This window comes from Flavobacterium sp. T12S277 (assembly GCF_048514875.1).
GTDB lineage: Bacteria > Bacteroidota > Bacteroidia > Flavobacteriales > Flavobacteriaceae > Flavobacterium.
Genome location: NZ_JBLYEG010000014.1, coordinates 1 through 57,671 on the forward strand (window position 1 = coordinate 1; position 57,671 = coordinate 57,671).

At 36.1% G+C, this 57,671-nt stretch carries 36 protein-coding genes (1 of these 36 running past the window's edge); 22 read left to right on the plus strand and 14 right to left on the minus strand.

All coding sequences use genetic code 11. The features are described 5' to 3' along the window. The 3 genes from ACN1CN_RS18155 to ACN1CN_RS18165 all read right to left on the minus strand — a co-directional run. Positions 1-2,843: DUF6443 domain-containing protein (locus ACN1CN_RS18155; RefSeq protein WP_419136626.1), on the minus strand; the 2,843-nt coding region annotated here is incomplete at its 3' end. Positions 2,844-3,038: 195 nt separating this feature from the next. Beyond that, positions 3,039-7,271 carry a DUF5977 domain-containing protein gene (locus tag ACN1CN_RS18160; protein ID WP_419136627.1) on the minus strand — a complete coding sequence of 1,411 codons (4,233 nt, stop codon included), beginning with the start codon at positions 7,269-7,271 and terminating at the stop codon, positions 3,039-3,041. A gap of 621 nt (positions 7,272-7,892) precedes the next feature. Next, entirely contained in the window at positions 7,893-9,356 is a 1,464-nt protein-coding gene (locus ACN1CN_RS18165) for a glycoside hydrolase family 28 protein (RefSeq protein ID WP_419136628.1), read from the minus strand. A gap of 677 nt (positions 9,357-10,033) precedes the next feature. On the opposite strand from ACN1CN_RS18165, the gene ACN1CN_RS18170 reads away from it, so the two are divergent. Then, the gene (locus tag ACN1CN_RS18170) at positions 10,034-11,416 is read left to right on the plus strand and encodes a hypothetical protein (RefSeq protein ID WP_419136629.1); all 1,383 of its coding nucleotides are present in this window, start codon (positions 10,034-10,036) and stop codon (positions 11,414-11,416) included. A 126-nt stretch (positions 11,417-11,542) separates the two neighbouring features. Here ACN1CN_RS18170 and ACN1CN_RS18175 read toward each other — a convergent pair whose 3' ends face one another. Further along, on the minus strand, positions 11,543-12,874 hold the full coding sequence (locus ACN1CN_RS18175; RefSeq protein ID WP_419136630.1) for a hypothetical protein: 1,332 nt from the start codon (positions 12,872-12,874) through the stop codon (positions 11,543-11,545). A 26-nt stretch (positions 12,875-12,900) separates the two neighbouring features. Next, the gene (locus ACN1CN_RS18180; protein WP_419136631.1) at positions 12,901-15,306 is read right to left on the minus strand and encodes a TonB-dependent receptor; all 2,406 of its coding nucleotides are present in this window, start codon (positions 15,304-15,306) and stop codon (positions 12,901-12,903) included. 372 nt (positions 15,307-15,678) lie between these two features. On the opposite strand from ACN1CN_RS18180, the gene ACN1CN_RS18185 reads away from it, so the two are divergent. Beyond that, the gene (locus tag ACN1CN_RS18185; protein ID WP_419136632.1) at positions 15,679-16,512 is read left to right on the plus strand and encodes a helix-turn-helix domain-containing protein; all 834 of its coding nucleotides are present in this window, start codon (positions 15,679-15,681) and stop codon (positions 16,510-16,512) included. A 48-nt stretch (positions 16,513-16,560) separates the two neighbouring features. Then, positions 16,561-17,688 carry an FAD-dependent oxidoreductase gene (locus ACN1CN_RS18190; RefSeq protein WP_419136633.1) on the plus strand — a complete coding sequence of 376 codons (1,128 nt, stop codon included), beginning with the start codon at positions 16,561-16,563 and terminating at the stop codon, positions 17,686-17,688. Positions 17,689-17,807: 119 nt separating this feature from the next. Here ACN1CN_RS18190 and ACN1CN_RS18195 read toward each other — a convergent pair whose 3' ends face one another. From ACN1CN_RS18195 to ACN1CN_RS18220, 6 genes are all read right to left on the minus strand, one after another. Continuing rightward, entirely contained in the window at positions 17,808-18,821 is a 1,014-nt protein-coding gene (locus tag ACN1CN_RS18195) for an FAD:protein FMN transferase (protein ID WP_419136634.1), read from the minus strand. A gap of 70 nt (positions 18,822-18,891) precedes the next feature. Then, positions 18,892-21,084 carry a PepSY domain-containing protein gene (locus tag ACN1CN_RS18200; RefSeq protein WP_419136715.1) on the minus strand — a complete coding sequence of 731 codons (2,193 nt, stop codon included), beginning with the start codon at positions 21,082-21,084 and terminating at the stop codon, positions 18,892-18,894. Positions 21,085-21,263: 179 nt separating this feature from the next. Then, positions 21,264-21,743, minus strand: coding sequence for a DUF2271 domain-containing protein (locus ACN1CN_RS18205; protein WP_419136635.1), 480 nt, complete (start codon positions 21,741-21,743; stop codon positions 21,264-21,266). Between the two features lie 85 nt (positions 21,744-21,828). Next, on the minus strand, positions 21,829-23,322 hold the full coding sequence (locus ACN1CN_RS18210) for an ankyrin repeat domain-containing protein (RefSeq protein WP_419136636.1): 1,494 nt from the start codon (positions 23,320-23,322) through the stop codon (positions 21,829-21,831). A gap of 311 nt (positions 23,323-23,633) precedes the next feature. Continuing rightward, positions 23,634-24,869 (minus strand): MFS transporter, encoded by a 1,236-nt coding sequence (locus ACN1CN_RS18215; protein WP_291285714.1) that lies wholly within the window; start codon positions 24,867-24,869, stop codon positions 23,634-23,636. Between the two features lie 43 nt (positions 24,870-24,912). Continuing rightward, positions 24,913-25,578: a FadR/GntR family transcriptional regulator gene (locus tag ACN1CN_RS18220; RefSeq protein WP_419136637.1), complete on the minus strand. Its 666-nt coding sequence runs from the start codon at positions 25,576-25,578 to the stop codon at positions 24,913-24,915. A gap of 295 nt (positions 25,579-25,873) precedes the next feature. On the opposite strand from ACN1CN_RS18220, the gene ACN1CN_RS18225 reads away from it, so the two are divergent. Further along, positions 25,874-27,100: a PQQ-dependent sugar dehydrogenase gene (locus tag ACN1CN_RS18225; protein WP_419136638.1), complete on the plus strand. Its 1,227-nt coding sequence runs from the start codon at positions 25,874-25,876 to the stop codon at positions 27,098-27,100. 162 nt (positions 27,101-27,262) lie between these two features. Here the strand turns inward: ACN1CN_RS18225 and ACN1CN_RS18230 are convergent, their stop codons facing one another. Then, complete coding sequence (locus tag ACN1CN_RS18230) at positions 27,263-27,643, minus strand: winged helix-turn-helix transcriptional regulator (protein WP_264524269.1); 381 nt, start codon at positions 27,641-27,643, stop codon at positions 27,263-27,265. A gap of 92 nt (positions 27,644-27,735) precedes the next feature. On the opposite strand from ACN1CN_RS18230, the gene ACN1CN_RS18235 reads away from it, so the two are divergent. The 11 genes from ACN1CN_RS18235 (at position 27,736) to ACN1CN_RS18285 (ending at position 43,131) form a co-directional block, all read left to right on the plus strand. Next, positions 27,736-28,734: a quinone oxidoreductase family protein gene (locus ACN1CN_RS18235; RefSeq protein ID WP_419136639.1), complete on the plus strand. Its 999-nt coding sequence runs from the start codon at positions 27,736-27,738 to the stop codon at positions 28,732-28,734. Further along, positions 28,731-29,204, plus strand: a complete 474-nt coding sequence (locus tag ACN1CN_RS18240) for a cupin domain-containing protein (protein ID WP_419136640.1) — start codon at positions 28,731-28,733, stop codon at positions 29,202-29,204. The genes ACN1CN_RS18235 and ACN1CN_RS18240 overlap by 4 nt, the downstream gene beginning before the upstream one ends. Before the next feature lie 431 nt (positions 29,205-29,635). Continuing rightward, positions 29,636-30,667 carry a methionine ABC transporter ATP-binding protein MetN gene (gene metN / locus ACN1CN_RS18245; RefSeq protein WP_419136641.1) on the plus strand — a complete coding sequence of 344 codons (1,032 nt, stop codon included), beginning with the start codon at positions 29,636-29,638 and terminating at the stop codon, positions 30,665-30,667. Beyond that, on the plus strand, positions 30,660-31,313 hold the full coding sequence (gene metI, locus ACN1CN_RS18250; RefSeq protein WP_264524265.1) for a methionine ABC transporter permease MetI: 654 nt from the start codon (positions 30,660-30,662) through the stop codon (positions 31,311-31,313). The genes metN and metI overlap by 8 nt, the downstream gene beginning before the upstream one ends. 52 nt (positions 31,314-31,365) lie before the next feature. Further along, complete coding sequence (gene metQ, locus ACN1CN_RS18255) at positions 31,366-32,184, plus strand: methionine ABC transporter substrate-binding lipoprotein MetQ (RefSeq protein WP_419136642.1); 819 nt, start codon at positions 31,366-31,368, stop codon at positions 32,182-32,184. A 441-nt stretch (positions 32,185-32,625) separates the two neighbouring features. Beyond that, a complete protein-coding gene (locus ACN1CN_RS18260; protein WP_419136643.1) occupies positions 32,626-36,072 on the plus strand; it encodes an RHS repeat domain-containing protein in 3,447 nt (1,148 codons plus the stop codon). A gap of 8 nt (positions 36,073-36,080) precedes the next feature. After that, on the plus strand, positions 36,081-39,713 hold the full coding sequence (locus tag ACN1CN_RS18265) for a DUF6443 domain-containing protein (protein WP_419136644.1): 3,633 nt from the start codon (positions 36,081-36,083) through the stop codon (positions 39,711-39,713). A gap of 3 nt (positions 39,714-39,716) precedes the next feature. Then, entirely contained in the window at positions 39,717-40,199 is a 483-nt protein-coding gene (locus ACN1CN_RS18270; RefSeq protein ID WP_419136645.1) for a hypothetical protein, read from the plus strand. 419 nt (positions 40,200-40,618) lie between these two features. Then, positions 40,619-41,125, plus strand: coding sequence for a hypothetical protein (locus ACN1CN_RS18275; protein WP_419136646.1), 507 nt, complete (start codon positions 40,619-40,621; stop codon positions 41,123-41,125). 387 nt (positions 41,126-41,512) lie between these two features. Next, positions 41,513-42,178 (plus strand): hypothetical protein, encoded by a 666-nt coding sequence (locus ACN1CN_RS18280; RefSeq protein ID WP_419136647.1) that lies wholly within the window; start codon positions 41,513-41,515, stop codon positions 42,176-42,178. Between the two features lie 239 nt (positions 42,179-42,417). Beyond that, positions 42,418-43,131 (plus strand): DUF3667 domain-containing protein, encoded by a 714-nt coding sequence (locus ACN1CN_RS18285; RefSeq protein ID WP_419136648.1) that lies wholly within the window; start codon positions 42,418-42,420, stop codon positions 43,129-43,131. A gap of 95 nt (positions 43,132-43,226) precedes the next feature. Here the strand turns inward: ACN1CN_RS18285 and ACN1CN_RS18290 are convergent, their stop codons facing one another. Both ACN1CN_RS18290 and ACN1CN_RS18295 read right to left on the minus strand, forming a co-directional pair. Continuing rightward, complete coding sequence (locus tag ACN1CN_RS18290) at positions 43,227-44,558, minus strand: sensor histidine kinase (RefSeq protein ID WP_419136649.1); 1,332 nt, start codon at positions 44,556-44,558, stop codon at positions 43,227-43,229. Between the two features lies 1 nt (position 44,559). Beyond that, positions 44,560-45,909 (minus strand): sigma-54-dependent transcriptional regulator, encoded by a 1,350-nt coding sequence (locus ACN1CN_RS18295; RefSeq protein ID WP_419136650.1) that lies wholly within the window; start codon positions 45,907-45,909, stop codon positions 44,560-44,562. Between the two features lie 280 nt (positions 45,910-46,189). Between ACN1CN_RS18295 and ACN1CN_RS18300 the strand changes: the two genes are divergently transcribed. From ACN1CN_RS18300 to ACN1CN_RS18330, 7 genes are all read left to right on the plus strand, one after another. Continuing rightward, the gene (locus ACN1CN_RS18300) at positions 46,190-46,903 is read left to right on the plus strand and encodes an ABC transporter ATP-binding protein (RefSeq protein WP_419136651.1); all 714 of its coding nucleotides are present in this window, start codon (positions 46,190-46,192) and stop codon (positions 46,901-46,903) included. Between the two features lie 3 nt (positions 46,904-46,906). Beyond that, positions 46,907-49,330, plus strand: a complete 2,424-nt coding sequence (locus ACN1CN_RS18305) for an ABC transporter permease (RefSeq protein WP_419136652.1) — start codon at positions 46,907-46,909, stop codon at positions 49,328-49,330. 1 nt (position 49,331) lies between these two features. Next, positions 49,332-51,743: an ABC transporter permease gene (locus tag ACN1CN_RS18310; protein ID WP_419136653.1), complete on the plus strand. Its 2,412-nt coding sequence runs from the start codon at positions 49,332-49,334 to the stop codon at positions 51,741-51,743. 144 nt (positions 51,744-51,887) lie between these two features. Then, entirely contained in the window at positions 51,888-52,667 is a 780-nt protein-coding gene (locus ACN1CN_RS18315; RefSeq protein ID WP_419136654.1) for a polysaccharide deacetylase family protein, read from the plus strand. Between the two features lie 744 nt (positions 52,668-53,411). Next, positions 53,412-54,986 (plus strand): sensor histidine kinase, encoded by a 1,575-nt coding sequence (locus tag ACN1CN_RS18320; RefSeq protein ID WP_291285728.1) that lies wholly within the window; start codon positions 53,412-53,414, stop codon positions 54,984-54,986. Between the two features lie 74 nt (positions 54,987-55,060). Continuing rightward, positions 55,061-55,711: a response regulator transcription factor gene (locus ACN1CN_RS18325; RefSeq protein WP_264524244.1), complete on the plus strand. Its 651-nt coding sequence runs from the start codon at positions 55,061-55,063 to the stop codon at positions 55,709-55,711. Positions 55,712-56,180: 469 nt separating this feature from the next. After that, a protein-coding gene (locus ACN1CN_RS18330; protein WP_419136655.1) for a PAS domain-containing protein crosses the window boundary here: on the plus strand, positions 56,181-57,671 show its 5' portion. 24 nt of this gene lie beyond the right edge of the window; the window shows 1,491 of its 1,515 coding nt (coding positions 1-1,491); it begins with the start codon at positions 56,181-56,183; its stop codon lies off the right edge, out of view.

A 57,671-nucleotide genomic window follows, 5' to 3' on the forward strand; every position in this document is an offset into this window, starting at 1 on the left:
TATTTTTCTGCTAAAGGGTCAATTGACATGAATCTCCCAATAGCCATGTCGTAATTTCTCCACTTAAAGCTGTCCCAGTTCAGTCCCAGCTCGTCTTGGCGTTCCTGACCCTGATACTTATACTTATTCTCTACACCAATTTTAACTGGGTTATAACCATTATGTTTTAACCCAAACGGGTAGTAATTGTTTTCTTCCTTAATGGCAAGTGTTTTGTCATAGCTCAAACGAACGTTGCCTAAATGATCTTTGTATTGATAAATGTATTGATAAGAATTTCCTGAAGGCTCTACATACCCTTCTGCTGTTGGGAAAAACTTTAAAACACTATTATCATATTGATAACCGCCCAGATAATCCGTTGTTACAGTTGTTTTTCCTGTTTCGTTTACAATTTTTTGCAGTTTTTGTCCCGCAGCGTTGTAAATGTACACAATATTTCCGGTGGTGGCAAAGGTAATTTTTGTAGGTAAATTTAAATGGTTGTAAGTGATAGAAGTGATATTTTTATTGGCATCAGAGACCATATTCCCGTTAAGATCATAGGTATAATCATCGCCTGTGTTAGCCCCGTCTATAAAACCTAAATCTTTACGACTGGAGTCCGTAACTTTCATCAGTTGGTTGGCGGTGTTGTTATTGGCATAGGTATATACCAAAGCGTCTATAGCTGTGGCACTCTCACTGCTTCCAGTACGACTAAGCCCCATAATATTTCCATTTTTATCATACGACAAAATTTCATTATAGGCATTGGTGGTTATCGCTTCTTTTTGGAAAATTCCTTCTTTGAGCCTGCTCAGGTTGTCGTATTTGTAACCGTATGAACGTACAGTCCCATTGTCCAAGTTGGTAGCCCAATAGGTTTCGGAAATATTCCCATTGTACAAACCTTTTACTCCTGAAATTCCTGAAGTCGTTTTATCATAATTGATCTTAAATGCAAATAAATCTTTTGGATCTGTTTCTTGTTGTAATGCCGCTGTATTGTTAATATCGGTCAGCCAGCCACGTACATTATAGGCGAAGTTGATGTTCTGGATATTGTTTCCTACTTTTTTCGAGCTGAGCTGCCCAAGTTCGTTATAGGTATTATTGGCAATTACTTCAATTGGTCCGCCATTAATCTGGTGGGTCTGGGTCAGCAAACGGTCCTGAGCAGAATAGGTAAATTCATCTCTTGTAACAAGTTCGGTACTACCCGAAGTACGTTTATGTTTGGTTATGGTGTACAATGCTTTTCCGATGAAATCAATTTTACTGTCCGTATAGGTGTAACCTCCTAAATAGTTTTGAGTATAGGTACGCACCGGTCTGGCCTTTTGCTCATAAAATGTAGTAGTAGTTTCTCCTGCGGTACTGGTACTTGAAGTTAATACTCTGGTCCAGCTCCCGGTAGCCAATCCTTTGGTATTGATTAAAAGAGATTGATTTTCAATAGCTGAAGGTATTACCGGAGCATTAGGGTAGGAGTAGGTATCGTAGTAATTAACCGTTAAGAGTTTGAAGGAAACAGGCGCTACGATATTAGTGTAATAAGCAGCAATGCCATCCAAAGTTCCACTGCTTTGTTTACTTTCATTAATGACGGTAAGAGTAGGATTATTCTGAGCAGCCTGTAAGTTTGTTCTTCCGGCAGCAGTTGCAGCGGTAGTGTTCATCCATCCGGTGTAGACAGGTCGGTTAAAAGCATCGTATTTGGTAATCATCCAACCAGATCCTGTACTATCTGTGAAAGGAGAGTTGGCAGGTCCTGTGGCAACAAGTCTGTCGAGTTTGTCGTACACAATGAACTCCCATTGTTTACCCGGTAGTTTTTTCTCTACCAGACGATTGCGTTTGTCGTATTTGTACTGGTAACAGAGATTATCTAAAACTCCCTGAGTTCCATCACTAATAATGGCACTGAAAGTACTTCCTGCCTTAGCATGGAATCCAGGAAGTAATGTAATAGAATTTGAAGCGGTTAAGTGCAGAGGAGCTTCAACAGATACTGTAGCTGTAGAGGTTAAATTCGCTTCTGTATTGGTTGTCGTGCCTATAAGATCTGCCGCTTTTGGAGGAATCACGTAGGTCAGGTTCCCGTAATCGTCATACACATAATAAGTATTGTGCGGGTTTCGGGAGTCGTAGGTTCTTTTAAGAATGATTTGTCCTTCTTTGTTTTTAAATTCTACGGTAGAACCGGCATTTTCGCTTGGGTTTGCACCCGAGTTTTCGTCGTAGGTAATGGTTTTATACAAAGCTCCCGAGACATTATAAATCCCTGCTTCTGAAAGACTAATATCATACAGTCCTAAACCGGCTTGCCAGCTCGTATTGGCTTTGTAGACCTTAACGGCATCAGCAGCAGTACTGGCCGTAGAAACGATTTTGATTTCATTACCACTGCCCATTTTCCAGGAGGTTCCCGGAGCGGCTTGTTTTTGAACACGGTTTAAAGGCGAGAATTCAAACTCTTTTTCCGAAAAAGGATTGGCTGTGTACTGATATTTATCTTTATTGTAGAACAGCTTTGCTTCGCTTATGGCTACATCAGCATCAATTTTTGGATGATTATTGGTTAAATTGACAACAGGGTAGGGTAAATAATCTTTGTCTTGTCTACCAAAGGCATCATACTTCATTGGAGTTACAATATTCTGTCCGTCTGCCCCCTGACCAATGGCAATGGTCTGTATCGGACGGCCTAATCCGTCAAAATAAGTAACAGTTTGATTGATGTCGTTTTTGGTTAGGCTATCAAACTTGGCTTCGGTAACCGGTTTTTTAGGTGCTGCGGTCGAGACAAAATTGTCAGGACTGAAAGTCTGGGCCCTAAGCCCCGAACTTGTCACTAACATGAGAATAACTATAGGAATGTATTTTTTTATGAAAATACAAGTTATGTTTTGAGAATTCATACTTCTTTATGGTTTTTTATTTCAGGCTAAGCATTATTATAAAAAAGGCACTCGATCTGGCTCTTTTACTTTAATACCATTGGTGTAAAACAAATTTCGGAGCGTTTTACACCAATTGCTAAGTTCTGGTTTTGGTTATTTTTCTTCTATGGCACCTTCGTTACATTGTCCGGTTCGATCGGCATAACCTTGTCCTAGGTTTCTTATATCATCTTCGGCTTGTCGATTGGCATCGGCTTGAGAGAGTAGCGAACTGTATGTTTTTGCAGGTACGCTATAGAGTACTTCTGTTCCATTCATTCCCGGTGGGCAATAGGATCTTCTGATATAACGTTGTGCATACTCGTTATAGAATACACATTGACCTTTAGCATTGGCGTTGGCTTGTCCTTCGGTATTTAGTTTTTTTACTGCCTCACTGTCTACGTGTGCCTGAGAAGTTTTTAAAATTACCGCTCCCTCTGATAAAGAATAGTTCTCATAAGAACCAATTGCACCACCAGTACAGCTGTTTTTTTGGAAGGAACCACTCATAGCAATGCTTCTAAAAGTACAGTCGCCCTGAGCATTAGCATTGGCTAAACCTTCTGCTTGGAATTTTTTCCAGGCACGCTCATCAGCTTCCGCCTGTGATGTTTCTGATTGAGCTGCGCCATACGCCAGGCTGTAGGGTACATAAGAACCCGCTCCACCAACAGTACAGTTGGTCTTTTGAAAATTCTGAGAGGCTATAGCGGCACTTTTAAAAATACATTTTGCATTACTGTCATTATTAGCAAATGCCTGTCCATTAGCCATGACTATTTTCAAAGCCTCATCATCGGCCGCAGCTTGGGACTCGTTTGAAGGGTACGTTCCGGCAGCAACAGTATACCAGGCACTCTGTGGGAAACCTCCGGCAGCACAGTTGTTACGGGTAAACTGTCTGCTTTGCGCCGTATTCCAGAAGGTACATTTCGCATTTTGATCATTATTGGCAAATGCCTGTCCGTTGGCATTAATTTGCCTCCATGCTTTAGCATCGGCATCAGCCTGAGAAATCTCAGAACTGTGTGTTCCGGCAGCAACAGTATACAAAACAGTCGCTGGCGTACCACCCGAAGCACAGTTGTCACGAGTGAAGGCTTTGCTTTGAGTCGAATTTTTATATAAAGCGGGATTTGACTCCTTAAGTGTACCGCAATCGGCTAGCTGTCCTTTATAGTTGTAGCAATATTTTTGCAATACAAATAAACTCTGATCTTTTACATATTGTAATCTTCCAAAAGAATCGTATTGATAATAAGAAGTGATTCCTTTAGGATCGGTTACACTGCTTATTCCCACAAGCGGGGTATAGGTGTAGGTGGTCACCATGGCATTTGGCAGATTGTTTCGCAAGCTACTTTCCTGTGTTGCTGACAAACTTGTTGCAATCGTAAAACCTGCACCAAAATCAGGCAAAGCCTCTAGCTGTGCATAAGCTGCATTCTCTATTTTGGCAATGGGTTGGCTTTTGTTATACCCCCAGATAATCGACACTGGTGTACCAGCCTCTAAGGTGTATTGAACAATATTACCTTTTTCATCGTACTGATTGTACGTAACTTTTTTATCGGAGTTTAAATCAATAGCATCCGATCCTTTATTGGCATATACAAACCTTGGCAATAATAAATTATTTGTCGCCGCACTTCTGTCATAAACTGTTTTCTGTTCGGATAGTTTTGCGCCTTTTTTCAGCGTTTGAGTATCGAGAACTTTCCCAACCATGTTTTTGGCGATTAACTCATTTCGGAAAGGTTCATTAGCCATTTCCGAGTCTTGTGGGTAAAAATACTTCGTTTCCAGTTCTTCATTTAAAGAATTTGTAACCGTTTGTGAACTCAATTTTAAATGAGAGGGACTATTGTATTTATACTTCGTTAAAGTGGTTACTGGGTTTTTACCTTCAGCGTCATTTTGCGTATTTGACTCAGATTCGAGGTAAAACCAATAAGAGTTGCTTGAATATAAATTAATATTTAAATGTTCAATATTTTTAAAATTAGGATCTGGATAATGGTAATGCTGAAAATACTTAGCCTCGTATGCTATTCCCGGTACTTCCTTTGTATATTGATTTTCTAGTTTATATTGGTATTCTGTTATGTTTAGATCGGTTAAATTTCTATTAAAAATTGTTTTTCTATGCAATAAGCCATTGTCCCAACTTGCATTGGTCCAGGGTGCATAATTAAGATTACTTCCCAAACAGGAGAAGGGCATGTAATCCTGCGATGTATAGTAAAGGAGTTCTTCGCCACCATTCTCAAAATTGGTACCACCATAACTCACTGTTACATATTCGTACGTTGTACTATTATTTCCTTTTGTATTGTAAAGAGGAAGGGAGCTCGTAGAAGTTGCTTTTAGAAATATACTTTTTACTTCTAGAGTTGCAAAGCCTCCACCAGGGACGGCAACAGAACACATACTTCTGACCTCAAAATCTTGCAATAGATTTATCTTAACTCCTTTTATACCTGTGGATACATCAAGAGCCCCCTTTTTTCCATAATAATAGTGTTTGGTTTCAGTGGTATTGGTCTCGGTATCAAAAGAGGTAATTTTTTGAATTCTCAATCCACCTACTGCTACGTTAGCCATAGATTCGATTCCACCACCCTTACAATAGGTAAAATTTATACGCCCTGTGGTTTTAGGTTCAGGAGAGAAAGTAGCAGTTATTTTGTATGTATTATCTTTGATAAAGGTGAAAGGTACTATTATGGGTTTATTATGTTCACTCGCAGTAATAGGTGGAATATTGAGGTGTGGGTTAGTTAAATTTTCTATTTTTATAGTTAGCCATAATTCTCCTATCGGAAACGTACCATTTGTAAGCTGATAGTCATTATAGAAAACGTTGGCCTGTATTTCGGTATCATAATCAGTTTTGTTTTCAAATATATAGGTCTCAGTCTGCTGCTCTCTGCTATATTCTGGGTTTTCAAAAGATTTGTTTTCCGCATGAATTTCGCACTGACTTGTTACCTTTTCCCATATAGAATTGGATTCGTATTCAAATTCGTTATATCCTTTTGTAGGATATATGATTCTTTTTAAAATTCCTTTTTTTGCATATTTGATATAAGGGTGCTTATCTCCACACGATCTGTTTTTAAAGATGTTTTTTATATAATCGCTTTTTGGATATAGGTCTTTATGAATAATAGGGTCTGGGTAAGTACCCCATTGGCCGTTATAAAAACCCCATAAATCTCTCTGATCGGATAATCTTTCCACTAAATCATTAGGCATTTCATATTCAAAACTATATTTTTTTGAGGGATCGTTAAAAATACATTCTTTTAGAAAAATTCTTTTATTGGCGGTGAAAAGATAATTAAAATCAGCTTTTTCGATTGTTTTTAGTCCTCCTGCATCAAGCACTTTTATACCATTTATTAAATAACTACCAATTGTATTTGGATTTGCGGTATATTGGAAAGAAACACTACCATACTGTGGATTATTAGGACTACTGATACTTTCTATCATTTTCCCCATAATGCTTAAGCCATTTTGAGTACGTTCAGTCGTGGGTAGTACAGACGAGCAAGCGTCTTCATATTGTTTAACAGTAAATGATTCGCTAATGTTGGAAACAAAATAATAATTAGAACTTTTATAGGTGAAATTAACAATATCTCCTTCGGGGTGAACAATTTGAGTAAGATACCAACCGGTTACAACATTTTCAGGCACTTCAACACTCTGCCAAGTACTATGTTCTTCATCAGAAAAAAAATATTGGACTCCATTTTCTGTAGTGATCTTAAAACCAGATTTACCAATAATTTGAAGCCTCTCAAGTTTTAAATTGTTTTGTGGGATCATTACAGCCTTACCATTGTTGTCAAAAACAAATTGTCCGGAGTATCCCTGAAAATTATAGGAATACAAATCAGGCTGCAAGTCCTGATGTTGGTTATTATGCATGTACGTTAAAAAGCTATCTGCAGAGCAATTTCTTTCGCTGGTGATCTCAACTGTTCGTTTTTCATCGGCTTGGCCTCTAACTACTCTATTGATAATCCCTCCTGTATTTAGGTTCCATCCCAATCCCACATTGGTTTCCATCTGGTCTACTTCTATACCATTGGAATTGTAGTTTAGCGCAATGGGAATAGCTATATTCTTCGTTTTATAAGTGTAAATTGGTACACTAATATTGGGAGTACCGGTAAAAGTTCCAACATCAGTCTGTCCGTATCTACCCAGTTCATAGGCGGTAGGAGACGGTGGTATGATGTTAGGAACAGACGATTGACCATTATTCTGCCCGATTATTTGAAAGGAAAAGAACAGAAAAAGCAGAGCGCTTTTTATTTTTAGATGATGCATTTTTTTTAGTTTCTTTTTTTATTGATTTTGGAGATTCCGCTACAGCCGATTTTGTCCCGAATTTCTTCCGGAACCACCTAAAGTAGCAGGTTTTATTAATTTGTGTGCGATGGTTTTATTAGAATCTTAAACTATGAGGGCAATGCTATAAAGCCTTTTTGATTAGGAATTGTTGTAGCCGATTTTTCCCAATCAGGAATTTTTGAAGTCGTAAATAAGGAGGCTTGTAAGAGTAGTAAGTAGCATTTTTTCATAAGTTATTTTGATTTTTTTTGGTCTTTGTTTACCGCCGCAAAGCTAGAATAGTATTTCTTTAAATCTTTACGGTTTCCCACATTTTTGCCGAAAATTAAATCAAAAAAATCAGTAGCAACAGTCGGTTTAATTAGAGAGATAATCGGGAGGATAACTAACAGAAAATGAGAGTTAATTCTAATTTCTAATAAAAGAATTAGCTATGTTTTTTAGGAATTGAAATTGCAGCTCACGTTTTTCGGTAGTAAAGAAATGATTTCTACAGCAAAAAAGTACGCCATAAAAACACGAAAAGCGCCTCAGTTGATGAGGCGCTTTTTTTTTATGATGACTGGTTTTTTCTAGACTATTTTTTTGGTTACAATCTTAAAACTTTACAGCACCTTTAGAAACTTTTTCTCCCACAGTAGTTCTTTTAGATAAATCTAGTTTTTGGGTTGAAACCAATTCGATATTCTGGCACGCTTCTCCGTTTATCGAAATTGCTTTTGCTGAGGCTGAATTAAATTCGACATTTTTTAAAGACATATTTTGGGTATTGTAGATTTCAAATACGGTACTATTTTCGATGTCTAATGTTGCATTGTTGATTTTGATTCCGTTGGCATCAATAATCGTAAAGCCCTTTTCGGCTTTGGTGATTAAATTAGAGATTTCGATGTTTTGAAGGTTCATTTCGGGTAAACCTTGAAGAAATACCGCCTGTTGCGCACCTCTAATCGTGATGTTTTTGATTGAAATGTTTTTAAACTGTGGTGTTTCTTCGTTTACGGGAACAGCTTTTGTAGTAACAGTATTTCCGCCTTCAGCCAAAGTTTCGGCAATTGATTTTCCTCCATAGTACAAATCAAACGAGATGGCCTGTGACGGAATATCGGTCATAAAAATATCCGAGATGTAAATATTTTGTACAATTCCTCCTCGTCCGCGAGTGCTTTTAAAACGAAGCCCTACATCGGTTCCCATAAATGTACAATTAGAGACATGTAGATTTTTTACGCCACCCGACATTTCGCTTCCCACCGTTACACCGCCGTGTCCGTGATAAACGATGTTGTTTTTAACGATAATATTTTCACAGGCAACAGCACGATCGCGACCGTCTTTGTCTTTCCCCGATTTGATGCAGATCGCATCGTCGCCCACATCAAAACTTGAATTTTCGATGATTACATTTTTGCAGGATTCCACATCAAGACCATCACCATTTTGAGAAAACCAAGGGTTACGAACAGTTATATTTCTAATAATTAAATCTTCAACCATAAGAGGATGCAGGTTCCAGGCAGGAGAGTTTTGAAATACGGGGCCATCAAACATTACTCTTTTACTATTTTGAATGCTTACCAAAACCGGGCGTAGAAAATCGTGAATGGCTTCAAATTCTTCCTTGGTTTTTAGATCGTGGCGAACATTTTGATCCGCACCTTTTGCCCCTTTTAGATATTGCTCAGAAGGATACCAACTGTCCTTCTTTTCGTTTAAAACACCACCCGAAGCTACAAATTTGTTCCATTGTTCGTCTGTGAGTTTGTTTTTTTTAACCTGTCTCCAGGCTTCTCCCGAGCCATCCCAGACCCCTTTTCCGGTAAATGCTATATTGACGAGGTTCTTACCATAAATAGGAGAGAGGCAGCGCCAGGTGTTAAGCCCTTCAAAGCTGGTCTCAATAATTGGATATAAAGTTTTATCGGTAGAGAATTTAATAAGGGCCCCAGCTTCGGCATGAAGTTCAAGATTACTTTTTAAAATAATTGGACCTGTAAGCCAGATTCCCGGAGGGATAATTACTTTTCCGCCTCCTTTTTTGGATACTGCATCTATAGGCATCGGCGAAAGCTTTAGTATTTAAAACATATCCGCCATTGACCGCTCCAAAATCTTTTAGGTTTACGGTATTTTGAGGTATTAACGGCTCGCTGACTTTTGCCATTTTAAACTCGATGTTTTTATAGGTGTCATAGGGCTTGTTACCCTGAGCAAAACTATCTGGAAAGAAACAGAGGATCACAAGTATCAGAGTAATGCGTAGAAGTTGGTTTGGGTTAGCATTCATGTGTATGAATTTGGTTTGAAATTTAATTATAAATTTGAATGTATTGTTACAAAATCACCTTATTCGTTAATGCTTTTTTTGAAAACTTTAAAAAGTAATTTGAATAAAAGATAATGTTTAAATGTAATCGATTACACAAATCTAATAAAAATATTTATAAATGATGATTTAGTTCAAAAATAAAAAAATCATTATAAAAAATTCATTGTTTAGGGTGATCATTTTTTGCCACGAATCGCACTAATTTCACAAACTCGATCTAATTTTTTTTACAATAGAAGTGATGTAAGTCAATATAAGTTTTTTTCTTAATTGAACTTATCATTACATATAGGATTTAATTTTTAAGCTTGTTTTTTTGTGAAAGAAATAATTCTATTTTAGCTGAAGATTAGTCGCGTTAAATATTGCATTTAATTTGACAAAATATAACTAAAATATAAGTGATTTTATGAGTAAAACACTTTGGGAAAAGGCTTTAGCATTTAGTTTTGATCAACCAAATGATCAATATGGATTTTCAACCAGATTAGCACTAGAGAATCATTGGACGATTCATTTTACTCAAAGCGCCATAATTGAATATAAAAAGTTTCTTTTTCTGGCTGCAACCAGTAACGAAATGGTTTCACCTTCAGAGATTGTTGATATTGTTTGGCATCAACATTTAATTTTTACTAATTCTTATTCTGATTTTTGTGATTTGTTAGGAAAAAGAATAGAACATATTCCTTCGACTCATAATCGATCGGATTTTGTTAAGTTTAAAATGGCAAAAGAAAGAACTAAGGAGCTTTATGAAGTTAATTTTGGCCCGCAGTTAGCTGAAATTTGGCATTATGATAATGAATTAGATTCTTTGCATTTAGAGAAAAGTGGGTATGAAATTTCAAAACTTAGGAAAAACTTTTTAATCTATACCACCGCTCTGTCATTTCCGGTGTGTTTGGTTATCTTTTCATTTTTAATAAAAATTAAGAATCCTTATTTCCTTATAGCATATCTTTTGCTTTTTGTTGTTGTAATTTTATTCTTGAAATTTTATGTCCGAAAAAGTTTTCTTTCGTTATATGATGAAATTAAGAATAACTTCATTTTACAGAATCTTACGGCACTTGAGATGGTGTTTTTTAGAGAAAACAAACTGGATGCTGTCGTTCGTGGAGTGGTGAATAATTTGATTGTGAATCATAAAATTAAGATTTTAACAAATGGTAGATTAGAATTAATTGATGATAGTTTTGTTGAAAACCGATATGAGAACTGTATTGTCGAGATTATGAAAGATTTTGAGCCAATGCCTTATCAGCAATTATGCAAGACAGCCTTGCAAAAACCTATTTTTGAGCAGCTTCAGAAAGCAACTTATAGAATAAGAAACAGAATTTTTGATTCGAAAAAATTTGCAGATGTGGTGATCGTTGTGATGATTATTTTAGGATTCTTATTAAGCATTGGTTTTAGCAGATTTATAACTGGAGTTTGGCGAGGTAAACCGGTTACATTTTTGCTTTTTGCGATCGTTCCTTTGGTATTAATTTCTTTGTATTATATCAATCAGGTATTGAATTTAATGTTTACAACTATTATACCTTCTGTTTTTGAAGATAAGGCAAGGATAGCAACAGTAGAGGAAAAGAATTGGGAGTGGGATTATTTTCTGTATGGAAATATAATATTAGCAAGTTCATTCGTTCCGTTGATTAACTATAATACAAATTCGGTTTCTTCCAATAATTTTAGTAGTTCAGGATCATGTGGGACTTCTTCATGTGGAACTTCTTCTTGCGGAAGTTCTTGTGGTTCTTCATGCGGAGGGTGTGGTGGTGATTAAAAGAAATCATTTTTAAACAAAAACAAACATTCCGTTCCAGAAATCTGAAACGGAATGTTTTAATTAAAAAAAAAACTCAAGTAATAACAATTGTTATGAGTGCTTTTACTGCTTTTGCAGCTTTTTTTAGAATACTCCAATATAGTGGTTTCCTGGTTTGTTAACCAGTTTTGCTCCTTTGGTAACAGCTCCTGTTGGAATATCGATAACATAAATGTTTCCATCTTTTCCAACTGGTGTAACGGCCAGGTAAAGTTCGTTACCGTCAACTACAAAACCTTGGTATTGACCAAAATCTAAAGCAGTATCGTAAGCAATACCTTTAACTTTTTTAACAGTTTTAGCATTCAAATCTACTCTGGCAACAAATCCCTGTTTACCGGTTGCAGTTTGTGTGTAAAGTACATAAGCAATTCCGTTTCCTGCATATCTCCATGCATCGATATAAGATCCTTTTATGCCTAATGCAGCATCAAGACTGATAGCGAAAGAATCATCGTATTGATTGTCCTGGTTGATTCTTAAGATATAAGAACCTTTGTTCGTATCTCTTTGAGTTGCCTGATAGATGTTACCATCAGTTCCTAAGAAACTATTAAAACTACGGAAACCGCTTGTATCTCCAAAACCAACTTTAGACGTAATAATTTGCGGATTCTTTAATGATGGATAATCTACCACAAGAGATTTAGAGCCTAAACGATCAAATGTAGACTCGATTTGTCCTGTAGTTGGATTTGTTTTACGCAACCATGTTCCGATAATGACTTTATTTCCTGCTTTATTGATAGTAGGAGCATCTAAACGGAAAATGTGGTGTCCCTGAGCTTCTTCCTGAGCAGTCAATGGAAGTTCGTATTGATTGTAGTTTGTGATACGAATACCTTTAAGATCTAAAGCAAGAACTGTAGCCAAACCTCTGGTGTATTTGTATGTTTTGTCCGGATTTGTTGTAATAACAGGGGTAGATACATTTACGGCAACACCTGTGTTGTCACCATCAAAAAGTTTGTTCCATCTAGGTGATGTTCCGGCATATTGAGAAATGTTTACTGTTGTACCTGACTGCGTAAAATTTTTGGCTCCATTTACTTTATAGGTCATAAACTCTCCACCGTTAGCTCCGGTATACGTAATGTTAAAAAGAGTGCTTCCGTCTACAGAGGACTGCAAACGAGCCGTTCTGTTCGATTGTACAGGCATTCCGTCTGCATAAACATTGATCGAATAATTTGGGTCTTTGGCATTTTTTTTAGTTACGGCATAAACCATAGTTCCTCCGTTTCCGTCTCCCGGTGCTTCCTGCATTAATGCTCCTGAAACAGTGATCCAACGATCTGGTGTTTCCGGATTTACAGGATCAGTACTTTTTTCGTCATTACTGCTGCAACCAGTTGTCAATGACAATGTGCTTAAAACTAAACCACATGCAAATAGTTTAAACGTACTTTTTCTCATATTCATTGTTTTAAAAAAATTAGATATTAAAATTTATTAAGAGTATAATTCAGTTTTAGATAAAAGGCACGTCCGGGTTTTTGAACAGCATAATTATCGAAAACTTGTTTATCGAAAACATTTTTGGCGTCAAAGCTTACTATAAATTGTTTGTTTGGGAAAACATAACTCAGTCCTAAATCCTGTGAAAACTGCGCTGGTGTTACAGAGTTTGGCGCAGCAATCCAAAGTGTCGCAAAAGGATCTACGTATCCACAGTTGTAATACAGATTTAATTGTGAGTTCTTTTGGATCAGTTCCTTAAAGTTGTATTGAATATTTCCATTTAAAGTAAAGAAAGGCTCATTTGGAAGTTGCCTGTTGTATTTGTCTAATTGTGCGCCATTTGGATCATATTTCATTTTGAATAATGAGTTGAATTTTGACATGTTCATGGACACAAACAAACGATCTTTAAAACTATAGTTAAAAGAAGCTTCGTACCCAATGGATTGTGCTATTCCTAAATTTTCAAACGGTAAAGCTTGTATAGCGTCATTCACACGATCGCCGGAAATACGAACAATTTTGTCCTTAGTATTTCTTAAAAAACCGGATGCTACAACTGAAATTTTGTGCTGGTTTATCGTATAAGGGCCAAACTGCAATCCGGCATTGAAATTGTCACTTTCCTCTGGTTTTAGGTCAGAGTTCCCCAGTATGTTTTCACCTGGTCTTCCAAATATTTCTTCATCAGAGGGCAATCTGATGGCTTTCTCTGCAGATGCCGTGATCATTATTTCGGGTGTAATGAAATAAGAAGAGGCCAGTCCGTATCCAAAAAATGGAGTTGTGTTTTTAGTGATCTTTTGAGTTATCGTGTTTTGGCCATTTTGACTTACTAGCAGAGGTTTTCTTTCGTCTACCTTTTGCTCGTAAAACTTACCAAAGAAATTGGTTCTTAGTCGTGAATCAAGAGCCTGCATTTCGTAAGCCAATGAAGTGACTGTTTTTTGTAAATGGAACTTTGCTTCAAAATCCCTTTGAAATTCAGGTTTTATTAGATCGTCCTGATTTTTATTTAGCGTGTAAAAAAAATGACTGAACACAACTCTGTTCTTTTCATTCAGGTTGTAAGTAAATATACTTCTTGAGCTCAGTATGTTATTATTGATGATATTAATTGTCGGTCCACTTTGTTGTGCACCCGTTTTGGATAATATGGGTTCGCCTTTTAATCCTATAGACTTTTCTCCATGCCAATTATAATCCCATTTGACCGTATCATTTACCATCTCATGCGTATTACTAAAGACCGTATTGGTCGAAAAATCAAGTTTTTTGAAGAGAAAGCCTTTCTTAGAGTAGTTCAAACTTATTGCCGTAGCATCGGCTTCAGAAAAGCGTCCTTTATAGGGTTTGGTCATATACTGACCGTGCTGAATCTGATTGTGATCTTCTGATACATTTACACCAATCAAAAAGTTGTCAGCCCATTTAACATTGGTATAACCGGCTTCAAACCTTCCACCGAATGATCTGTATCGGTTTTCGAAACGTTTAACTCTTAGAGGTTCGTAACGGCCATCTGGTGCGATGTTGTAAATAAATCTTCCCCACACCTCATAATCATTATCAGAATAATTATAGAATCCGGATCCTTTTAGGGTAAAACCAGATTTGTCGCGATAGGTAGTATTAAAATTAGATTGAATCGTATTGAACGAACCATAAGAAATAGAAGCATTCAGCGTATTGCGAGCACCTTTTTTAAGGATAACATTTATAGCTCCGCCTAAGGCGTCATCGGCCAGTTCAGCAGGAGTAACTCCCTTATAAACTTCGATACGTTCGATTAATGCAGGTGGAATACTGTTTAAATTGAATGATGAACCATAGGTAGAAATGGGAATTCCATCAATAAAGATTCGAATAGCGTTTCCTGACATTCCATTCAGGTTATAATTAACGCTCGAACCTAATCCTCCGTTTTGTCTGATTCTTACGCCGGCAGAGCGGTCAAGTAATTCATTTGTTTGCAGATTTCGGGTAGCTGCTTCTTTAGTTTCTATGACATTTACGGAGAAACCTTTGTTCATGATCTCTTTTTTTACCGAGTTCTTTTTGATCACAACCTCTTTTAAGGCTTTTGGATCATTTGATTTTTCCAATAAGATGTTTACGGGAACAGAAGAGCTATTTACAACAACTTTTATTGTTTTTGTTTTCGCTTCAAGTGAAGTGATTTCAATGGTATAATTGCCGTAAGCAACGTTTTTAATTTCAAATTGACCGTCATTACCCACTAGGGCAAACTTTTGAGTTCCGACTATTGTAACCGATGCACCAAATGCAGATTCAGCGTTTCCAAAAGTAACTTTTCCTTTAATATTTCCATTTTGGGACCAACCTGAAAAATGAATGAACGTCAATAATAACAATAAAAACCTCATGATTTATGTACTTCTTAAATAGGAATGCAAACTTAAATCATTGTTTATATTTAATCTAAATAAAGGAATTAGAAGATCATTAGAATTACATTAGAAATTCTAATGTTGAGATTAATTTGAAATTTGAAGTGACATAATACAACGTTTTTTGTACAATAATACTTTTTAAATTACTCAAGACTGAACAATGTAAAATAGTGTTGAGCTATGGTGGTTTGTAGTATAGTATTGATAGGTAGTTTTTTATGAGATACTAAAATGGTGTTTGATAATTGCTTAATTTTGAAACTGATTATTATCGGAAACAAGGCCAGTTCTGCGAGATGATTTTTGTTACTGGAATAATCGCTTGTCTCTAATTTCTTCTAAATTATGCTTTCATTTCAAACCAACCATCAGGAATTTGTTCCTTCCGAAGAATTACAGCGAAATATAAAATGCTTTTGGTACGACAAGATCGAGTGCAAAAAAGAGGAATCCGGTTTTGAAGTAGTACCGGACGGTTATGCCGAAATTATTTTTTATTTTGGGAGTGAACTTAGTATTTCTTATCAGGATAGTTTGAAAGTTTTGCCGTCGCCTTTTATAATGGGACTACTCAACCAGCCTGCTGTTTTCAATTCGATCGATTCATTTGAAATTATTGGTATAAGGTGTTATCCGTGGACGATTTTTGATATGCTCGGATTATCTGCTGCAAAAGGAAAGAATGGAGTACAGGTTTTTACTCATCCTATTGCCGAACTTCAGTCAGTTTTGTGCGATCTGATTCGTTTGCATCAAATAGAAGAGGCAATTGCCAAAGTCGAAGATTATTTTTTGAAAAAGCAATTGCAAAGTAGTGAAGATAGTTTGTTGTTTAAAGCCGGAACAGCAATGACAGCCGGGGGAGGAAATATGCCCGTAAGCCAGATAGCAGCTGCGTCTCATACTACCGTTCGTACTTTGGAAAGAAACTTTAAACAATCATCTGGTTACACGGTTAAAGATGTTTCAGGTTTAATGCGTTTTGAACAGGTACGCAATCGATTATGGCATGAACCGAATTTGAATATTGCAGGTTTGGCTCAGGAACTGGGTTACACTGATCAGTCGCATCTTAGTCGGGAATTTAAACGTTACAGCGGTACTACACCCGCTGTATTTGCACGAAAAGCAAAGCAACAGACGATAAACAATGATTTTGTCGCATTTATACAATCCTGAAACTGTCGTATTGCAGAATTTTGTCTTTCTAATTTAGAATGTAAAATTATGTTATTGAAAGATAAAAAAGTAGCCATTATAGGTGCGGGGCCAGTTGGTCTTACCATGGCAAAATTATTACAGCAAAACGGTGTTGAAGTTACGGTTTATGAAAGAGATGCAAATGCGCAAACCAGAATTTCGGGCGGGACACTTGATTTGCATAAAGGTTCGGGACAGGAAGCCTTAAAAAAGGCAGGATTACTGGATGTTTATTTTGATGCGGCTATACCAATGGGGAGAACTGTAGCAGATCGACAAGGTAATATTTTGTTCTCTAAAACAATAACGCCAGAAGAACGTTATGACAATCCTGAAATTAACAGAAACGATTTAAGACTACTATTGCTTAATAGTCTGAAAAACGATACGGTAGTCTGGGACAGTAAGTTTACGAACCTTAAAGTAGTTAACGGAAAATGGCTTTTGGAATTTGAAAATGGAACAAGTGTTATTGCCGATTTTGTAATTGGAGCAAATGGCGGAATGTCTGGTGCCAGAGAATTTATTACAGCAGCCAAAATGGAATATACCGGAACACTTATGATACAAGGCGAGGTGCTTTGCCCTGAAACGACTTGCGAAAAGTTTAGTCAGCTCTGCAACGGTACCATACTCATGACTGCAGGAAAAGAAGGTTTGTTGGTGGCGAATCCAAAGAATGGTAAAGTTTTGAGTTATAATGTCATTTTTAAAAGCCCTGAAGGAGCTGTCAAAATAGAGAAAGCATTTCAGAGTACGCATGAAATTCGCAAATACCTCTTAAACCGATTTTCGGAATGGGATGAATCTTACAAGGAGTTATTTCAAGCCTCATCTTCTTTTATTTTATGGCCCACGCGAAAAATAGCCTTGGATTGTGATTGGAAAAAAGATCGCCTTTTACCTATAACACTCATCGGAGATGCCGCGCATATCATGCCGCCATTTGCGGGCCAGGGAGCAAATATTGGATTATTAGATGCCTTAATTTTATCAGATAATCTGACCAATGGAACATTTGAAACAATAGAAACTGCTATTAGCGATTACGAACAACAGATGTTTGTTTATGCAACACAAGCACAACTCGAGACGGCGGTTAACGAAATAGCGATGCTAAGTCCTGATTTTTCTTTCCTGAAATTTTATGAGTAATAAAAACTCTCGCAGAGACGCAAAGGCGCAAAGTTTTAAAAGCTTTACAGAGAAAAATCTTAGCGTCTTCGCGACTTTGCGAGAAACAAAAATCTGCGTGAAAAAAAACTCGCAACAGATTAAAGTTTTGCCTTGAATTTTTTGATTTTAAAGTTTTTGGATTTGACTACTTTGCCATTATCTGTAATCATCACACAGCTGTAGTCGGGGTATTTTTTTAATAAAAGCAGACCATCTTTTTGTCCTAAAACCATAAGCGAGGTGCTTAAACCATTTGCGGTTTCGGCATTAGGTCCAAATACGGAAACACTGCATAAACCGGTAGCAGGATATCCGGTTGCGGGATTAATGATATGAGAATAACGCTTGCCATCAAAAACAACAAACTTCTCGTAGCTTCCGGAAGTGGTCACAGCGCCATTGTTTAACGGAACCACTGCAAACAGCGTATCAGGGTGAAAAGGATTGGTCATTCCGATGTTCCAGTCTTTACCGTTGGGTTGTCTTCCCCAGGCAGTCATGTCGCCTGAGCCGTTTACAATTCCGGCTTTAATGCCTTTTTCAAGCATCATATTTCGGCATTTATCGGTTGCATAACCTTCGCCCAACGCGCCAAAACCAATCTTCATTCCTTTTAATTTGAGAAATATAGTCGATTGTACGCTGTCGAGAATAATGTTTTTATAGCCTACTTTTTCTACTGATTTTTTGATGGCGTCGGGAGAAGGCATTTCAGTCATTGATCCGTCAAACTTCCAGATTCTGTCCATAGCGGCAAAACTTACATCAAAGCCGCCTTGGGTCGCTTCCGAAAATTGTATGGCTCTTTGTGTGAGTTCAAAAACTTCACGATCTACTTTTACAGGTCGGATTCCCGCATTTTGATTGACTTGAGAAACCTGAGAATCGGGCTTCCAGTCGGAGATAAGGTTTTCTATTCTTGTAATTTCGGCAATTACCGCATCGATATTCTGTTCTGCGGTAAGCGAATCTTTAGCCACAATCGAAATGTCAAAACGTCCCCCCATAAGCAGTGTGGTTCTTTTTCGCAACACCTGAGCAGTAGTGTTTAGGCTGCAAAATAGTACCAGTAGCAGTAAAAAGGAAGTACGGATTGCTTTTTTGTTAGACATTGAAGTTTATTTTTTTATGTTTTGCAGTAGCATAAAGTTGACCTTGCGATGAATTAAAAGTAGTATTTCATTAGTAACAATCGCTTAGTAATTGACCATTTTTCTTGTATTCTGAAAGATTCTTTACATTTCTTTCCAGACACAATTGGTCCAGAATCGATTCGACATCCTGTTGCATGGCAAGTGAGCCGCAAATCATAATTACACCGCCTTGCTGCAGTAAATTAATGAAAAAATCGGCATCGCGTTTGATCAGATCCATCACATAAAAGTGCTCATTTTCGCGGGACAATGCGAGATGAAAACTTTGCAGCTTTTGCTTCTGAATCATTTCAGTCGTAAATTTTTTATATCCTGAAACGGTTTCGGTTTCCATTCGGAATCCTGAATACAAGCGTGTTTCTGTCTTCGTTTTGTTTTGTTCGATCATTCCAAGGAAAGGGGCAATACCCGTTCCGTTTGAAATAAGAGCAACCTGAGGCGCTTTTTTAGGAAAATGAAAAACCTTGTTGTTGATGATTCTGGCTTTGATTACATTTCCGGGAACCAGTGCGTTTAGAAAACCAGAACCCAATCCGTGTGCATGTAATTTCACCACTAATTGGATGTTTCCGGAATGACTTCCGATCGAGTAGAGGCGTTCCCTGCTGTCGTTTGCCGGATAAATAGCCAGTAAGTCTCCCGAAGTAAATTTAACTCTGCTATTGACACGTAATGTAATCAGGAAAGTTTGCTCGGTTTCGGAAATAAGTGTTTTGTCTAAAACCATCAATTTTTGCAGGCCTTTTGGTACATGATTGTACAAAGAAGGTGTGGTCGACAACGGAATTCCCATTTTAGCACTCCACAACCTGATCCAGTTTACAAATTCAACTGCCGATTTATCATTAACAGTCTGTACTTCCAGAAAACGTTCCGTCCAATTTTGATTTTCGAGCTGTTTGTCTATTTCAAAGGCAAAACCACAAAAATCAGGATAGGCTTTTGAACCAAATCCAACGATTGAATACGTGATTTTTTGCTGCTGCGGATGCTTTTTTACAAGCGATATAAATTTATTTGCGTTAGAAGGAGCATCACCTAATCCGTGAGTAGAGGAGAAGACAATAAGATGTTCTGCCTTTGGAAAAATGGTATAACTGTTCATTTCGGTAACAAACGCTTTTTTACCCTGATCAATCAATTGTTTGAGTACAGCATTGGCAAATCGCAAAGAACTTCCGTTTTCTGAACCAACCAAAAGTATAAATTCACTTTCGGTGGCTTTGTATTTATTTTTAATTCGGCTGGACCTTCTTTTTAAGGTAATAGCAAAACCAGAATAGATAAAAAAGAGAATGTTGATACTGGCAATCGCAAGTATAAAAGCCCAGATTCCATTAGCCCTTCCGGTATGCAGATCAAGACTTAAATCAGACAATTGAGCGGTCACGGGAGATAGTTTTTTCGTAACAATAGCCCCTGTAACCTGATTGACTTCAATTTCGCGGTCTTTTAAATCAATGATGTAATATTCCTCAGGATCGTCTGTAAAAGGAAATTCAATTTTGTTGACATCCGCTAAAAGTGTTTTTTTGAAAACAGAGGTTCCTTTTTCTTCTTTGGTAATATCAGCTTTGACCATTTTAACCTTTTCGGAATCTTTTTTATCCATGAAAAAATTAAATTTTTCGAGCGATAAATAAGTTCCGGTAAGTGCAATAATCAGAATTGGGATTAAAGCCAGTCTTCCTAAAACTACGTGGTAATATTGTGCGAAATATTCCTTGACTACTTTAGAGAAAAAGTTACGAATGCCTCTTTGTCGGTTTAGTACCAAAGCAAAGCCCGAGATTGCAATTAAAACGAGTAAAAAGGAAATGATACCAACAAAAAATCGTCCTGTTTCATGAAGAAACAAAGAACGATGGAATCCGGTCACCCATTGAATAAATTCGCTTTTTTTCAGGGGTGTTCCTAGTTGTTTACCGGTTTTAGGATCAATATAAGCATTAATGTCATTGCCGTCTTCATCAATAGCCTGCACGGTTACAAACTGATTGTGATCAATACTGACGGTTGTGATTTCAGAATAATTCTTTTTGAGAACGGTTAAGGCTTCTTCCAGCGTTATAGCATCAAAATTTTCGGCACGGTAGGGAAGTGTTTTTTCCTGCATTGCATCAACAGCAAGAATAGTACCTGTTGCCGAAGCGAGGATCAAAAATAAAGAAGAGCATAAAGCAAGAGCCAGGTGTGCGTAACGCCAAAAAGAAAGAGTCATGGAGGTGTAATCTATAGTGTAATCAAATGTAAGCGTTTTTTTTACCACAGATTAAAAGGAATTTTAATTTGTTCAGCCCTTTTGAATCTGTGGTTATCTTTTTTTCAAAGAATTTAATTAGAGTTAGTTCGTGCGATTGCTTCGCCTGTTTGCTTTCGCCCGATTTGTGACTGCTACAATTAAATTTTGTTTAATCTCACATATCTGATATAACCTTTTCCCTCAGTTTTGTCAGCCAATCCTTCAGTAGTAAGCGGAATTTCTAAATCGCTTACATAGTACTTCTGATCTTCTACTGCCGATTCAAATCTTAGTTTATATCCTTTGTTTATTTTAGAATCTTCGATTTCAATTGTGGTAACGCTGCGGTCTCCACCGGTAACAGAAGCTCCGGTTTTAGCACTAATATCAGCAGGTTTTGCAGTTTGAAACTTATTCCACTCTTTCAATGATTTGTACCATTTTTTATCGTCACCCATTAAATAAAGGGTTTTCTCGTATTCTCCTTTTGGATTGATAAGCGAAACAACGATGTAAGCGCCTTCTCCCATATAATTAGCCATTTGAAGCATACATTTGTACTTACTTTGTGCTGTAGATTGGTAAGAGATTAAGCAGATTAACGCAGCTGTAAGCGCTATTTTAAATATTGATTTCATATGAATTATTACTTTTTTCAGATCTTAGATCTTTATATTTTTGGAATTTGGAATTTGAAATTTGGAATTTCGATGTTTCTAGCGATTATTTTAAAAAATCAACCGAGATGTTGTTTTTAGTTAACGACTCGTTTTCTTTTGCCAAAGCATAAGCAGTTTCGTCAAACTCAGTGTTGATGTCTTTTTTAGCACCAATTGAAAGAAGGTATTTTAAGATTGAATCGTCTTTGGCAACCATAGCTGCTTTGTGTAAAGCTGTTAAACCATCTTTATTTTTAGCATTAACATCAATGTCTAAAGAAGCTAATTTTTTTACTAAAGCCAAGTCGTTTTTTGCAATAGCAGAGTGATACAGCGTGCTTCCGTCTTTTTGAGCAGCAGCTAAATTAAGTCCTTTTTCCTGAAGTAATTTTGCTTTTGCTTCAAATGGATCCTGAGCAGCATTGGCATCACGGCCTGCCGGACGGTAAGATTGTACTAAGTAAATACCCAGATTGTTTCCGTCTTTATCTTTTACATTTACATCGGCACCTTTGCTTAATAAGGTTGCAACTGCTTCAGGAGTTCCTGATTTTACTGCAAATGTCAATGCCGACTCGCCTTTAGTATTTTGTAAGTTGATGTTTTTTGATACCGGTAATAATTTGTCTAAGGCAACAGTTTCTCTTGCTCCGGCAGCGATCATTAACGGAGTATTTCCGTCTTTGTCGATTTTGTTGGCATCAACACCTTTGGCTAAGAAATAAGCGATTATTTCACCCTGATTTGGTTTGTTTGCCAATAAATGCAGTACATTTTCTCCCGACTTACCGGTAGCAGTAGCTTTTAACTTTACTTCTTCTACTAAATATTTATACGTTTCAAGAGTATTAGTTTCTCTGCGTGATCCCTGTGCTGCGATTAGAAGCGCATTGTCAGTAGGTTTTACTTTTCGGTCTAAAAGTTTTTTCAAAAGTGCAATGTTTCCTGTTCTTGCAGCATAGTCAAAAGCAGTACTTCCATTAGCGTCAACATCTTTTAGAGACAGTCCTTTAGCTACTAAATAATCGGTTAAAACAAGATCTTTATCAGCTGCAACAGCCATTAGCAACAGGTTGGAACCATCAGCATATTTTTTCTTCGGATCAATTCCGGCTTTGAAAAAAGCATCGTATAAAGCAGTATTGGTCTGACCGTTTGAAGCAGCAAAAGCAATTGGAGTAGTAGCGTGGCTGTCTTTAAGGTTAATGTCTGAGCCTTTAGCAATAAGGTAATTTACCAATTCAAGATTTCCTCTATAAGCAGCCCAGTGCAGGTAAATACGGTTGTCGTGAGTCAATTTAGTTACTGTATTACCAGGTTGGTCCAATAAGAATTTTATACTGGCTATAGGAGCATCGTTGTTGATTGCAATAACCGTAGCGTCAAAAGCATTGGCATTGGGTGCTACGGGACTGTTCCCTTTTGCAATTTCAGCTTTAACCGCATTGACATCCGGTACTGTTTTCCAAAAAGATTGCTCTAATAATATGTTTTTTTGCTGAGCACTTACAAATAAGGAAGCGACCAATGCGAAAGAGATAAAGAAATTCTTTTTCATATTTAAAGATTTACTATTTTTTCTAAAATAAATTAGTTTTGGTATACTACTGAAACAGCTTGCGAAGAACAATCTATTTAGAATAGTTAAAAATAACGCAAATGTAAAAATTAATATTAGTAAAGCAATGTATTTGCTGAAGAAACTCCAATTTTAATCTTTTTTTAAGGATTGAGAACCGGATTTTTCACAAAAAGAAAACCACAGCTTAAAAGATTTTGAGAATTATAAAAAATCCATCAAATCCTTTTATGCTGTGGTAAAAAATAACAGTAAGTTGTGTCGGTTCTTAGTGACTTATCGCCAATAAACTACTGTTTTCCTTTTTTTCCTTCAATGTTGGGAAGTAAACTGGTCAAAACTCCTATCAGGGGTAAAAAAGCACAAATTTTAAAAACATATTCGATGCTTGTAGTATCGGCTAATTTTCCCAGTACAGCAGAACCTAATCCACCCATACCAAAGGCCAGTCCAAAGAAAAGCCCGGCAATTAAACCTACTTTACCCGGAACAAGTTCTGTCGCGTAAACCAGAATAGCTGAGAATGCGGACGAGATAATTAAACCAATAATTACCGATAAAATTCCAGTCCAGAAAAGCGAAACATAAGGCAATAATAGCGTGAAAGGTGCCACTCCTAAAATAGAAATCCAGATAATATATTTTCGCCCAAAACGGTCTCCTAATGCTCCGCCAAACAGCGTTCCTGCGGCTACCGCACCAAGAAAAGCAAAAAGATAAATTTGTGATTCCTGAACAGACAAGTGAAATTTATCAATCAGGTAAAAAGTATAATAACTGGTCATACTGGCCATATAAAAGTACTTGGAAAAGATCAGAACCAGTAAAATCCCTAAGGAGAATATAACTTTTTGTCTGGAAAGCGAATGAGGTTTTTCTTCTGTAACAGCTGATTTGTTTAAAGCTTTAAGATTCAAATGTTCCTGGTACCATTTGGCAATACCGGAAAGGATTACAATACCCACAATCGCCGCTAAGCAAAACCAGATAATGTTAAACTGTCCGTAGGGAACCACGATTATAGCAGCCAGCAAAGGTCCGATGGCACTTCCGGCATTTCCTCCCAGTTGAAAAATCGATTGGGCAAGACCTTTTTTTCCTCCCGAAGCCAAATGGGCAACACGTGAAGATTCAGGATGAAATATAGAGGAGCCGATACCAATTAAGCTTACGGCAAGTAAAATATTAACAAAACTCGAAGCTACGGCTACTGCTGCCAGACCCACAAGAGTAAACCCCATACCAATTGCTAAGGAATAGGGACGTGGTTTTTTGTCGGTATAAAAACCAATAAAAGGCTGCAGGATAGAGGCGGTAAGCTGATAGGTCAGCGTGATAAGACCTACCTCGGTAAAGGTCAGACTGAATTTTGTTTTTAAAATAGGATATACCGCAGGGATAACAGCCTGAAGCATATCGTTGATAAAATGCGTAAAACTGATGGTAAACAAAATTGAGAAAACGGTTTGCTGGGCCAATTGCTTCGATCCGGCTAGTGTATTGGTAAAAGTAGTTTCTGTTTTCATAAGGAATAATAGATCAGATCATCTGATGATTATGAGTAAAAAATTAGTAATTGATATGTCCGATAATTTTTGCAACAGTATTCCATGCTTTTTTAGGGTCCTGTGCAATAATATTTTCTAAAAGTTGATGGTGTACAGCCGACGTTTCCTCGAATATTTTAGTGTCGGTATAAAGATGTAAAAAACCTTTTTTAAGATGTACGGATGCTGATTTGTACAAGTCGGCAAGAATTTCATTTTTTGAAGCTTTGGCAATAGCAATATGAAATTGAATGTCGGCTTCAACACATTCTTCTAAATTACCTTGTTTAGCGGCAATCAATCTGTTGTGTAAATGTTCCTGCATAGCTGCGATATCGTCATTCGTTCTGTTAATGGCCGCTTTTTCAGCAATTTTCATTTCCAGTATTTGTCTGACTTCATCAAGATCCTGAACATTGGCACGCATGATACGCTGATCCATTGGTTCGCGATTGCTCGTAAGTTGTTCTACAAAAGTACCCACACCTTGCTGAATGCGCAAAAAGCCCGAGTTGGCAACGATTTTCATGGCTTCTCGTATGGAGGAACGACCAACACCAAAACTTTTCATCAACTCAGCCTCAATGGGTAATTTTTCATTAATTTTATAATGACCCAAGGTAATTTGCTCCTGAATTTTTGAAGCAACTTCTTCTGCAAGCGATTTTTTTTGGATAAGAGTTTTCATGTATGTATCACATCATCTGATGATTGCAAAAATAAAAGAATAATTGTAGAATCGACCATTATTAACCCTTTTTTAAGATTTAATTGTTGGGCTGATGCCGGTAAAACAAAGCGATTTCAGGGGGTGAAGTATTGCTTTTCAGTTTATTATGTTGAGATGTAGTTCGATTTTAATTGGAAAGCTTTAACAATATAATTGTATAACTTTTCGGGTGAATTATATAAAGTTTCTTGATTTGAATTGTAGATATTTGATACAATTACCCCCAAACCTTTTTTAACTAAATCTATTTCTTATGAAAAATACAAAATCTATTGCGGTTCTTTCGGGACTTTTGTTCACTTTTCTGAGCTGTTCAAATGACAAAGAAGTTGTAACCGATCCGGGCACTATTACAAATCCTGTCGAGGGGAATCCTGCCAATACGACTTACAAACCTGCTTTTGCGGGACAAACCCGTACGAATGGTGTTCAAACAAACACGCCTTATGAGGCAAAGGTTATTACGAGTGCGCTTACAAGTCCGTGGGGCGTTAAAAGTCTTCCGGACGGCCGTTTGCTGATTACGCAAAAAACAGGTACTATGCGTATTGTTAGTACTGCGGGAGTAGTGAGTGATCCGATTACGGGTATTCCTGCGGTTAATGCCGGAGGGCAGGGAGGTTTGCTAGGATTGTGTTTCGATCCTGAATTTGCAACCAATCGAATGATTTACTGGGTTTTCTCGGAAGCAACAGGAGGAGGAAACAACACAGCGGTAGCCAAAGGAAAATTATCTGCCAATGAAAAAACAATCGAAGGGGTCACAGTTATTTATAGAGCAAAACCAGCCAATGCAAGCACTCTTCATTACGGTGGGCGTATTTTATTTGATAAAACAGGGAATTTGGTGGTGAGTACCGGCGAACGTTCAGTTTTAGAGACAAGACCTTTGGCGCAATCTCTTACCTCAGGCCTTGGTAAGGTGGTGAGAATTACAAAAGAAGGGCAGGCAGCATCCGGAAACCCTGTTTTTACTCAGGCCGGAGCATTAGCTGAATTGTATTCCTACGGACACAGAAATCCACAGGGACTGGCACTTCACCCGGTTAGTGGAGAAATTTGGCTGTCGGAACATGGCCCACGTGGAGGTGATGAAATCAACCGTTTAAAGGCTGGAGCAAATTACGGATGGCCTACCATTACATACGGAATTGAATATGGAGGAGATAAAATAGGAGCCGGAATTCAACAGCAGGAGGGTATGGAACAGCCGGTTTATTATTGGGATCCGGTAGTTTCGCCAAGTGGTATGACATTTTACACGGGGAATCGGGTTCCGGAATGGCAGAATAATCTTTTTATTGGGGCTTTAAGCGGAATGCATATTGTTCGTCTTGCCATAGACAATAATAAAGTTGTGGGTGAAGAAAGACTATTGGTGTCAGAAAATCAACGATTCAGAGATATTACCCAAGGAAATGATGGTGCTTTGTATGCGGTTACGGATGGCGGTAAGTTGTATAAAATTGATAAAAAATAAACTTTAGTTGGAATTAGAATAAGCAAGTGCTGTCTTGTGATAGTCTGTAGTAATTCTGATTCATAAAATAGAATTAGCACATAGAAACAGAGGTACAGTATCGATGTTTCTATGTGCTCTTTTTATAACGCCTTCAAACAAACTACAAATACTGCGTTGGTTTTATTTACTTATGGTCTCAATTATTTTTTCACGGTGATTTAAACCCCATTGCACCAGAGTTTCGGTAACTGGCAGCACAGATTTTCCATATTCTGTAACAGCGTATACGACCATAGCGGGCTTGGTTTGCTGTTCAGTTCTGGAAATAAGCAAATTAGTTTCGAGTTCTTTTAGTTCCTTGCTTAACATTTTGGCCGATATACCTTCGATTTCGCGCTGCATTTTTTTAAAATGAATAATCTGATGGGTACGGTTGGTTAGAAAACGTAAAATCATCAGTTTCCATTTTCCACCCAGTACATCGAGACTATCGCGCATTGCCATTAATTCTTCTGAGCAATTGGCTTCCCGAAGCGTTCCGTTATCCTTAATTTTTGCCATACTAGTTTCTCTTAAGTAACCGGTTACCCGGAGTTAACTAGTAGCAAAAATAAGTCATTTGTATACTAATTTCGTAGGATAAATGTATAAAAATGAAAGCAATTGTTTTAGATCAAAAAGGAGAATTCCGGTTGGAGGAAATCAGTACTCCACTGCCATCCGAAAATCAGGTTCAGGTAAAAATTGCCGCTGCGGGTTTTAATCCAATCGATTATCAGATGACCGAAAATGTTATGGAACGTAAATTAGTGCATTCGCCGGTATTAGGACGGGAGTTTTCGGGGATCGTAACGGACATTGGAAAGAACGTTACAGATTTTGCAATTGGGGATGCCGTTTTTTGCGGTTCGGGCAGTATGGGATCAAATGGGACCTATGCCGAGTTTATTTGTATTCCTTCGGAGATTTTGATGCACTTACCTAAGAATGTTTCGTTTGAACAGGCAACTGCAATTCCTTCGGCAGGACTTACTGCGCTACAATGTTTGAATCGTATGCAAGCTCAAACCACAGATTTTATATTCGTAACCGGAGCAGCAGGTGGAGTAGGCGCAATGTTCATAAAACTGCTTTTAGCAAAAGGATATCAAAATGTTATAGTTACGGCCGGAAATGAAAATAGTGTAGAAGCATTACTTGCAATTGGTTTGACTAAAAAACAAATCATTAATTATAAAGAAGACGATGTTTACGAAACGGCTTTGATGCTCCATAACAATCAGAAGTTTGATTTTGTAGTTGATTTAGTGGGTAATGCTATCGCTCTTACAGCAGCCCGATTGCTAAAAACAAATGGCGTTTATGCAGATGTAACCAATTTTTTGACTTCGGAATCGCGTGAAGTGCTTTTTAATAAGGGTGCAACGATTCTCAATATTTCAAACTATGCCTACGGTCTTGAAAAAAGATATGATTATTATAAAAATGGACTGGAGCAGCTGGCTTCCCTGTTGGAACAGCAGTTAATTGCACCGCCTAATATTGAAGTAATGGGCAATTTAGATGTTGTAACAGTTTTAAAAGCACACGCTGTACTTCGCGAAAACAGAACAAATGGAAAGAAATTAATCATGCAAATCAACCCACTATGAAAACAATTCCGAGAAGGATCGTTACAGGAATACGAGAAGGCAAATCGATAATTGAAAAGGATGCTCTGGTGTCTAATGTTTCAGAACATTTTCCGGGACTTATCATATCCGATATCTGGTCAACGGATAGTATGCCTGTTCGCTTAAGTGAGGAAAAGGTTATTGAGAATACGGCTTTTCCTCATACGCCTCAAAACGGAAGTTACTTTCGTTATGTTCAGATTCCGCCGGATGCTTCTCTGGGTATTGTGGCAGCTGAAGGAGAACCGCATCCTTTAATGCATCAAACGGATACGCTGGATTACATCGTTATCCTTTCGGGAGAAATTTATCTGATTGTTGATGAAGGTGAAACATTATTACAGGCTGGGGATATAGTGGTGCAAAGAGGGACGAATCATGCCTGGAGCAATCGATCGGGTTTGCCTTGTATTCAGTTGGCTATTTTATTGGATGCCTTTAGATTTTAGATTAACGATTGCAGATTTTTGATTTCTGATTTGGTATTAGTAAGTACTTAAATGTTATCTATTTTTCAGGTTTTGTAGATCTGAAATCAACGATCATTCTTTCGTTCTCTTTTTATGCTTAAAGTCGATGTTTTTATGGGTTTAATCATTTTGTTAATTGCATGCGAGCAGGTTCATAGTCTATTATTTTGATAGGTTAATAAAAGTTTTACCTATTTATGCTTTAAAATTAAAAATAACTCATTAAATTTGCCGCAGCAATGAGAAAAAAGGACCAGAATATGAACTATGATAACAGCAACATGATGATGTGTTGTGATGCTGTTATGAGGTTAATTGATCTGGCTTGTATATAAAATGATATTATTTATTTAAGAAGCCTTTCATGATTTTTTTGAGAGGCTTTTTTGTTTTTAAACTTGAATTACGAAATGATTGAATTAAAAAATGTCACTAAGAATTTCCATCAGAAAGACCGCGTAGTTTCGGCTTTGTCGGATGTTTCGCTTAGCGTTCCACCAGGGAAAATCTTTGGAGTAATAGGAACGTCGGGAGCGGGAAAAAGCACCTTAATTCGATGTGTGAATTTATTGGAAAGACCCACTTCGGGAGAAATTATTGTGGATGGAAAATCACTAATGTTATTATCAAACGCCCAGCTGGCAATTGAAAGAAGGCAAATTGGAATGATTTTTCAGCATTTTAATTTACTTTCATCGCGTACGGTTTTTGAAAATGTAGCTTTTCCGCTGGAACTTGTGGGTGCTTCAAAATCAGAAATCAAGGTTCGTGTTTTAGAATTATTGGAATTGGTAGGCTTAAAAGAAAAGGCAAACGATTATCCCGCCAGTCTTTCGGGTGGTCAGAAACAAAGAGTTGCGATTGCGCGAACGCTGGCCAATAATCCGAAAGTACTATTATGCGATGAGGCTACTAGTGCACTGGATCCTGCAACTACAAGATCAATTTTAAACTTACTGAAAGATATTAATCGACGTTTGAACATTACGGTCCTGCTCATTACACACCAAATGGAAGTGGTGAAATCGATTTGTGATGAAGTAGCGGTAATTAGTCATGGAAAATTAATAGAGCAGGGAAGTGTCGGGGAAATTTTTGCAGATCCGAAGCACGAACTGACAAAAGAATTTATTGCTTCGTCGTTGCATCTTGATGTTCCGCAGGTCTATCAGGACAGACTGCAAAAGGAAGATGGTGAGGGATTGAATCCGTTACTTAGACTTGAAATGACGGGGAAATCGGTTAACGAGCCTGTTATTTCGGAGGTTTCGCGTTTGTTTGATACGAATTTTAAGATTGTCAGCGCGCAAATGGATCAGGCAGGAGAAGTTAATTTTGGTGTGATGCTGATTGAATTGTCGGGTAAACGCGAAAATTACGATGCTGCGATCCAGTATTTTATTTCAAAACATATTAAAACAGAAATCATAGGTTATGTCTGAATCCATTATTGAATTATTATTGAAAGGTACCTGGGAAACGATAGTGATGACTTTTGTATCCGGTTTTTTTGGCTTTTTGCTGGGACTTCCAACGGGTGTTTTACTTTTTTTGACACGAAAAAATCAAATTTTAGAACAGCCGGTATTGAATCGCTTTTTATCGGTTTTGGTTAATGTTTTTCGTTCGATTCCGTTTATCATCTTAATTGTATGGATGATTCCGTTTACCCGTGGGTTAGTAGGAACTTCTATTGGTGTAAGTGCTGCATTGGTTCCACTTAGTATTGGGGCGGCCCCATTTATTGCACGATTGGTAGAAAATAGTCTTTTGGGACTTCCTTCAGGATTAATCGAAGCAGCACGTGCCTTGGGTGCTACGCCTTTGCAAATTGTATTTAAAGTATTGCTTCCGGAAGCTTTACCTTCTTTAATTAATGCGGCATCGATTACTTTAATCACACTTGTAGGATATTCTGCAATGGGTGGAGCTGTTGGAGCAGGAGGATTAGGACAGGTGGGATATCAGTACGGTTATATTGGTTATGATGCTGTAACAATGAACTCGGTATTGGCTTTGCTGGTAGTTCTGGTATTCCTGATTCAGTTTGCAGGTGACGCATTGTCTAAGCGATTTGATCACAGATAGTGAATTATGTGAGATGTAAAATGTAAAAAGTAAATAGTAAAAAATAAAAAGAATGAGCACTAAAATAAATTTTTTAAAAACAGCAGGAATTGTGGCATTATCAATTGTTGTGACCAATTGCGGAAAAAGTAAAACTAACGACCCACACCATATTAAAGTTGGTGTAGCTGCCGGTCCGGAATATGTGGTGGCGCAAGCTGCTCAAAAAGTTGCCAAAGACAAATACGGTCTTGAAGTAGAACTGGTTTCTTTTAACGATTATGTGATTCCGAACGAAGCTTTGAGTCAGGGGGATATTGACGTTAATGCTTTTCAGCACAAACCATATCTGGACGAGCAATCGAAACAACGCGGATACAAACTGGCCATTATTGCAAAGACCTTTATTTACCCAATAGCGGCTTATTCTAAAAAGATCAAAAGTCTTGCGGAATTGAAAAACGAAAGCACCATTATTATTCCGAATGACCCGACAAACGGAGGTCGTTCTTTGTTGCTTTTGGAGAAAAACGGGTTACTGAAACTTCGTCCGAACGTTGGTTTATTGCCTAAAGTGACAGATATCAAGGAGAATCCGAAGAACTTAAAAATATTAGAATTGGAAGCGCCACAATTGCCACGTGCTTTAGACGATCAGAATGTTGCCATTGCAATTATCAATAATACTTTTGCTTCGCAGGCAGGATTGGTTCCGGCACGTGATGCTTTGTTTGTAGAAGATAAAGATTCACCTTATGTTAACTTAATCGTAAGCCGCGATGACAATAAAAAAGAAGAAAAAATAAAACAATTTGTACAGGCTTTCCAATCTGCTGAAGTAGAACAGGCCGCTGTTCGTGAATTTAAAGGCGGAGCGGTGAAGGGCTGGTAGTTACTTTCTTTAAACCCGATATTGGGTAAAAGTTTTATAATGCGCAATGATCAAAGATCGTTGCGCATTTTTTTTGATTTCTACAGAGGAATTTTGCTTCCTCATCTTGTTTCAAAATTTCGATTTTATCGGAGGGAAGTTTTTGCAATACTCGCGGTTGTTATGTTTTTAGATACGATTATTGCATTAATGCTGTCGAATATTGATTTGTTTGTTTTTTGTAAGTTTTATCTGTTTAGATTTAAATAAGAATATTGTATCACTAATCACTGATCACATTATTAGAGTTTTGATTGTAAAAAGTTACTTAACAAAATACTAACAAGGAAGAATAACTTTGTTAATATTTAATAAAATGAATAGTTCAAAAATCCTTATTTTTTAGTTATTCTTGTAATTCCTAATAAAAAAACAAACAATTTATAATTTATTATATGTCTTATGCTTAAATCTATTTTATTAAGAGTATTCTTCTTTTCGGTTTTAGTTACAAGTTCATTACTGGCGCAAGCCACAAAAGACTTACCCAATTATTTCCCGGTAAGCCCAAACGCGGCTTCATTTGCTAAACAAGGCTTGTTTCCTGTGGATTATTCAACAGGAAAAATAGACATCAGTATTCCGCTTTACACTATTAAAACAAAAGAATTAAAAGTTCCAATTGCGCTTAGTTATAATAGTGCAGGAATACAACTGGATGAGCTTGCTTCCTGGGTAGGACTAGGATGGAATTTAAACGCAGGTGGTGCTGTAGTTCGAAATGTAAAAGGAATTGTTGATAACGGTACTCCTGTCCCAGATCTGCAAAATCTGACTTTTACAGCAGAAAATTACAATTTATTGTACAAGCAATATAATCCTTATAGAGTTGGTGAAGTTGATACAGCATATGATGAATTTATTGTTAATGCACCTGGTTTATCTGGAACTTTTTACTTTGTAAATAACAAAGCCATCTTTAGAGATTTGCAAAATACAATTGTTAAAACGTCAGAAACCAATAATCAATTATTTTCAAAAACACATACATTAGAAATAACTAAAGCAGACGGAACTGTTTATCGTTTTGGAAAGGCGCTTGATGGTTATGATGCAACAGAAACTATTCGTAATAATTCGGGTACCTATAGACCAGATTATAATTTAACATGGTATCTAACAGAAATTATTCCACCTAATGATTCTAGTACCAATGGTGTAATATCTTTTAAATACCAACAACTACAAGAAAACACATTAGATTATCCGGTTGTAATTGGAGAACAATTAGCAGACAATAGAGTACCTAATTATCTTCTTGCGTTGCAATCTGTTTTTCCTAATCCAACGATATCTAATAAGCTATTTTTGACCGCTATCAATTTTAATAATGGTAGCGTTGAATTTACTGCTTCGCGAAACAGGTTGGACTTAGCAGACGATTTAAAGCTTGATAAAATTAGTGTATTTAGTATAAAAGGAAGTACAAAAACAGTAGTGCAGGAATATGGTTTTGCCTATGATTATTACCTAAGAAGTGGTGGGAATACAACTTCGCAGCCTCCTACTCTCAGCGATAATGTTCCTTATTCGTATACCTCTGCAAGAAATATTGCCAGTAGAAATAAGTCACTAAAATTAACTCAACTTACCAATAATGTTCTAAACACAAAACATTCTTTTGAATATGAAGGGACAACCTTGCCTCTTAGAGGTACAACAAAGAAAGATTATTGGGGATACATTAACGACAATAGTGGAAATCTTTCCCCTCCAACTTATATTAAGCGATTAGTATATTCTGAGCCTGCAAGTCCTGATACTTATGTAGGAAATGGTAATAGGAGCTCGAATGAAAATTTAATGAAGTCTGGTATTTTACAAAGAATTAATTATCCGGAAGGGGGGTACTCTGTCTTTGAATTTGAAAGTAACCGATACAATGAATTTGTTACAACCCCTACTATAACTTATCGATCTGAAACGGCAAGGGCGTATGGTAGTGGTTGTACCTATGATTCGGGTCCATCATCACAAATAAAAACTTTCACTCCATCTTCGACTTATATTGGTGGAAGCGGAAAGATAACGTATGGTTTCACAAATGCAACTCAGGAACATGGGCCAAATACTAAAGTGACCTATGATTCAAATACGTATTTCAGACCTGCTCCAGTGGGGTCAGGTTATCCTTCGGGTGGAGGAAGTATGGTAGTAAATTTTGGATCTGGGACTCATACTCTAGGGGCATACGAGTACCGTACAGGAAATGTAGGGGCTAGTGGATGTCCGATTACTTATATAACGGCAAGTTGGGAGGAAAATAGTGGTTCAGTTACCACTTTGGTACCTAAATTCATTGGGGGATTACGTATAAAATCTATCAAATCATATGACGGAAAAAATATAAATCCTGTTGCAGCAAAGCAATATTCATATGAACAGGAGAATCCATTAATTAAGGAAGGGAATGGAAGCTTTGTTCGCTATGTTTTCGACGGAATCAATACTACGGGGGCTTCTTTACCGATTTTTTCCACGACGTCCCTTTTCGATAATAATACAGGAGGGTCACCTGCTATATCCTATGGGAAAATAATTGAAACAGAAAACTCTGGTTTGAATAATGTTCCTAATGGAAAAACAGAGTATTATTATGAAAATATTTCTTCTGAACGTATGTTAGATAATGATGTATCCAGCAGTCCGGTTTTCTTTAAAAGTCCGTTTTTTAATGCCGATGGAACTACCAATCCAAACGCTTTTCATATTGGTTCAAACTTATCTTATTTTTCATTTGTGTTCTTTAAAAATGAGCTATGGAATCAAGGCTCCTTATTAAGAACAGCTGTTTATAAAACTGGCGATACACCAAATACTTTTAAAATCATAAAAAGCACTGTTAATAAGTATGCTGTTCTTAAAAAAACAACATTACCTTATAATATTGTTTTGAATAATTTTTCGGAGGCAGACCAAAGGTTTCCAGGAGATTATCCGCAAAGTTTTGCTTTACCCTATAATCAAGGTAGTGATTATCATTCGTATCTGTTTTATTATGGTATTAGTAAAACCTCACAAGGTAAAAAAGTACTGACCCAAACAACAGAAACAGATTATGACATAAATGAAGTCCCGACTACAGAAAAAATCACAATTTATGGGTATGAGAATCCTGCCCATTATGAGGTAACCAAAACAGAGATCACCAATAGTAAAGATGAAATTTTAAGAACCCAATTGAGTTATCCGCAGGATTTGATTGCAACAGGTCAGACTGCCGAAATGCAAAAATTGGTTGCCCAGAATAAAATTGAGAGACCTATTAAAACAGAGACTTTTTTAAACAACGTGCAAACTTCTGAATCTATAACAAAATACGAACAAAGTCTTACTACAGGAAATGCACTTTTGCCTAAAGAAATTCATTCCTCAAAAGGTGTCGTTGAAACTTTTCCTTTTAATGCTGCCAATAGAAAGATAAATTTTAGTCTATATGATTCTGATGTTTTAAACGGGGTTACGGTTGGAAATGGAAATGTATTGGAGTATGCTCTTGAAAATGGAACTCCCGTATCTATTATTTGGGGGTATAATAAATCGCAGCCTATTGCTAAAATAGAAAATGCGTCCTACAGCCTGGTTGCTGCTTTTGTAGCAAATTTGCAGAATCTCTCCAATACAGGAACAGAAGCGGCTTTAATTTCAGCCTTAAATGCCTTAAGGACTTCTCTACCAAATTGCATGATCACAACCTACACCTATCTTCCACTTGTGGGTGTAAGTACAATTACCGATCCAAAAGGAGACACGATAATTTATACCTATGATGCGGCGGGACGATTACAGTTTGTAAAAGATGCCAAGGGTAATCTTCTTTCTGAAAATCAATATCATTATAAAAACTAAATAGTACGATGAAAAATATCTTCAAACATATCAGCATATTATTGGTTTTGGTATCCTTAAAATCAGTAGCACAGACACCTGAGAACATTATAAAAACTGACTATACAGTCACAGGAACAGAAACTCTGATCGCCACGCAAAGTATTGTTTTAAAACCCAATACTTGGATAAAAGCAGGAAGTACATTTTTAGCCACAATAAACTCAGATGCTTATATTCCCTTGAATTTGAGCAATGAGAATTATATTTACACCAGAACATTTCAAAGTCCTATGACAAGTAGTACGGGAATCTTGAGTAATAAAGATGTTCTCGAATCTATCAGTTATTTTGACGGACTTGGCAGACCAATACAGAATATTGCAATTAAAGCTTCTCCTTTGAAGCTGGATATTGTAACCCCTATTGTATATGATGGTTTTGGTAGGCAAGAGAAAGATTATCTTCCTTATTTTGAACAAACAGGTGCTTTGGCATCTTATAGACCTGGTGCCGAAGTCAATGCTAATGGTTATTACAGCACGAACTATCCTACCGAAATTAATAGTTTGGTCCCTAATCCGTATTCTCAAAAAAAATACGAAGATTCACCTCTTAATCGTGTTTTAGTACAAGGAGCTCCCGGAAGTGCATGGGCATTAGGCTCTGGTCATGAAATAAAGTTGGATTATCTGGCCAATACTGCTTTAGACAATGTTAAACTTTTTACGATTTCAACAAGCTGGAACCCGGCTTCAGGGCTTTATGATGTTGCTTTAGGAAACAGCTCAGGAAACATTTTTTATGGCGCCAATAAATTGTATAAAAATGTGATAAAGGACGAGAATTGGAAATCAGGGACAAATCACACAACAGAAGAATTCAAAGACAAACAGGGAAAAGTACTACTTAAAAAAACATACGGGACATCAGTAGTAAATCAAACAGAAGTTAGTGTAGCCCATGAAACTTACTACGTCTACGATGATTTTGGCAATCTAACTTATGTAATTCCTCCAAAAGCAGATGGATCTGTAACAACTGCTGTCCTGAATGATCTTTGTTATCAATATAAATACGATGATCGAAACAGACTTGTGGAGAAAAAACTTCCTGGAAAAGACTGGGAATATATTGTCTATGACAAACTCGACCGACCTATTCTGACTCAGGATGCCAATTTAAGAGCCCAGAATAAATGGATGTTTTGCAAATACGATGCTTTTAGCAGACCTGTTTATACTGGGGAATATGTGAATACTACAGCAACAAGCCGGGCAGCAGTTCAGGTATTGGCAGGAGGAACGATGCTGTTTGAAAATCGTTCTGCTTCAGCAGTAGCCGTTGGCGATACTTATGTTAATTATAGCAATACGGCTTTTCCAACAAGCAATATTACCCCATTTGTCATTACTTATTACGATGACTATGCCAATGTTGATTTAGACGGAGGTACAGCTGCCACATCATACAATATTACGCCTATTAACAATCCCAAAGGACTTGCAACTGTAACAAAAATTAGAATTTTAGGGACATCACTTTGGACAACTAATGTAAATTATTACGAGGCCAAAGGAAGAACAATATACAGCTATAGTAAAAACAACTATTTATCTGCAATAAATACAGTTAAAAATCAGTTTGATTTTATTGGAAAAATATTGGAAACTACCACAACGCACCAAAAAGCTTCTGGCAACGTTATCACAATAACAGATGCATTTACTTACGATCACACAGGAAGAGTGCTCTCGCAGAAGCAAAAAATAAACGGTCAGGCTCAGGAGAATATTGCTACTAATAGTTATGATAAGTTAGGACAGTTGCTTACTAAAGATGTTGGAGGTACAGGGGCAAGTCTGCAGACTATTAATTACAAATACAATATTAGAAGCTGGTTGAAAAGTATTAACGATGTAAATACCATTGGAACCGATTTGTTTGCTTTTCAAATTAATTACAATGATTGTGATAATCGTTCTGTTGGATTGTTTAATGGAAACATCAGCCAGACATTTTGGAAAACGAGCAATAGAGATACCGATTTAAAAGGCTATTCGTATGGTTATGATGAACTCAACAGGTTGATTGCTGCAACGGGAGATTTAGAGGACCAGCAGGAAAAGGTATCATATGACAAGAACGGAAACATAATGAGTCTATATAGAACAGGAAATATGCCCAAAAATACAGGAACCTCTAAAAAGACGATGCAGATCTGGGATAATTTGGCCTATACCTATGATAATGGGAACAAACTTCTAAAAGTAGAAGATAGTGAGAGTTTATATACAGGATTTAAAAATGGAGCCAATCTCCCGGTGGAGTATACCTATGATGATAATGGCAACATGAAAACCGACGCGAACAAAGGGATTACGACAAATATAATATACAATTATTTAAATCTTCCTACACAAATTACACTTCCAGGAGGAACGATTAACTATGCGTATGATGCCATTGGTACAAAACAGCGTAAAGTAGTAAGTGGTATTACAACCGATTATGCCGGAGGCTTTCAATATGAGAATAATGTATTGCAATTTTTTTCGCAACCGGAGGGATATGTAAAGCAAAACAACGGAGTTTTTGAATATATTTACCAGTACAAAGATCACTTAGGCAATGTTCGTTTGAGCTACAACAAAAACCTGGGCATCGTAGAAGAAAACAATTATTATCCTTTTGGATTAAAACAAATGGATGGAAATAATGTTGTAAACTCACTAGGAAATGCCACGGCTAATAAATATAAGTATAACGGCAAGGAGCTACAGGACGAACTTGGGCTTGACTTTTATGATTATGGAGCCCGTAATTACGATGCTGCATTAGGACGATGGATGAATACTGATCCTCTTGCTGAGACATCACGACGTTTTTCGCCATACACTTACGCTCTTAACAATCCTGTATTTTTTATTGACCCTGATGGGATGGAAACTAAAAATTCGTATGTTCATGATAGTCAAAATATAAATGGAAGGCATCAAATGTGGTCAGACAGACATCCGGGCTCTTTTGCTAATGAAAGTAGTAATTCTTCTATGTTTACTAATCCTGAATTATCAATGGATGTATTACAAACTACATCCGAAAAATCTATTGCAACTGCAGATAATTTAGAAGAAGTTAGTATGGAAGATGATGAACCTCCTGTGAGTTTCTTTGGAAAGCGTGATAGCTCTTTTTGGCACAATCTGTTTAATAAAGATTTTAAGAAGTATGCATGGACTGAAGGCGATGGGGTTTTCAGAGTATATGGGCATGGTTGGTTAAGTCTTTTATGGGATGATACTGGTACAAAAGATGAAAAAGTATATAACCCTAAAATATTTAATGATAAAATGTCCAAGAAAAGCGCAAGTTGGGCTAAAGCTATGAAAGAACATAAAGAAATTACACTAGTACTTTATGTTTGCTCTTCAGGGTCTCCTAACGGAAAATCTATAGCCCAAAAAATTTCTAAAGCATATGATAATGTTACAGTTATTGCGTTTGATGGTTATGTAATGTATAGTCCTACAGGGGTAATAACCGGAATTAGTAAGGAATGGCCTGTTGATGGCCGTGGTGATAATCAAGGTGAGCAAGTAACATACAAATCAGGAAATGAAGTTCCTGGCTCGAGAACAAAAAAATTTAAAAAAATATAAATAATGAAAACATATATATTAATTATTGTGCTATTATTGTTTTCTTGTAATAAGCAAAAGGAAAAGATAAATAGTCAAAAAACTTCTTCTTCTTCTTCTTCTTCAAATTATGAGAAGTATTACAACAACAAAATAGAAGCTAAAAAACTTGCTGATAGCGCTTTAAAAAATGGAAATGAAATTTTATATGTCGAAGCATTTAAGAAATATGTTTCGATCAATTGTTATGAAGACTTTTTGTATTATTCGATAAAAATGTCTGAAAAATATGATTTTGGAGATGCCTACTTTGACACGTTTTATTTATTAACGCTTCGTGAAAATGATAGTGCCATAAGAGTAAACAAATTAGCCAATTATTACTTGTTTAAGGCATACGAAAAGAAAAATGCTAATGCTGAATATGAAGTTAATGAAATGTACGCAAACTTAAAACCTATGCCAAAATCCTCTGATTTTTTACTTAAAATTGCAAAAGAGCATTGATTTATGTAGTGATATTTGAAATTCAGATATTTAAAGTTATTTTTTATAATTAAGGGAATTCCCCGCTCCTCAAAGTATTCACCTGAAAAGCTGCGTAATCCGCTCTCCGAAGAGTTCAATTGAATAGCTGCGCAAATGTCTTTGACTTTGCGCTTTTTTTTGTTTTTAGAAATTGTAGGCATCTTGAAAGTCCCTGACTTTTTTAATTATACTTCTTGAGGAGATTAGTTATAAGACTTGTTTCAAAATTGTTTTAGAGTCGGAGACTTTAAGATGTTTACGTTTTTTAAATATATTTGTTTGGAGTAGCACAAAGTCAGAGACATTTGCGCAGCGTGAGCAGAGTTCTAGCATAATTGAGAACACTTAGCAGAGCGGGTGTCTAAAAAATCTGAAAGTCCAATAAGAATAAATTAATTATGAAAAATTATTCGAAAGTAATATTGTTGTTTATTTTATTATTTAAAAGTTTTGATATTTTTTGCCAGCCAATTAATTATTACTATAAAGATAAGACCATTTCAAAAGATTATATAATATCTGGAAAAAGTAAAATTAAGTTTTCTAATAGTAAATATATTGTGCAACAAATCAAGATGAATAATGCATTTGTTAAGTTTTGTGCAGCATATAAGGATAGCTTAAGTACAGAAATTATATCTTCACTTATCATTTTTAATGTTCATGAAAAGAAAATCATTAATATAAGTATGTTGAATGTTGATTTTCAGTTAAATAGCATTGTTAATGAATTAATTGCAACTGTCTTTAAATCCATTCAGTTGAAAAAATACCCAGAAAATGATGTTCTGATTGGTTTTTATGTGCACTTTATTCCAAAATCAAAAGAGACTAATATTGAATTTGTTGAATTTCGAGATGATAAGTATTATAGTATTTTTAGAAATACATTTAAATTAAATTAATATTGTGTTAAAAAAAAGATAATCTATCAGTAGTGTTGATGAAATTAGGAGTACTAGAATTCCCCCGCTCTCCGAAGAGTTCAATTGAAAAGCTGCGCAAATGTCTCTGACTTTGCGCTTTTTTTGTTTTTAGAAATTGCAGGTGTCTTGAAAGTCCCTGACTTTTTTAATTATACTTTTTGGGGAAATTAGTTATAAGACTTGTTTCAAAATTGTTTTAAACTCATAGACTTTAAGACGTTTACGTTTTTTAAATATATTTGTTTGGAGTAGCACAAAGTCAGAGACATTTGCGAAGCGTTTATAGATTGTTTAAGGAACACTTAGTGGAGCGGGAGACACCGACTTTTTCAACAAAAGGAATGAATTTTAATCCAAATTTAAATTATGAAAAAATTAAAGGGACAAGAAGTAAGCCCTTGTAGTATATTAATATTATGTGTTTTATTATTTAATTGCCAAAATAATAGTCAATTAGAACAAAGGAAAGATATAATTTCTAATATAAAAGAAAAGGAACATCTAAGTAAAGAGAATTTTTTTAAGTGCACTACAGCTAAAGATACAATTTTTAAAAACGGTGATTATATTAAATTTATACCAGTTAACAAAAGTTATGGTATTGAAATAAAAATGAATAGAATGGTTGATACACTTGATAATTACTCATTTGATTGTGATTCTTACAATGGAATGATTCCAAAAGTCTTGTTTAAAACTGATTATATTGCTCTGGGCCAAGGTTCAAGTACTAATTATAGATATTTAATAATCTGCAATTTAAACAATGAATTAGGTAAGATTGATGTTAACAAATTCGAAACAGAAATTGTAGAAAAGCCGGAAAACGAAATTTTATTTTTTAAAATAAATCACAACGCTTTTATGTTTAATAAGAAAAAAGGAAAACTATTTTTTGCAAAATTACCAAGCAAGTTTTTCAATCTTAAAGTTCAAAAATTTGAATTATATAAGAATAAGGTTGTAATTATTTTTACGCAAGGAGATTCATTAACTTATAAATTAAATGAATTTGATAAATTATCAAATTAGGTCTTAAATGTAAAGCTAAGAATTTTATCCTCTAATAGTCTTTTGTTTTGTAATGCTAAAACCTATAAAATAATCAACAAATGTCAATGTTATGAGTATTGGCTTTTTTTGTATTTTAGCCTTGTGTAAAAATAAAACACTCCTATCAATTGCGTAAAACCAACCCTATTTAGTTGTATTGATGACATTTTATCGAACTGACCACAAATAAAAAAAGACCAAAATATTTCACCAAAAAAATGAACTGCTTAAACTGTAACAACGAATTAAATTCTAATTTTTGTCCAGACTGTGGACAGCCCAAAACACTCAAAAGGATCAACGGACATTATATCGTTCACGAAATTGAACACGTTTTACATTTTGAACGTGGAATATTATATACCATTAAAGAACTTATAACAAACCCGGGGCAAAATATCAGAAATTATCTTACTGAAAACAGAAGTCGATTGGTTAAACCTATCATTTTTATTATTGTTACTTCCTTAATTTATTCCGTAAGTAATCATTTTTTTCATTTTCAGGATGGTTATATGAGTTTCCTTGACAGTCAAAAAACGACAACAAGTACTATTTTAAAATGGGTTCAGGTGAATTTAGGTTATTCCAATATAATGATGGGGATATTTATTGCATTGTGGACAAAACTATTTTTCAAAAAACGAGATTATAACATATTTGAAATATTAATTCTTCTCTGTTTCGTAATGGGAATAGGGATGTTAATTTACGCCATTTTTGGACTTGTTTACGGTCTGACACATTTAAATATAATGCAATTTGCCGGAATTGCGGCATTCATATACTCCACTTGGGCTATTGGGAATTTTTATGACAGAGGAAAAGCATCTTCCTACGTTAAAGCCTTTTTTGCCTACATTTTAGGAATGATAACATTTTCATTGGCCATTATACTTGTTGGAACATTCATTGATTTAGTAATACATTAAAAAGTTTCATTTGCCTTTGGCTTTCAAAGGCAGAGTAGTATTCCAGAGCTGTTGATGATAGTTATAGACTTTCCTCTTTTTAAACAATGGATTTACTACTCAAGCAAACAAATTTCAAAACTGGTTTTGCCTTTTTCGTTCCGATGAGTGATATAGCCGCCATGTGCCTCAATGATATTTTTGGAGAGCGTTAAACCAATGCCGGCGCCTTCTGTTCGGGTGGTGAAAAAAGGAAGGAATACTTTGTTTTCAATCTCTTTTTCGATTCCGCTTCCGGTATCGGTAATTTTAATGAAGACTCTGTTTTCTTTGATTTCAGCCGACACAGCTACGGTCTTTTTTGTGGCATCTTTTAGAGCATAGATACAGTTGGTCAAAAGGTTAATAAAAACCTGTTCGATTTGCTGAGAATCGATCGTGATCCAGTGTTTGGAAGTAATGGTGTTGATCACTTCAATGCCTTTTTCCTTGAACAGGGGAGCTATAATCTGAAGACAATTGTGCATCAGAAGCTGTAAGTCAGCTTTCTCTTTTTTGGGACTTGGCAGCATGGCCAGTTTTCGATAGCCTTCAACAAACTTTTGCAGATGATCGCTTCGTCTGAGCATGGTTTCAACGCTATTTTTGACATCTTCTAAATCTTCAGCCGACATGGTATCCTGATCGACCAGATCTTGTAAGTTCTGACAGATCGAGCGAATTGGCGTGATCGAATTTAGAAGCTCATGCGAAATGACTTTCATTAAATTGACCCAGGCATCTTTCTCTTTTTTCTCTACAACATTCTGAATAGAATCCAGTAAAACGATAAAATAATCTTTTCCGAAAATTTCTGTTCGCGAAGCCTGCAAAACAAAGGTCTGCATGTTTTGTTCTCTTACACGAATTTCTAAGGAAGTTTTGATTTCCTGAAAATCATCAGCTTCAATAATCTCGCACAACGAGGGTAGCTGATCTTTGAGGTATTTCCATTTGGACACTTTTGGAACACTAAAATGGGAAGAAAAATAATCGTTCATCAAAAAAATATCCCATTCTTTTTCTTCTTTTTGCAGAATGACAATCCCGGTTTCAATATTGTTTAAGATCGAACGATAAACAATGTCTTTGGATATCTGCTCATTTTGTTTGCTTTTTAGAGTATCGTACAAGAGAAATAATTCGTGATAATTTTTATTGTATTTATGCTGCGAAAAGTCTGAGCCGAAATCATTTTGTAGTATAGAAGAGATCGTTCTGTTGTAGAGTAAAACAAAATTGCGAACATAAAAGTACATTTCGCGGACAAGCAGAAAGACTACAAAAAGGCCAAATATTCCCGTAAAGAGCAACTCCTTCTTAAAAAAATACAGAGAGATTTCGATCATGGCAACAATCATGATCAATCTTAAAAACAGCAGTTTATAGGTTTGGAAGGTTCTAAACATATTAGTTGATATTGATGTTGTACTTTTCTAAACGACGGTACAAAGAACCTCTGGACAAGCCCAATTCTTCGGCCGTTTTGCTAATGTTATTGTTGTTTTTGAGCAGAGCTTTTTCGACCGCAGCTTTTTCAACGGAAGAAAGCTGAATATCGTCGGGATTTTCATCGTATGGGGTTATGATCTCTAAATCTAAATCGGACGTAGTTATTTTATTGTTTTCACACAGAATAACGGCACGTTCAATTTTATTCTCCATTTCCCTGATATTTCCATTCCAGGCGTGCTTTTCAATTTGTTCGAGCACTTTTTTATCAAACTGAATGGCAGTCCGGTCGTATTTGGCACTCATTTTATCGAGTAGGTAATGAGCCAGCGGAATTTTATCTTCGTTGCGCTCCCGCAAAGGAGGCAGAACGATTTCCATCGTATTGATACGATAATACAAATCTTCTCTAAAGTTTTTATCAGCAACTTCCAGCTTCAGATTGAGATTGGTTGCTGTGATGATGCGCACATTTAAGGGACGCGCTTTGGTTTCTCCCAGCCTAGTCACCGTTTTTGTTTGAATTACCTGCAGCAATTTCGATTGTAAATGCAAGGGCACATTTCCAATTTCGTCCAAAAATATAGTTCCGTTTTGTGCCATTTCAAAACGTCCGGGTGTATCCGTTTTGGCATCTGTAAAAGCACCTTTGGCATAACCAAACAGTTCGCTTTCAAAAATATTAGCGTTTAAGGCTCCCAGATCAACCGCTACAAAAGGATTGTTTTTCCTTTCAGACTGGCTGAAAATATGGTGCGCCAGAACAAATTTACCGGTTCCGTTTTCACCTAAAATAAGCACGTTGGCATCCGTTTTTGCGACTTTGTCGGCGAGAGAATAGGATTTTTTGATGATTTCGGAAGTACCTATAAAAAAGTCATTTTCAATTTCGGCATTCCTGGTTTTCTTTTGTTCTTTTCGGGATTTGTCGACAGCCTGTTTGACAGATTCCAGCAGTTTTTTATTTTCCCAGGGTTTTAAGATATAATCAAAAGCACCTGATTTTAAGCCTTCAACAGCGGTTTCGACTTTGCCAAAAGCGGTCATTAAAATCACAACGGTTTTTGGTGAAAGCGTTTTAATTTCCTTCAATAAATACAAACCTTCTTTTCCGTCTTCAAAACCTATTCTGTAATTCATATCCAATAAGACCACATCAATGCTGTTTTTTGCCAATAATTCGACAATTTTTTTCGGATTATTGAGCGTATAAATGTCTTCAAAATACTTTTTCAGGAACACTTTCGACGCAAAAAGGATGTCTTCCTGATCGTCTATGATTAATATTGCAGCATTTGTCTTTTTCATTTTTGTTCGGTTTTGGACGAAAGCTGTCCATTATTGGACACTTTTGAATTCTTTTAAATAATAAAAAATTTAAAATTAGGCAGTTACAAATTTTAAGTTTTTGGCATGAAAATCACATTACCATTAACAAATCATCAAATAGTAGAATCATTATTGCTGGTAAATGTAACAAAAATAGATATTTATAGATTATGTTATCTATTATCTTAATTTAGGATCTGTTTTTTACTTCGGCAATAAAATTCTCAGAGAGAAAAACAAACATCAAAAAGAAATTATTATGATCAGGATTAAAGAGCTTTCAAAAATTTTCAGAACCGAAGAAGTAGAGACAAAAGCTTTAAGCGAAATTTCATTAACCATTAACGAAGGCGATTTTGTGTCGATCATGGGACCATCCGGAAGCGGAAAATCAACGTTGTTGAACATCATCGGATTATTAGACAGCGCTTCGGGTGGAAGTTACGAATTGTTAGGACAGGAAATGATTGGGCTGAAAGAGAAATTTAAATCGAAAGCCAGAAAAGAAAATATCGGATTCATTTTTCAGAATTTTAATTTAATTGATGAATTATCCGTTTTTGACAATATCGAATTGCCGCTGATTTATAATAATGTTCCTTCGGCAGAGCGAAAGAAAAAAGTACAGGAAATTGCCACTATATTAGGCATTGCGCATCGTTTGAAACATTATCCGCAACAACTTTCGGGAGGGCAGCAGCAGCGTGTGGCCGTTGCAAGAGCGCTAATTAATGACCCGAAAATTATTTTGGCCGATGAGCCTACAGGGAATCTGGACAGTAAAAATGGTAACGAAGTAATGGAGTTATTGACAGATCTTCATGCAAGCGGTGCGACAATTTTGATGGTAACACATTCGGATTATGATGCTTCGTTTTCGCAAAAAACAATTGTGATGAAAGACGGAGTGATTCTTTCTGAGAAAGTGAATCATAGAAATGTAGATGTTTTAGTAAACAATTCAATCAACTAAATCATGCTAAAGAACTGGATCAACATATTTATTTATCACATCAAAAACAACAAAGTTTTTACAGCTTTGAATGTTTTGGGGTTGAGTATTGGAATTGCAGGATTAATTTTTGCCATTTTGTATTGGAACGATGAGCAATCATACGATCAATGGAATCCGAATAAAGACGAGATATTTTTAGTAGCCAATAAAATGAATCCTACGACCTACTGGTCTTCAAGTTCGGCAGCAGTAGGGTCGGCGATACAAACTGTGAGTCCTGAAATAGAATCTTTTTGTTATTTGAGCGGAGACTACGATGATGATATACTTTATTTTAATGGTAAAAAAGTGCAGTCAGACAGGATTACCATAGCTCAAAAAAACTTTTTTGAATATTTTCCTTTTGAGTTTACAGAAGGCAGTCAAAAAGGGGCATTACCGGATGTAAACAGTATCTGCTTGTCAGAAGATTTGGCTTTTAAACTTTTTGGAAACGAAACGGCTTTGGGTAAAAAAGTTGTTTTGCGAAAAAAAGCCTTAATTGTGAGAGGCGTTTATAAACTGGATCAAAAATCGGCTTATAATCCTGCCTGTGTGGTTAATTTTATGGAGGAACAAATTAAGGCAAACATTCAGTTTTGGGGGAATTTTCAGTATGTTTTATTACTGAAACTGAAAAATCCGGAGCATCAAAAACAAGTAACGAACAATCTGGAAAAGCTGTATTTAGAAAACCTGACGTTTCGTTTCGCCAAAGAACAGGGGATTAGCCCTAAGGAATTTATTCGTAAATATGGTGAAGTAAAACCTGTTTTAGAACCCTTATCGTCAGTACGGCTGCATACAAAAACCGGAGGTTTGACAGAAGGGAAAGGTAATTTCCAGTTTTTGCTTACTATGGTAGGATTGTCAGTTTTAATTCTGCTGCTGTCTATCGTAAATTATGTTAATTCCGCTACGGCAAATGCAGTGAAGAGAGCTAAGGAGGTTGGAGTTCGAAAAATTATAGGGGCTTCAAAGTATGCTATAATTCAGCAGTTTGTTTTTGAAACAGCTATAATCTCGTTATTTGCCATTCTGGTATCATTGGTTATTGTCGAGATTTCGTTACCGTATTACAATGCCTTTTTAGAAAAATCGCTCGTTTTGCAAAGCGGTCAGTTTTACCTGCAGCTAGTGGCAATATTTTTTATCACGGTTATACTGGCAGGTATACTTCCGGCGGTTTACGTTTCTAATTTTGAGCCGTTAAAGGTGTTGAAAGGAAATTTTGGACGAAGTAAAAACGGGATCTGGCTTAGAAACGGAATGCTGATCTTTCAATTTGGGATAGCTGCATTCTTTATTATCGGATCTTATATTGTTTATCAGCAGATAGAACATATGAATTCGAAGGATCTGGGTTTTAGTGGAAAGCAGGTGTTGAACATTTCCTATAAGAATATCTATGGTGAGAATATTACCAATAAAGACCGACTGAACCGATACAATACCATTAGAAATCAATTACTGCATATAAAAGGAGTGAAAGAAGTTTCGGGAGGCGGTTTTATTTTGGGAAATGGCCCGAAATCGGTTATATCTTATCATTATAAAGATAAAAATGTAGACGGAAACAACATACCCATAGATTTTGGACTGCTCGAAATGCTGAAAATAAAAATGGTTAAAGGACGTTATCTGAATCCAAAATTTGCTCAGGATACGGTCAATAGTATGTTGATTAACGAGACTGCATTAAAGTTACTAAACGAAAAAGATCCGATAGGTAAAAAACTAAACTGGAATGGTCAACAAGTAATAATTGCAGGAGTGGTAAAAGATTTTAATCTGATGAATCCCGGTGAAGCTATTCCTCCCATGTCATTTTTACATTTTAAAACAGTGCCTTGGTTTACGGAACTTTTGAACAACATTTATATCACTGTCGACCCCAAAACAATGAAGCAAACTTTGGCAGACATTGAAAAGATGTGGACCAAAAAAGTGGATACAGAATACCCGTTTTCCTATGATTTTGTCGATAAAGAATACAAAAGATCCTATAGTAATTATGTAAAGCAAAAAAATCTGTTCTCCTTACTAAACATCATCGTTATCATAATTGCGCTTTTTGGGTTGTTTGCCCTTGCTTCGTACTCTATTGAACGCCGCATGAAAGAAATCGCCATTCGAAAAACGCTGGGTGCCGAAACCAATGTTTTGCTAAAAGAACTTTGTAAACAATATGTAGTTTTCAGTGTCATCGGGTTTTTAATAGCACTGTTCCCGGCTTATTATTTACTCAACAAATGGTTAGAGAATTTTGCCTATAGAATTACAATTTCCATTTATCCTTTTTTAATTGGATTTACTGCTTTATTGACCTTAACGTTGTTGGTGGTACTTACAAGAGCATATCAGGCAACCAAAATAGATGTTTTGAAATACTTAAAATACGAGTAACATGCTAAAAAACTGGACCAACCTCTTTATTTATCAGATCAAAAACAATAAGTTTTTTACAGCTTTGAATGTTTTGGGTTTAAGTATTGGAATTGCAGGATTAATTTTTGCCATTTTGTATTGGAATGATGAACATTCTTATGACGAGTGGAATCCTGAAAAAGATAAAATTTACGCGGTACTGAACAATATAGGAGGGGGTAATATTTGGGCTGTAAATTCGCCTATTCCGGGACCTCTTTTAAAAAGAATGAGCCCGACTTTAGAGCGTTATTGTTATTTCACAAACAATTATGCCCGGGAAACGATACAGTATAAGGGCAAAATTGAAGTAATAGATAAAATTTTCTCAGGGCAGGAGAATTTCTTTTCCTTTTTCCCTTTTGAATTTATTCACGGCAGTGGAAAAAGCGCGCTTCACGATCGCAACAGTATTGCTTTTTCTGAAGAGACAGCTTCGCGTTTGTTTCAGAATGAAAACCCAATAGGAAAACAGGTTAAGTATGCCGACAAAATTTTTATTGTTCGGGGCGTATACCGATTGTCTAAAAAAGCTTCGATAATGCCCAATGTAGTGACTTCCAACATTGAATACGAAATAGCTAAAAACAGAGAAAGCTGGGGGCTACGCTATGGATTAATGTTAAAGTTAAAAAAGCAAAGTGATACGACAGCAATACTTAAAAACCTGAATACAATCTATATCGAAAAGAAGGTTAAAAAACAGGCAAAAGCGGAAGGAATCACTTATGAAGGTTATTTGAAGAAGTATGGAGAGGTAGAAAAAGCCAAGTTGCTTCCGTTTTCGGGAGCGAGATTGTACCAGGGAAATACCCCTTTTCCGGAAGGAATTACCAATCTGCGTTTTTTAAAAATTTTAATGGGATTGTCAATCCTTATTTTACTGTTGTCCATTGTCAACTATGTTAACCTTGCCACCGCAAATGCTGTAAAGCGGGCTAAAGAAGTGGGAGTAAGAAAAATAGTTGGCGCCACAAAATTGCAGATTATAACCCAATTTGTATTTGAAACGACTTTAATTACGCTTTTTTCACTCTTGTTGGCATTGGTAATTGTAGAGCTTTCATTGCCTTTTTACAATTCACTTTTACACAAAGATCTGATTCTTGAAGGCTCTCAGTTTTATTTGCAGCTAATTTTCATTTTTATTATGGTCATTGTGGTTTCAGGAGTTTTACCTGCGATATATGTCTCTAACTTCGATCCTTTAAAGGTTTTAAAAGGGAATTTTTCCCGCAGCAAAAACGGAATCTGGCTTAGAAACGGTATGCTGGTTTTGCAATTTGCCATTGCCACATTTTTTATCATTGGTTCATTTATAGTATACCAGCAGGTTAACTATATGGCTCATAAAGACCTTGGGTTTAAAGGCGCTCAGGTGATGGATATTTCTTTTAAACCTAAGAAAGGAAGAAACCAATTTGAGAGATACAAAACTATACAGCAGGAACTTTTAAAAATAAAAGGAGTTCAGGCAGTTTCAGCGGGTGTATTTTCTATCGGGAATAATGTTAATTCGTGGTCTGGTATGCATTACAAGGACAATAAAGAGGTGATCACACAGCAAATGGCGATTGATTTTGGGATGATGAACGTTTTGGGAATTCGAATCGTTAAAGGAAGAGATTTAAACAACAAAATTGCGTCAGACAGTAGTAGTAATGTTTTGTTAAATGAAGCTGCGGCTAAAACATTAATGGAAAAAGATCCTATAAATAAGGAAATTATCTGGGAAGATCGAAAATTGAAAATTGTTGGTGTGGTAAAAGATTTCAATTATTTTGGACTTGAAAACAATATTTCTCCGATGATTTTCATGCACATCAAAGCTTTCGAATGGATGGAAAAAGACTTGCTTAATATTTCGGTTAAAATTGCACCCCAGGATATGCCCGAAACAATAGCGGCGATAAATAAATTCTGGACAACAAAAGTAGATGCAGAATATCCTTTCGAGTATAATTTTGTAGACCGAAGCTTTGCCAGAACCTATAAGGTGTATGAAAGCCAAAGCCAATTGTTTTCACTCTTAAACGGAGTTGTGATTCTCATTGCCGTTTTTGGATTATTTGCTTTAGCTTCCTTTTCAATGGAAAGAAGAGTGCGGGAAATTGCGATCAGAAAAACACTGGGAGCAGACACGACTGTCTTACTCCGGGAATTATCCAAACAATACGTGGTTTTTTGTATGATTGGTTTTGCAATCGGAATAATTCCGGCCTATCTTTTATTGCGAAAGTGGTTGGAGGACTTTGCCTTCCGGATCGAGATTCCCTTACTTCCTTTTATAATTGCTTTTGTATTGCTGCTGTTTTTAACCTTATCAATTGTACTGGCAAAAGCCTATCAGGTAACAAAAATAGATGTTTTGAAATATTTAAAATATGAATAAACCGTAAAAGTAAAACCTTCAAAGTGAGCACATTTTGAAGGTTTTTTTAATTTCAGAAAAATTGAAAAAAAGGATTATCTTTGAGAGAATACCATTCTATTTGCATAAAAACTTTATTTCAATCTTTAATAACCGGGATCATTTATGAAGATGTTTTTCCTTAAATCCGTATTGTTTTTTTCTTGTCTGGCCTTATTTTCCTGTGAAAGCAAACGGCAAAATCCGGTTGCCAAAGCATATAAAGCAGGTGTTATTTTATCTTTTGATGATGCCTATGTCGACGAATGGGCGGAGGCAGATCGGGTATTGAAAAAGTACTCCTGGAAAGCCACTTTTAATGTGTGCCGAATTGATTCCATCGGCAAACCGCAAATCGAAAAACTGCTGCAAATGCAAAAAGATGGACATGAAATTGCCGGACACGGTTACCATCATTACAACGCCGTTAAATTTGTGAAGCAACACGGAATGGGTGCCTACATCGATCAGGAAATTACCCCTATGATTGCTTCCATGAAAAGACTCAATTTTAAAGTCACTACATTTGCTTACCCGTACGGAGAACGCTCTGACGCCTTGGATAAAGCGCTGTCTCCCAAATTTAAAATCATCAGAGGAAGGGCTTTTGGAGGAGAACTCCCGGAAAAGCAGGACAGCTATTTTAACAATTCTAAAATTGTATTTGCCTTTGATATCGACAACAGTCACATTCATTTTAGCATCCCATATCTTCTGGAATTATTAGACTACGCAAAAAAACACAATAAAATTCTGCTTTTATGTGGGCATAAACCGGTGCGAAATGTGACCGAAAACTATCAGACCAAAATCGAAACGCTGGAGTTCATTTGCAGATACATGAAGTTAAACGATCTTAAATTCTATACCTTATCCGATTTAGACCCTTTGCTGGAAAAAAAATAAACTCTTTATTTTTGAGTCGAAATTAACCTTCGGATCAAACGATTTCGTAAATAATCTGACGTATTTTTCCAAAAATAGTATCTTTGCAGCAAGAAAATTGTAGTAATAAGTAATGATTAAATTGTAGAACAAGTTCTACAGACTGTCAGAGAATGTTCTACAGTCGGTTTAATCCCTGCATGCTATTTTTGCTTCTTATTAAGAAAATAGAAACAAGTATATTTAAAAAATAGAATAAAAGTATGTTTTTCGTATAAAACCTATTTATTCTATTAAAAAGATCCCCCAAATCTCTTTTAAATATCTGTTGTGCTATGGTTAATAATGATCGACAACTGCTGTGGCTTTGCTGTTTTTTAAGCAAAAAGCTGTATCTTAGAGGAATAACAGCTGATGTTGGCATTAAAATTGAATTGGCGGTGGCTAATTTTAACTATAGAACAATATTTATTCAAAATGTAGTACATCATTCAGGATGTTCTTTCGATACCTAATTAAAAAAGTTGCAAGAGTTACAGATTAAATTCTATGGCTCTTTATTTTATTTATCATTTTAAAATATAAATTTTGATTAGAAAACATTCCTTAAATAGTACCTTTAGTTTTTTAAAGCTAAAGTTCAAACACAGAAAAATAATTCACTACACCTTAATAGCCTGTGTCATTTTTTTACAGATAATTGCAATAATTATTTGGTACAACGAATCTTCTAATGAAGCCGAAATGTCGAAAACGTTGAGTTCGATGGATTCATTAAATAAAATAACACACTTTACCAGCAACATAAACAACTCCTTTGTCGATTCTCAAAAAAGTTTTAGTAATTATACCTACTATAAAGACAAGGAATCACTCGATAAATATACCGCTTCATTAAACGAAATCAGCCGTTTGATTGACAGTTTGAGCTTAATTACCAAAGACAATAAGGAGTTTATGAGGATTCTGGAAGAGAAGAATCAGTCTGAACATTCTGTGGAGTCCTTAAAATCTAGTATCGACTCTATTATTGAGTCACAGATCAATCCGGATAAGACGACTTTGACTCAGCCTTTTAAACTGAACAAATTTGCGTACAAAAAGATCTTAGACAGTATCAAAACTGATTCTTATATAAAAGTCGACAGTGTATCTAAAAAAGGATTATTCTCGCGACTGGGAGCTGCTTTGGCCGGGAAAGTGGATGTGCAAAAAGAGCAGTTGAAGATTACCGTTACCATGAAATATGACAATAAAGTGGTTTCGGGTAGTATCGAAGAACAATTTGCCAACCTGTTTAATACCACCAATAAGTACTACGAAGATCAGTTTAAAAACTTAAAAAAGTCATTTGCAAATTTAAAAGATCAGGATGCTAAACTAAAAGGGTTTAATAATGATTTGTTGAATTTAGAAGCGGAGATAATGCCTAATTACAACAATTCGTTGAAAGTGCTTCAGGACAATACTCAAAAACAGTTGCAAAAGCAGTACGAATCCAATAAAGTAGTAAGAAGCTACACCATTGCGATTCTGATCCTGTTAATGTTTATTGTATCGCTTGTGCTTTTCGGTTTTACTAGACTGGCTTTTCAATATGAAAAAAGACTTACGACAGCGCAGATGCAAATTAGAGAGAGTTTGAATTTTAAGAATAGAATTATGGGAATGATCAGTCATGAGATCAGATCGCCTCTAAGCATCATTTCTATTTACAGTAAAATGATCAGCTCTTCGATAAAGGATCCCGAAATAAAAGACACTTTTAAATCGATTCAGTTTACCACTAATTCTTTGTTGCTGTTGGCCAATCAGATTCTGGAGTATTCTAAAGATGGAATTTACGAGCCTAAACTAAACAAGAAACATTTTTATCTTAAGGAAGAGGTGCACCAGATTGTTAATTCGATGACTTCACTGGTAGAAAGTAAGGGAAATAAAATTGAAGTTAATTCTAATCTGATTTCAGAGCTTGAAGTTAACTCTGATGCGGCAAAAATTCACCAGCTTTTTTATAACATTATCGGTAATGCGAATAAGTTTACAGAGAATGGCCTCATAAAGATCAATATGGATCTTGAAAAGACTTCGGATAAGATGGTGAATTTAAAAATTGAAATTCAGGACAGCGGAATTGGAATTGCCAAAAACGACCTGAAAAACATATTTGAGCTTTATTATCAGGGAACCGTTTCAGGAAAAGTAAACGATCTTGGAGTAGGTTTAGGGCTTAATTTGTGTAAAGAAATAGTAGAATTGTTTGATGGAAAAATAGATGTTCAGAGCGAGGAAGGTAAAGGGACTAAAATAATTTTTAATCTCCTTATAAGCTTAGTTTAAAATAAGACCAAATTAATTATGTTAAAGTGGTAATTAGTTACAAAAAAGCGCTGAAATAACCCTAAATTAGGTAAATGAAAATGAAATCACCATCCAACAACTATTGTTTTCTAGTGGCCGATGACCACAGTGTGGTTCGACAAGGCGTTTCTTTGATGATAAAAGAATTATTTTCGAATGCTATAATTCATAAAGCAGGAAATTTTAAGGATACACTTAATCTTTTAAAAGAGGAATATATAGATTTATTGATATTAGATGTGAACTTTCCTGACGGAAATAGCATCAATATTATAGCAGAAATAAAAGCAATCCAGCCGGAAGTTAAAATATTAATCTTCTCGGCTTATGATGAGAATATTTATGCGATGCGGTATTTAAATGCAGGAGCATCCGGATATCTGAACAAAGAGACTTCTGAGGAAGAAATGAAAAATGCCATCAGCGCAATGATCTCTTCCGGAAAATATATTACTCAGAATGTCAAAGACAGAATTCTGGATTCGTATATTTCAAAAAAGCCAACCAACCCGTTGGATGTATTGTCGAACAGAGAAATTGAAGTGGCACAGCTTTTAATTAAAGGTTATGGCAATCTGGAAATAATAGAACATCTGAACATCAAGAAAACAACGGTAAGTACTTATAAAAACAGGATTTTTGAAAAACTGGAAATCGATAATCTGGCCGATTTGATTAAGTTTTTTCAGTTGTATTCTGATTAATAAACAGATACAGTATAAAAAGGAATTGCAGAGCACCAATAGAGTAGAATCTGCATCTTAAAAACAGGAACTTTTGCGTTCCTGTTTTTTTTGGACCAGACGTATTATTTTAAGATGTATTTTCTGTAGAAATAATTCTACAACAGCACGTTCGATGTACTATAAAGTATTGATTTTATTGCATGTATTTTTGTTGTGTCAGGAAGATGCAGTTGCTGGAAGTCTATAAAAAGGATGGATTTGTAGTAGAAAAGGATTATTTTTTTTCAGCATCTAGCTTCCTGTATTAAAAGATATTTTTTTGTTGTTGCGGACGGCTTTTTTGTTTGTGTTTTTGGGTTTATACAAGTCAGGTTATTTTTTTTTGATATGGCCGTCTGATCAACAAATATGGTTTTCGAAATCTAATGCAAACTTAGCATTAGGGAAAACGACAGTTAACAGAATTAGAATGTAAAAAAGTAAGGTTATGGAATTCGATTTTTATAATACAAAGAAGAAAGCAAATGTGAATGTTTTTAAATCTAAATCATTTGATGAGATTCAGGATGCGCTTTTCGTATTTACGATTTCGGCAGATAACGAGTATGAGATGCCATTTATAAATGATGCCACTTATGAAATGTTTGAAGTTTTATCCAATAAAATGTTTACCACCACGGTACTTTCTATCTACAACCGAATCCATGAGGAAGATAAAAAACACGTAAAGAAATCATTATTAAACGCCATTAAAAAAAGAAGAAAGTGGAGTGTTGTGTTCAGAGCAGAATTGCCTTTGAACGGATTAAGCTGGTTTAAAGTGACTTCAAAAAGACTGGTTAATAAGGATGGAAGTACAGAATTTTACGGTAGGATTACAGATATTACCGAGTTAAAAGAACAAGAGCTAAAACTGAAAAGAACAGAGCAGCGCTTTAAAGTAATGATGGAGACTTCAAATGCAGGTATCTGGGATTGGGATTTAAGAGCGAACAGAGTTTACTACTCTACGCAATCCCTGAAAATATTAGAATTGAAAGCTTCAGATACTCCAAGCACCCGTGATGGCTGGAATAAAATGGTACATCCGGAAGATCTTGAAGGATATTTAAGCGTATTGCAGAATCATCTGGACAACAAAACTCCTTCTTACGAAAGTTTTCAGCGTGTACTGACTTCAAACAAGGAATACAAGTGGATTATTAGCAAAGGAATGGTGATAGAGCGTGACGCAGCAGGGAGACCTTTAAAAGTAATAGGAACTCACAGTGATGTTTCTTTTCAAAAAGAAAAAGAGCTGGAGCTAAAAAGAGAAATGGAAGTGTATAAAGAGAAAAACAACAGATTGTTGAATTTTTCACACATCGTATCTCATAACCTAAACTCGCACGCAGGTAATTTTAAAGTTCTTTTGGACTTGATCGATTCAGAAGAGGGTTTTGATGAAAAAATCGAAACCATAAAATACCTGCGTGCGGTTTCCGGAGATCTTAGTAAAACAATTGAAGATTTGTCTCAGATTGTAAACATTCAGAACAACGCCGAAATTAATGTCGAGCCCCTCAACGTAAACAGCTATCTGAACAGGGTACTCAACATTGTCAATGCTTATAGCGATAGCAGCCAGATGACGGTAATCAACAACGTTTCTCCCGAAGCAGTTGTTAGTTTTAACCCGGCCTATCTCGAAAGCGTATTGCAAAACCTGAGCACCAATGCTATAAAGTATGCAAATCCTGCTAAACCCCTTATCGTTGAATTTGATTTTTTCATCGAAAACGGAAAGAAAGTACTGACTGTAAAAGACAACGGTTTAGGGATTGATCTGGCGAAACATGGAGATCTAATTTTCGGAATGTATAAAACATTTCATAAACACGAAAAAGCAAACGGTTTAGGGCTGTACATTACAAAAAACCAGATTGAGTCTATGAATGGGAAGATTACGGTAGACAGTACAGTGGGAGAAGGAACCACA

Coding starts and splice junctions, on each gene's coding strand:
- ACN1CN_RS18190 (WP_419136633.1), top strand. CDS start 16,561: ATGTTATTGAAAGATAAAAAAGTAGCCATTATAGGTGCGGGGCCAGTT.
- ACN1CN_RS18325 (WP_264524244.1), top strand. CDS start 55,061: ATGAAAATGAAATCACCATCCAACAACTATTGTTTTCTAGTGGCCGAT.
- ACN1CN_RS18320 (WP_291285728.1), top strand. CDS start 53,412: ATGGATTCATTAAATAAAATAACACACTTTACCAGCAACATAAACAAC.
- ACN1CN_RS18290 (WP_419136649.1), bottom strand. CDS start 44,558: ATGTTTAGAACCTTCCAAACCTATAAACTGCTGTTTTTAAGATTGATC.
- ACN1CN_RS18260 (WP_419136643.1), top strand. CDS start 32,626: ATGCTTAAATCTATTTTATTAAGAGTATTCTTCTTTTCGGTTTTAGTT.
- ACN1CN_RS18195 (WP_419136634.1), bottom strand. CDS start 18,821: ATGTCTAACAAAAAAGCAATCCGTACTTCCTTTTTACTGCTACTGGTA.
- ACN1CN_RS18295 (WP_419136650.1), bottom strand. CDS start 45,909: ATGAAAAAGACAAATGCTGCAATATTAATCATAGACGATCAGGAAGAC.
- ACN1CN_RS18265 (WP_419136644.1), top strand. CDS start 36,081: ATGAAAAATATCTTCAAACATATCAGCATATTATTGGTTTTGGTATCC.
- ACN1CN_RS18300 (WP_419136651.1), top strand. CDS start 46,190: ATGATCAGGATTAAAGAGCTTTCAAAAATTTTCAGAACCGAAGAAGTA.
- ACN1CN_RS18305 (WP_419136652.1), top strand. CDS start 46,907: ATGCTAAAGAACTGGATCAACATATTTATTTATCACATCAAAAACAAC.
- ACN1CN_RS18280 (WP_419136647.1), top strand. CDS start 41,513: ATGAAAAAATTAAAGGGACAAGAAGTAAGCCCTTGTAGTATATTAATA.
- ACN1CN_RS18160 (WP_419136627.1), bottom strand. CDS start 7,271: ATGCATCATCTAAAAATAAAAAGCGCTCTGCTTTTTCTGTTCTTTTCC.
- ACN1CN_RS18175 (WP_419136630.1), bottom strand. CDS start 12,874: ATGAGAAAAAGTACGTTTAAACTATTTGCATGTGGTTTAGTTTTAAGC.
- ACN1CN_RS18275 (WP_419136646.1), top strand. CDS start 40,619: ATGAAAAATTATTCGAAAGTAATATTGTTGTTTATTTTATTATTTAAA.
- ACN1CN_RS18310 (WP_419136653.1), top strand. CDS start 49,332: ATGCTAAAAAACTGGACCAACCTCTTTATTTATCAGATCAAAAACAAT.
- ACN1CN_RS18165 (WP_419136628.1), bottom strand. CDS start 9,356: ATGCCTATAGATGCAGTATCCAAAAAAGGAGGCGGAAAAGTAATTATC.
- ACN1CN_RS18215 (WP_291285714.1), bottom strand. CDS start 24,869: ATGAAAACAGAAACTACTTTTACCAATACACTAGCCGGATCGAAGCAA.
- ACN1CN_RS18220 (WP_419136637.1), bottom strand. CDS start 25,578: ATGAAAACTCTTATCCAAAAAAAATCGCTTGCAGAAGAAGTTGCTTCA.
- ACN1CN_RS18285 (WP_419136648.1), top strand. CDS start 42,418: ATGAACTGCTTAAACTGTAACAACGAATTAAATTCTAATTTTTGTCCA.
- ACN1CN_RS18185 (WP_419136632.1), top strand. CDS start 15,679: ATGCTTTCATTTCAAACCAACCATCAGGAATTTGTTCCTTCCGAAGAA.
- ACN1CN_RS18180 (WP_419136631.1), bottom strand. CDS start 15,306: ATGAGGTTTTTATTGTTATTATTGACGTTCATTCATTTTTCAGGTTGG.
- metQ (WP_419136642.1), top strand. CDS start 31,366: ATGAGCACTAAAATAAATTTTTTAAAAACAGCAGGAATTGTGGCATTA.
- ACN1CN_RS18210 (WP_419136636.1), bottom strand. CDS start 23,322: ATGAAAAAGAATTTCTTTATCTCTTTCGCATTGGTCGCTTCCTTATTT.
- ACN1CN_RS18230 (WP_264524269.1), bottom strand. CDS start 27,643: ATGGCAAAAATTAAGGATAACGGAACGCTTCGGGAAGCCAATTGCTCA.
- metN (WP_419136641.1), top strand. CDS start 29,636: ATGATTGAATTAAAAAATGTCACTAAGAATTTCCATCAGAAAGACCGC.
- ACN1CN_RS18225 (WP_419136638.1), top strand. CDS start 25,874: ATGAAAAATACAAAATCTATTGCGGTTCTTTCGGGACTTTTGTTCACT.
- ACN1CN_RS18270 (WP_419136645.1), top strand. CDS start 39,717: ATGAAAACATATATATTAATTATTGTGCTATTATTGTTTTCTTGTAAT.
- ACN1CN_RS18205 (WP_419136635.1), bottom strand. CDS start 21,743: ATGAAATCAATATTTAAAATAGCGCTTACAGCTGCGTTAATCTGCTTA.
- ACN1CN_RS18200 (WP_419136715.1), bottom strand. CDS start 21,084: ATGACTCTTTCTTTTTGGCGTTACGCACACCTGGCTCTTGCTTTATGC.
- ACN1CN_RS18315 (WP_419136654.1), top strand. CDS start 51,888: ATGAAGATGTTTTTCCTTAAATCCGTATTGTTTTTTTCTTGTCTGGCC.
- ACN1CN_RS18235 (WP_419136639.1), top strand. CDS start 27,736: ATGAAAGCAATTGTTTTAGATCAAAAAGGAGAATTCCGGTTGGAGGAA.
- ACN1CN_RS18240 (WP_419136640.1), top strand. CDS start 28,731: ATGAAAACAATTCCGAGAAGGATCGTTACAGGAATACGAGAAGGCAAA.
- metI (WP_264524265.1), top strand. CDS start 30,660: ATGTCTGAATCCATTATTGAATTATTATTGAAAGGTACCTGGGAAACG.
- ACN1CN_RS18170 (WP_419136629.1), top strand. CDS start 10,034: ATGAGTAAAACACTTTGGGAAAAGGCTTTAGCATTTAGTTTTGATCAA.